Source organism: Aquabacterium soli (genome assembly GCF_003933735.1).
Classification (GTDB): Bacteria; Pseudomonadota; Gammaproteobacteria; order Burkholderiales; family Burkholderiaceae_C; genus Aquabacterium; species Aquabacterium soli.
Genome location: NZ_RSED01000024.1, coordinates 1 through 57,671, shown reverse-complemented (window position 1 = coordinate 57,671; position 57,671 = coordinate 1). Strand labels below are relative to the sequence as shown.

The 57,671-nt window shown below is 67.8% G+C and carries 31 protein-coding genes, 1 pseudogene and 1 riboswitch; of the genes and pseudogenes, 17 read left to right on the top strand and 15 right to left on the bottom strand.

All coding sequences use genetic code 11. The annotated features are described in order from the left end of the window. Nucleotides 1–50: 50 nt before the first annotated feature. Together EIP75_RS21115 and EIP75_RS21110 are read left to right on the top strand one after the other, a co-directional pair. Complete coding sequence (locus tag EIP75_RS21115) at nt 51–659, top strand: hypothetical protein (protein WP_125245179.1); 609 nt, start codon at nt 51–53, stop codon at nt 657–659. Between the two features lie 66 nt (nt 660–725). Continuing rightward, nucleotides 726–2,282, top strand: coding sequence for an RCC1 domain-containing protein (locus EIP75_RS21110; protein ID WP_158622936.1), 1,557 nt, complete (start codon nt 726–728; stop codon nt 2,280–2,282). A 41-nt stretch (nt 2,283–2,323) separates the two neighbouring features. Here EIP75_RS21110 and EIP75_RS21105 read toward each other — a convergent pair whose 3' ends face one another. From EIP75_RS21105 to EIP75_RS21095, 3 genes are all read right to left on the bottom strand, one after another. Further along, nucleotides 2,324–3,424 carry an amidohydrolase family protein gene (locus EIP75_RS21105; RefSeq protein ID WP_158622935.1) on the bottom strand — a complete coding sequence of 367 codons (1,101 nt, stop codon included), beginning with the start codon at nt 3,422–3,424 and terminating at the stop codon, nt 2,324–2,326. 78 nt (nt 3,425–3,502) lie between these two features. Further along, nucleotides 3,503–4,480, bottom strand: coding sequence for a fumarylacetoacetate hydrolase family protein (locus EIP75_RS21100; protein WP_125245176.1), 978 nt, complete (start codon nt 4,478–4,480; stop codon nt 3,503–3,505). Between the two features lie 208 nt (nt 4,481–4,688). Then, the gene (locus EIP75_RS21095) at nt 4,689–5,690 is read right to left on the bottom strand and encodes a phytanoyl-CoA dioxygenase family protein (RefSeq protein WP_125245175.1); all 1,002 of its coding nucleotides are present in this window, start codon (nt 5,688–5,690) and stop codon (nt 4,689–4,691) included. 137 nt (nt 5,691–5,827) lie between these two features. Here EIP75_RS21095 and EIP75_RS21090 point away from each other — a divergent pair, with 137 nt between their 5' ends. Then, nucleotides 5,828–6,568, top strand: a complete 741-nt coding sequence (locus tag EIP75_RS21090) for a TetR/AcrR family transcriptional regulator (protein ID WP_125245174.1) — start codon at nt 5,828–5,830, stop codon at nt 6,566–6,568. A gap of 77 nt (nt 6,569–6,645) precedes the next feature. Here EIP75_RS21090 and EIP75_RS21085 read toward each other — a convergent pair whose 3' ends face one another. After that, on the bottom strand, nt 6,646–7,440 hold the full coding sequence (locus EIP75_RS21085) for an SDR family oxidoreductase (RefSeq protein ID WP_125245173.1): 795 nt from the start codon (nt 7,438–7,440) through the stop codon (nt 6,646–6,648). A 24-nt stretch (nt 7,441–7,464) separates the two neighbouring features. Continuing rightward, complete coding sequence (locus EIP75_RS21080) at nt 7,465–8,151, bottom strand: TetR/AcrR family transcriptional regulator (protein ID WP_125245172.1); 687 nt, start codon at nt 8,149–8,151, stop codon at nt 7,465–7,467. A gap of 118 nt (nt 8,152–8,269) precedes the next feature. Here EIP75_RS21080 and EIP75_RS21075 point away from each other — a divergent pair, with 118 nt between their 5' ends. The 4 genes from EIP75_RS21075 to EIP75_RS21060 all read left to right on the top strand — a co-directional run bounded on the left by EIP75_RS21075 (nt 8,270) and on the right by EIP75_RS21060 (nt 13,095). Next, a complete protein-coding gene (locus EIP75_RS21075; protein ID WP_125245171.1) occupies nt 8,270–9,409 on the top strand; it encodes a VOC family protein in 1,140 nt (379 codons plus the stop codon). Between the two features lie 45 nt (nt 9,410–9,454). Then, nucleotides 9,455–10,417, top strand: a complete 963-nt coding sequence (locus EIP75_RS21070) for a fumarylacetoacetate hydrolase family protein (protein WP_125245170.1) — start codon at nt 9,455–9,457, stop codon at nt 10,415–10,417. Between the two features lie 68 nt (nt 10,418–10,485). Further along, nucleotides 10,486–11,451, top strand: coding sequence for an alcohol dehydrogenase catalytic domain-containing protein (locus EIP75_RS21065; protein ID WP_158622934.1), 966 nt, complete (start codon nt 10,486–10,488; stop codon nt 11,449–11,451). An 18-nt stretch (nt 11,452–11,469) separates the two neighbouring features. Further along, a complete protein-coding gene (locus EIP75_RS21060; RefSeq protein ID WP_125245168.1) occupies nt 11,470–13,095 on the top strand; it encodes a bifunctional 3-(3-hydroxy-phenyl)propionate/3-hydroxycinnamic acid hydroxylase in 1,626 nt (541 codons plus the stop codon). A 27-nt stretch (nt 13,096–13,122) separates the two neighbouring features. On the opposite strand, the gene EIP75_RS21055 is transcribed toward EIP75_RS21060, so the two are convergent. Further along, on the bottom strand, nt 13,123–13,764 hold the full coding sequence (locus tag EIP75_RS21055; RefSeq protein WP_125245167.1) for a hypothetical protein: 642 nt from the start codon (nt 13,762–13,764) through the stop codon (nt 13,123–13,125). Nucleotides 13,765–14,144: 380 nt separating this feature from the next. Between EIP75_RS21055 and EIP75_RS21050 the strand changes: the two genes are divergently transcribed. Next, entirely contained in the window at nt 14,145–15,191 is a 1,047-nt protein-coding gene (locus EIP75_RS21050) for a GGDEF domain-containing protein (protein ID WP_158622933.1), read from the top strand. 30 nt (nt 15,192–15,221) lie between these two features. Then, complete coding sequence (locus tag EIP75_RS21045) at nt 15,222–16,325, top strand: diguanylate cyclase (protein ID WP_125245165.1); 1,104 nt, start codon at nt 15,222–15,224, stop codon at nt 16,323–16,325. Between the two features lie 56 nt (nt 16,326–16,381). Here EIP75_RS21045 and EIP75_RS21040 read toward each other — a convergent pair whose 3' ends face one another. After that, nucleotides 16,382–17,416, bottom strand: a complete 1,035-nt coding sequence (locus EIP75_RS21040) for a putative solute-binding protein (protein WP_233584974.1) — start codon at nt 17,414–17,416, stop codon at nt 16,382–16,384. 216 nt (nt 17,417–17,632) lie between these two features. Then, nucleotides 17,633–17,752: riboswitch (S-adenosyl-L-homocysteine riboswitch) on the top strand. Nucleotides 17,753–17,884: 132 nt separating this feature from the next. On the opposite strand from EIP75_RS21040, the gene ahcY reads away from it, so the two are divergent. The 3 genes from ahcY (at nt 17,885) to metF (ending at nt 21,092) form a co-directional block, all read left to right on the top strand. Next, nucleotides 17,885–19,333, top strand: coding sequence for an adenosylhomocysteinase (gene ahcY, locus EIP75_RS21035; protein ID WP_125245164.1), 1,449 nt, complete (start codon nt 17,885–17,887; stop codon nt 19,331–19,333). A gap of 122 nt (nt 19,334–19,455) precedes the next feature. Continuing rightward, entirely contained in the window at nt 19,456–20,250 is a 795-nt protein-coding gene (locus EIP75_RS21030; protein WP_125245163.1) for a TlyA family RNA methyltransferase, read from the top strand. After that, nucleotides 20,247–21,092 carry a methylenetetrahydrofolate reductase [NAD(P)H] gene (gene metF, locus EIP75_RS21025; protein WP_125245162.1) on the top strand — a complete coding sequence of 282 codons (846 nt, stop codon included), beginning with the start codon at nt 20,247–20,249 and terminating at the stop codon, nt 21,090–21,092. The genes EIP75_RS21030 and metF overlap by 4 nt, the downstream gene beginning before the upstream one ends. 48 nt (nt 21,093–21,140) lie before the next feature. Here metF and rbp read toward each other — a convergent pair whose 3' ends face one another. From rbp to EIP75_RS21010, 3 genes are all read right to left on the bottom strand, one after another. Then, nucleotides 21,141–21,491: an RNA-binding regulator gene (rbp, locus tag EIP75_RS21020; RefSeq protein WP_125245161.1), complete on the bottom strand. Its 351-nt coding sequence runs from the start codon at nt 21,489–21,491 to the stop codon at nt 21,141–21,143. 104 nt (nt 21,492–21,595) lie between these two features. Further along, nucleotides 21,596–21,805 (bottom strand): hypothetical protein, encoded by a 210-nt coding sequence (locus tag EIP75_RS21015; RefSeq protein WP_125245160.1) that lies wholly within the window; start codon nt 21,803–21,805, stop codon nt 21,596–21,598. Nucleotides 21,806–22,251: 446 nt separating this feature from the next. Continuing rightward, nucleotides 22,252–22,527, bottom strand: coding sequence for a YdaS family helix-turn-helix protein (locus tag EIP75_RS21010; RefSeq protein WP_158622932.1), 276 nt, complete (start codon nt 22,525–22,527; stop codon nt 22,252–22,254). Nucleotides 22,528–22,628: 101 nt separating this feature from the next. Here EIP75_RS21010 and EIP75_RS21005 point away from each other — a divergent pair, with 101 nt between their 5' ends. Continuing rightward, nucleotides 22,629–23,324, top strand: coding sequence for a hypothetical protein (locus EIP75_RS21005; RefSeq protein WP_125245158.1), 696 nt, complete (start codon nt 22,629–22,631; stop codon nt 23,322–23,324). A gap of 70 nt (nt 23,325–23,394) precedes the next feature. Here EIP75_RS21005 and EIP75_RS21000 read toward each other — a convergent pair whose 3' ends face one another. Next, nucleotides 23,395–24,876: a phospholipase D-like domain-containing protein gene (locus tag EIP75_RS21000; RefSeq protein WP_125245157.1), complete on the bottom strand. Its 1,482-nt coding sequence runs from the start codon at nt 24,874–24,876 to the stop codon at nt 23,395–23,397. A gap of 221 nt (nt 24,877–25,097) precedes the next feature. Between EIP75_RS21000 and EIP75_RS20995 the strand changes: the two genes are divergently transcribed. Further along, nucleotides 25,098–25,739 carry an OmpW/AlkL family protein gene (locus tag EIP75_RS20995; protein WP_125245156.1) on the top strand — a complete coding sequence of 214 codons (642 nt, stop codon included), beginning with the start codon at nt 25,098–25,100 and terminating at the stop codon, nt 25,737–25,739. Between the two features lie 92 nt (nt 25,740–25,831). Here EIP75_RS20995 and EIP75_RS20990 read toward each other — a convergent pair whose 3' ends face one another. Beyond that, complete coding sequence (locus EIP75_RS20990; protein ID WP_158622931.1) at nt 25,832–26,416, bottom strand: 5-formyltetrahydrofolate cyclo-ligase; 585 nt, start codon at nt 26,414–26,416, stop codon at nt 25,832–25,834. 137 nt (nt 26,417–26,553) lie between these two features. On the opposite strand from EIP75_RS20990, the gene EIP75_RS20985 reads away from it, so the two are divergent. Both EIP75_RS20985 and EIP75_RS20980 read left to right on the top strand, forming a co-directional pair. Further along, on the top strand, nt 26,554–28,698 hold the full coding sequence (locus EIP75_RS20985) for a lytic transglycosylase domain-containing protein (protein WP_158622930.1): 2,145 nt from the start codon (nt 26,554–26,556) through the stop codon (nt 28,696–28,698). A 94-nt stretch (nt 28,699–28,792) separates the two neighbouring features. Then, on the top strand, nt 28,793–29,773 hold the full coding sequence (locus tag EIP75_RS20980; protein WP_125245153.1) for a complex I NDUFA9 subunit family protein: 981 nt from the start codon (nt 28,793–28,795) through the stop codon (nt 29,771–29,773). 294 nt (nt 29,774–30,067) lie between these two features. Here the strand turns inward: EIP75_RS20980 and EIP75_RS20975 are convergent. The 3 genes and pseudogenes from EIP75_RS20975 to EIP75_RS20965 all read right to left on the bottom strand — a co-directional run. Next, nucleotides 30,068–30,454 (bottom strand): annotated as a pseudogene (locus tag EIP75_RS20975) (barstar family protein); the annotation flags it as partial. Between the two features lie 64 nt (nt 30,455–30,518). Continuing rightward, on the bottom strand, nt 30,519–30,917 hold the full coding sequence (locus EIP75_RS20970; protein ID WP_125245151.1) for a guanyl-specific ribonuclease: 399 nt from the start codon (nt 30,915–30,917) through the stop codon (nt 30,519–30,521). 307 nt (nt 30,918–31,224) lie between these two features. Continuing rightward, nucleotides 31,225–33,522: an NADP-dependent malic enzyme gene (locus EIP75_RS20965; RefSeq protein WP_125245150.1), complete on the bottom strand. Its 2,298-nt coding sequence runs from the start codon at nt 33,520–33,522 to the stop codon at nt 31,225–31,227. 449 nt (nt 33,523–33,971) lie between these two features. Between EIP75_RS20965 and EIP75_RS20960 the strand changes: the two genes are divergently transcribed. Next, nucleotides 33,972–57,671, top strand: a 23,700-nt coding sequence (locus tag EIP75_RS20960; RefSeq protein ID WP_125245149.1) for a right-handed parallel beta-helix repeat-containing protein, incomplete at its 3' end; no start/stop codon positions are given.

The window sequence follows — 57,671 nt, the reverse complement described above, 5'->3', positions numbered from 1 at the left end:
ATGCCGGGTCGAAATAGGGTTTGCCCCATGAATCAAAGCGGAGAGACTAGATGCCAAGAACCAAGCCAAGCCAACATGCCCAGGTCCGGATCGACAACGTGGTCTGGCTCAATGAGGCCGCGCGGCGCATGCCGCGGCCAGGCGCTCCCCCTCATGCTGGTGCGCAGGACGCTCGCCTGCGGTCCGTCCTGACGGCCGTGGCCGGCCTCGATGCTCTGGAGATGGCGCTGCTGGGCCTGTGTCCTGACGGAAGTCGTGACCATCGCCGCCTCGTCCAGGCGCGGATGGCCGCCGCCAGGAGCCGTCAGGCATTGCACGGGGCAATGCCCACCCTGGCGGCCTTGGAGGTGATGGAGATCCTCCATGTGGTGGGCACGGTGCGCGGCGCCACAACGCTGCGCGCGAAGGCACCCGATCGAGCCCGGATGCAATTCAGGACCATGGAGTCGCGCTGGTTCAGCCGGGCGAGGTGGGGAACTGCGGCCCTGGTGACGGTGCTGATGTCGATCCAATGCGTGGTGGCCGTGCGAGGTGGCGGAACCCATGCATGGAGCGCGCGGCCATTGATGGCATCCTTCCCGGCCAATGTGCCGGTGATGCCAGGCGATGCCCGACAGCACGTTGGCCGTCCTCGGCATACTGAAATCCCCCGCCCTTGAGGCGCCATGGTGAATAAAAGCTCCAGGTTATCCATGACAACTGTCTTTCCGCGTCGCACGTCTTCCATGAAATTGCTGGTGGCCGCATTGCTGGTCCCGTTCACAGGCTGGTCTGTCGCAGGGGCCGGCCCCTGCGGCATCGCCTCTCTGGGCTCGATCACCACGGGTGCCTCCTTGAGCGACGATGGCACCGTGTGGATGTGGGGCTTCCGCAATGCCGGCATCTCCGGCTTGCCCACGAACACACATGCGTACGGCAATGGCAATCCACCGAACCAGGTGGCGTTTCCCGGCGGTGCGTCCATCAAGCAACTGGCCAGCGGGGCTTACCACTTCCTGGCCCTGACGCAGGATGGCCGCGTGTATGGCTGGGGCCAGAGCGGCTATGGCGAAGTGGGGTGCCGCAACACGGCATCCGATCCCTATGTGCGCCCGCCCTGCGAGGTGCCTTTCCCCGGCCTGAAGCCGGGCGACCGGATCGTGCACGTGGCCGCCGGAGAGTATTTTTCGCTGGCCTTGACGCAACAGGGCGATCTGTACACCTGGGGCCATGACCTGTATGGCCAGGGTGGGCGGGGCGATGCCGTGGCCGGCAATGCCGAGGGCCCCGTGTTGAACACGGCACACCCTTCTTATTCGAACGGCACCAAGGTGCCCCGCAACAACGCGTCCATGCAGTTCGTCCCCTACAAGGTGGACCTGGGTGGCGAACAGGCCGTCGTGGCAGGCGCCTGGTACGAGGGTGCGATGGCCATCACCCAGTCGGCCGCCGGTCAGCGCCACGTCTGGGGCTGGGGTGACAACGAAGCTGGTGGCCTGGGCGTGCCCTATGCCTGTGGCGGCACGCCGATCAGGGGCGTGCAGTGTGTGGTGCGTAAGCCTGCGCGCGCCTTGCCGGCATTCGATGCCATCGCATCCGATGTCACCTATGTCTCTGGCGGCAACGCATTCGGCACCGCCTTGTTGCAGGACGCGGCAGGGTCCCGCCTGGTCGGATGGGGCCAGAAGGCCGCCATCGGTCTGGGCACCCGCCCGGACGGCACCCCGGGAGACACGGTCGCCGCCGTGTTGACGCCGCAGCCCATGCGCCTCGTGGATCCGGCCACGGGCGCCGAGTCCCAGCCCGTGCGCTTCTTCTCGCGCTACGTGGGCAACGTGGCCATCGGCACGGACGACCGCCTGTGGGTCTGGGGGCAGGGCGGTGGCAGCGCCTTCCCGCAGATCTACCCGGCCCGCCCGACGCCGCACGGCACGGCCCATACCTTCCCGGCGGATCTGGACCCGGCCTCCGCCCTGCGCTCGAACCAGCGGGGCGCCAAGGTGGTGAACATCGGCGGCACCAAGGAGGTCGTGTACTACCAGATGTCCGATGGCAGCACCTATGGCGTCGGGTACGCCAGTGTCGACAGCCTCAATCCCGTGGGGGTTCCGAACGCCGGCAAGGCCGATCTGGATTACTGGGGCCCGGGCGGCTACGGTGGCAAGGGCACCCTGCACGGCACCGGCAGCCTGGAAAGCATCCGCTTCGGGGGGGTGCGCTTGTCCGCAGGGGGCGTGAACGCCAACGGTGGCTCCTCGGACCTCAGCTGCGGTGGAGATGCGCCGCCACCCCAGTACAACTGAGGTGTCGTGGCGGTCTCCGGTCAGACAGCGTGACCGGCACCCTAGCGGGTGTCCAGGCGCTTGGCCAGGCGCGGCAACTGCGCCAGCGCGTTGCTCCGGTCGACCTGCATGCGCTCTGATGGATTGAAGCTGTCGTTCAGTTCCGGATTCGGGTCGCCCGGCCATTTGAGGGCGTAGACGATGCCCGCGTAGGGATAGTCCGTTCCCAGCAGGATGTGGCTGACCTCGGTCACCTGACGGAGGGCGGCCATGGCGGGCGGTGCAGACGACAAGGCGGTGTCGTAGAAGAGCCTGGAATAGGAGCTGTTTCGGGGGTTCAGGTTCAAGGCCAGCAAGGCGCTGCGGTAAGACAGGAACGGGATGGTGCCGCCCGCATGGGCCAGCTGCCATCGTATGAACGGGTACCGCAGGAAAATGCCCTTGTAGAGCAGGTTGGTCACGGCCCGTGTGGTCTCGAACGGAAAGTCCAGCACGAAGTTGGGCATGGACAACTCGGGGCGCACGGGCGGTGCCACGGGATGGATGAACACGTAGGCGCCCAGCCGGTTCAAGGTGCGCATCAGCGGGTCCAGTCGCGGATCGCCCAGGTAGATGCCCTTGTAGCTGGAGTACAGGCCGATGCCGTCCAGCCCCAGTGTATGGATGGCCCGTTCAGCCTCGGCGCAGGCCGCGGCCACCTCGGCAGGGTCATCGGGATCCCCCAGGGGCAGCGATGCAAAGCCGCCGAAACGGCGGCAGAGCGATGAAGCCGATGGCACCTGGATGAGGGCATCGCGGATGTAGTCATTGACCCGCCTGGCCATCTGCTCCCTCGCGGTGCGATCGGGCAGGAAGGCAAAGCCGGGTTCCGACAGCGACACCACCTGCGCCTGGATGCCGAACTTGTCCATGAAGTTCACGGCGGCCGTGGGCGACCAGGCCGGGATGGGGATGCCGCCATCGCCCTCCACGCCGTGGTCGGCCATCGCCTGACGGTAGAAGTCGGGAATGAGGTGGGCATGGACGTCGATGCGGGACGGCACCGTGCCTGCCCTGGCCACGAGGGGGGCGGCCAGCCCGCCCACCGCTGTGAGCCCCAGCCCCACGGCGGCCTTCATGAGCTGGCGGCGGGGCAGTGTTTTGCTGTGGTGGTCGTTGGCCATGGGTGATCCGTTCAAAATGCGTGCTCGGCACATGAGAACAAATGTACGCATCCATGCTTGGCGCATCCCTGGGGGTTTTCACCCGGGCGTTTCATCCACGACCCTGTTGCGCTGCACGCCCAGGTCGATGGCGCCATCCAGGCTTCGAATCCGTGCTTCGACCAGGTCGCCCGCCTTGAGGTACTGCGTGCGGCCTTCCTGCACCTTGTTGAAGATCGCCCACTTGGTGGCCTCAGGGAGCAGCGCGCCCACACGCTGCTTCAATGGCGAGGGCACGGACAAGGCGCATCCCGCCGGCGTGCCTGTGGACAGCAGGTCGCCCACCAGCAGGTCCTGCACGCCTGACAGCTCGGTCAAGGTTTCGGCCGGGCCGAAGACCAGGTTGGCCGTCGTGTCGTGTTGCCGCACCTGGCCGTTGACGGTCAGCGTCAGCTGCAGCTGGCCCAGATACCCCATGTCCTGTGGTGCCAGCAGGCACAGGAATGGCCCGATGGGGCCGAAGGTGCGAAAGCTCTTGCCCTTGTAGAACTGCGTCTGCGGGATCTGGATGTCGCGCGCTGAGTAATCGTTGACGATGACGAGCCCCGCCACGAACTCATGCAGGTTGGCGCGGGTCACCACCGTCCTGGCCAGCACATCGCGCTTGAGGATCAGGCCCAGTTCGATCTCATAGTCCAGGAACCGCACATGCGCTGGCTTGACCAGATCAGTGTTTGGCGGCGCCATGCAGCTCGTTGCCTTGGTGAAGATCATGTTGTAGGACTTGGCATCCGGGTCCATGCCGGATTCGATCATGTGCTGGCGGTAGTTGGCCCCCTGGCAGAGGAACTGCTGGTTGCGCGTCACGGGCGACAGCACTTGAACCTGCTCCAAGGCCAGCGTGGTCCGGCTTGCGATGCCTGATGATGCGAACTCACGCAAGGCGCCAACCTCATGGCTGCGGATGAAATCAGCGGTCGTGGCGAATTCACCGGGCAGCGGCGTGATGCGGTTCTTGGAGACGACGCCCCATTGAACCCGGCCTTGGTGAGAGAAGCGGAGGGTGTGAACGGCCATGGACGCTGCCTTGGGTGATGGCGTCAATGCAGGTTTGGCGGGCTCACCGCCGAGCGAGCGCGGTGGCGCTGCCGCAGATGGCGCCGGCAGAGACAGGCTTGCCACCACCGCAGCACCTGCCCTGAACGCGCGGCGGCGCGATGGCTCGCCCATCCCGTGGGTTGGTTCGTCTGGTGATGCGCTCATTGGATGTGCTTCGGCATGTCGCTCACTTCGACGGTTTGTCTGCAGGTTTGGCTTCGGAGGGCGTGTTCCATGTCTGACGTGGAATCACCGAACTGGAACCGCTGAGCTGCAGCTTGGCTGCCGACACAACGTTCTGTACCGCAGACGTCAACAGCTTGTGCGTCGTGGGGCTCTCGGGCTGAAGGCGTGCGTTGCGCTCGGCTGGATCGTGGCACGGCAAGATGAGGGGGAAGGCGGCACCCTTCAACGGCCCGCCTTCCTTCGAATCGTGCCGATAGTGGACCGGCATGCGCTTGGCCGAGGGCTGGTAAGTGACATCGTCGCCGGTCCAGCGCAGGGCCAGGGCCCGGCGCCGCCGCGTGCGAGAGGTGTTGCCGTAAGAGCCATGCAAGGTCAAGGGATGGAACATCAGGATGTCGCCGGGCTCCATGTCCCAGTGCAGCAATTCGTACTGGTCCGGATGGGCGTTGATGTCCGGGATGTCATCCATCTTCTCGTCGATGATGGCGGCCACGTAGTCGGGCGACAGCGCCTTGAACCGCTGCGGCCACTTGTGCGAACCCTTGACGTAGAGCAGCCCGCTGTTGTCCTTGTTGACCGGATCAAGAGGAATCCAGAACGAGGTGATCTGTTCGCCGCGAATGGGCCAGAAGCTCAGGTCCTGGTGCCAGGGTGTGGGCGCGTCCGTTCCGGGCTCCTTCACGAACATCTGGTCGTAGAAGAAGCGCACCTCCGTGGACTGCATCAGGGCTTGTGCCCACCGGGCGAAAGGGCCGTAGTAGATCAAATCGCGCAGGACATCGATCCGCTTCCACAGGAAGATGTCCATCTTGTAGCCCTCGACCTTCCTGGACATGAACTTGCCAAGGATGGACTGGTCACCGATCGCGGTTTCAAGCCCTTCTTCGACCATCGCAACCCAGTTCGGATCCAGCGCCTGGCGCAGCATGATGACGCCATCCTCGTCATAGCGGCGGACCTCTTCATCGGTCAGGGTGCGCAAGGGGTGTGCAGGAAAACTCATGGTGCTTCTTTCATAACTGATGTTTTCATCAAATATGATTTCTCCATCATTTTGATGCAATCGCGTTTACCCTGGGGGAGGGCACCATCGCGCCATGGGTGATAGGCTCTGCGCTGCCCAATGCTTGCGAAGTGCACATGCCGCCCGTCGAAAAAGTCCCTGCCGATCAGCGCCGCCTCGATCCGAAGCCGGCCGCCGCTTCCAAGGATCCCCGTGGGGCCAAACGCAAACGTGACACCCGGGTCCGCCTGCTGACCGCGGCGCTGCACCTGATGGCCTACAGGGGTGTGGCCGGTGTCACCATCAACGAAATCACCGAACAAGCCGACGTGGGCTTTGGGTCGTTCTACAACCACTTCGAATCCAAGGACGCCATCCATGGCGCCTTGATCGAAGAGGTGATCAGCCATTTCGCCGTGGCACTGGACAGGCTGGGCGAGCAACTGACCGACCCGGCCGAGAAGATCACGGCGTCCACCCGCTACACACTGCTGCGAGGCGCGTCCGATCCGACATGGGGGCGGTTCGTCTTCCAGACCAACTTCACGCGTGAGAGCATGACGTCGGGCCTGGGCAAGTACCTGCTGCGGGACATTGGCGCGGGCGTGTCCTCGGGTCGGTTCGCCGTCAATGACATGCCTTCCGTGTACATCGCGGTCGGAAGCACCATCCTGGGCGCCTTGGCGGCCATTTCGGAGCAGGCTCAACCCGACAAAGAAGGCGGGCCGGACATGGTGGGAGACGCCAAGGCCCTGTCCGAACGGATCGCGGCCATCCTGCTGACGATCCTCGGTGTGCCCAGTGAGGAAGCGCATCAGATCGCTTGCCGGCCACTGCCCCAGATCGAGCTGCCGGCCAACCCGTTCGCACAGGCTTGACCGAACAGCACCGGTTCAGCCACTGGCAGCGAAGCCCACGATCATGTCGATGGCGCTGTCGGGGTTGCCGCCCATGCTCACACCACGCTCACCTTGCGAACCAGCCGCTCCAGCAAGGCGGGGGACAGCCGGCCCAGGTACACGGCCAGGCGCTCCTTGCCGGCGATGACGATGCGCCCCTTGCCACGCGCCAGGCCATCCACCGCCTTGCGCGCAAAGGCCTCGGCGCTCATGGCCTTGTCCTGCTGTGCGTCGACCTTGCCGTGGGGCGTGCCGTCAGCGGTCAAGGCGGACAGGCTCACGTTGGTGCGCACGAAGCCTGGGCACAGCACCGACACCCGCAGGCCCGCATCATGTACTTCGGCACGCAGGGCATCGTGGAAGCCGATGATGGCGTGCTTGGCCGAGGCATAGGCCGATCGGTAGGGCGTCGCCACCAGGCCAACCACCGAAGACACCGCCACCAGATGGCCCGAGCCTCTGGCCAGCATGTGGGGCAGCACCACCTTCGTCAGCGCCACCGGGCCGAAGAAGTCCAGCTCCATGATCTGCCTGTCCACCTCCACCGGGGTGTCCTTGACCAGGGCGCGCTGGCTCACGCCGGCATTGTTGACGAGCATGTCGATGTGGCCGTAGGTCGACAGCACCGCCGCGGTCTGCTCCCGGAAGCGGCTGTGATCGGTCATGTCCATCGGCAGGACCAGGTGCCTGTCAGGCCGCTCGCAACGGGACTTCACGGCTTCGAGCACATCGGCACGCCGCGCAGACAAGATGAGCAAGGCGCCGCGCCGTGCCAGTTCGTAGGCCATGGCTTCGCCAATGCCGGACGATGCGCCGGTGATCCAGATCACCTTGTTGTGAAAGTCGTTCATGCCAGAGACTTCGGACTCGATGAGTCAAGTGGGTTGGAGGTGCTTGTGCAGCGTGCGCACCAGCAAGGATTCGGGCGGCAGTTGCACGGCATCGATGGGCTTGTCCACCAGCTTGCGGGCGGCGGCGCGCGTCATGCCCAGGCCCAGCAGGATGTGGAAGGTGATCTCTTGCGGGTAGGCCTCCGTCAGGTCGGTGCGCAGGCTGAGGGAGAGCAGCGCCGCACTCGTGGTGCCTGCCACCAGGTCCAGGCCCAGCATGGGATCGGCCACGTTGAAGCGCCCCGTCTCGATGCCTTCCACCAGGTCACGCAGCGGGTTGTCCAGGGCCGGTAGAAGGTCCAGGCTGCGGGTCACACCCAGGCGCGCGATGAAGCGCCCCGCATGCGGGAACTGCCTGGCCGTGTGCAGCACCATGCGCACGCCACAGGCCAGGCGCTCGGCCGGGTCTGGCCGGTTGGCGATGACCATGTCCACCAGGGAGAGCAGTTCATTGACCACCGCCTGCAGCACGGCGGCCATGGCTTCTTCCGTGGTGCGGAAGTAGTTGTAGAAGGTGCCGCGCGAAACCTGTGCCTGCTCGATCAGATCCTCGATGACGGTGGCCTCGACGCCCTTGGTGGAGAAGACCTCCAGGGCCGCTTCGATGAGGCGGGTGCGCATGCGCTCGCGTTTTTCGGCCGCCACGCGGGTGCGGAAATCAGGTGTGCTCATGCCGACAGGGTAACGGGGACACGGTCAGGGAAAACGACAGAAACGTCATAATGACGAATGTGTCATTATTGCTTCGGTTCGCGATCCCGGCAAGCCCGCCCGCTCAGCACAAACACCTATGAGTCACCACAAGGTCTTGAGGGCCCCGCCCGAATACCCGGAAAGCGCCTTGCCTGCGCATGTGCACAAGCTCGCGCGTCCCGCCGCCTTGCAGAAGGCCGGCCAACTGGCTTTTCTTCGCTTCGACAAGGCCGACCTCGACGAGGCGCAGCGCTTCTGGACCGACTTCGGGCTGATCACCGTCTCCCGAACGCCAGACACATTGGTGATGCGCGGTGCGGGCTCGTCCCCGGCCACCCTGATGGCGCGCAGGGCCAGGGTGTCGCGCTATGTGGGAGCCGCCTTCACGGTGGCGCCTGACACCGATTTCGCGCGTCTTCAACGCGACAGCGGTGCGCAGGTCCTGCCGGCCAACGCGGTGCCCGGTGGCGCCCGCGGTGTGAGCCTCACCGACCCCGATGGCCACGACATCTGGCTCATCACCGATTGGGGCACCGTGGACCCCTTGCCCCTGCGCGAGCCCAGGCACCAGCACATGAATGCCGTGGGCCGATCGCCCCGCGTGAACACTACCGTGCGCACCGACATCGAGCCGGCCACCGTGGGGCGCCTGGGCCACGTGGTGTTGCAAACCACCAATTTCCACACCATGGCCGACTGGTACATGCGCCACCTGGGCTTGATTCCCTCGGATGTGCAGTACCTGGAAGACGGCGCCCCTTTCCTGACCTTCTTCCGCCTGGACCTGGGCGACACCCCGGCCGACCACCACACCGTGGTCATCGCCGGAGGGTTGGAAGCCGGCTACGAGCACAGCGCCTGGGAAGTGACCGACCTGGACGCCCTCGGCCAGGGCCAGCAGGTGCTGCGGGTCAATGGGCATGAGCACATGTGGGGCATCGGCCGGCACCTGCTGGGCAGCCAGCTGTTCGACTACTGGCGTGATGGCGATGGCTTCGCTTTCGAGCACTACACAGACGGTGATGTCTTCACGGCCGATCGAGAGCCTCATTACGGGCCGTTCACCACGAGCAGTCTGTGGGCCTGGGGCGATGACGTGCCCGCCAGCATGTTCCCGCCCAAGACGCCCGCCATGCTGTGGCGTGCGATCAAGCTGCTGCGCTCCGGCCGCGTGACCCTGTCTCGCCTCCTGATGATGGGCCGGGTCGTCGACACCCCGGCTCGCCCTTGGAAGTGACACCCAGGCACCCATCCCACCCGTGTTCATTCAAACGAGTCAGACATGTCCACATCACTTGTTCGCTACGCATCGCCCGATGATCCAGGGCAGGCCCGTTGGGGAGTGCTGTTCGATCGGCGCATCGCGCCGCTGCCGGGCACCTATGACACGACCGCAGACCTCATCCGGCACGGACAGGTGGAGGCGCGCGCATTGACGGCTGCGCAAGCCGTGATCGCCATCGACGACGTGACCGTCCTGTCACCGATCACGGCGAACCAGCAGTTCCTCTGCCAGGGCGTCAACTACGGCAGCCATGTGCGTGAATCGGGCATGGACACGGCGAACATGCCCTTCAACACCTTCTTCACCAAGGCCTCGTCCTCGCTCTCGGGCCCGTACGACGACGTCGTGCGGCCTGCCCATGTCAAGCTGCTGGACTATGAGATCGAACTCGGTCTGGTGCTGGGCCGGGACCTGACGACGGGTGTCCAGGTTCAGCCCGACCGTCTGCATGATGTGCTGGCGGGCATCACCATCGTCAATGATGTTTCCGCGCGCGATGTGCAGCTGCCCCAGGGCCAGTTCTACAAGGGCAAGAGCTACCGCACGTTCGGCCCGGCCGGGCCCGTGCTGCTGTTGCTGGAGCCGGCCGAATGGCAGCGCTGGCCCGACCTGCACATGCGCCTGAGCGTCAACGGCCAGGTCCGCCAGGACACCTACTGCCGCGACATGCTGCACCCGCCCCATGCCACTGTCAGCGAGTTCTCGGCCCTGCAGAACCTGCAGGCCGGCGATCTGATCGCAACCGGCACACCCGCCGGTTGCGCGGCCAAGGCGCCGGGCAAGCTGCCGATGTGGGTGGCCCGCCATTTCCTGTCCGAGCCCACCAAGTGGCGGCTGTTCATCAAGGGCGGCCTGCGCAACCCGTTGTACTTGCAGCCCAACGATGTGATGAGCTTGAGCATCCGCACGGACGACGGTGCATTGGACCTGGGGCAGCAGCGCACGGTGGTGGTGGCATGAGTGTCGCCGAGCAACTGTTTTGTCTCGCGCCCGGCCATCCTGCGACATTTGCGCTGCAACTTCGCCATGTGCCACAACCTGGCCCCGGGCAGGTGTTGGTGCGTGTCAAGGGCAGCTCGGTCAACCCCATTGATGCCAAGCGATCCACAGGTTATGGGCGTCGCGTCCTCGCGCTCAAGGGCGCTGCGCGTTTCCCGGCCGTTCTGGGCAATGACTTCGCCGGGGTGGTTCAAGCAACAGGTGCCGGGGTCACCGCTTGCAAGCCGGGAGACCGCGTGTTCGGTCTGGTGCCGACCGGCGCCCACGGTGCGCATGCCAGCCAGGTGCTGGCCGACGCCAGATACCTGAGGGCTGCCCCAGCGAACCATACCCATCAGGAATTGGCCGCACTGCCCTACACCTTCACGACGCTTTGGCTGGCGCTGCGAAGCGTCGGGCTCAACCAGCACAACGCCAAAGACAAGGAAGTGCTGGTCCACGGCGCCTCTGGCGGGTTGGGGCAGCTGTCGCTGCAGGTTCTGAGCCGATGGGGGGCACGGGTCACGGCCGTGTGCAGCACGGCGCATGTCCAGCGGTGCAAGGATCTGGGCGCCACCGTGGTCGTGGACCGAACACGTCGGGCTTTGAGCACCTTGCCAACATGCTACGACGCCACCCTCAACTTCGCGATCTGGCAAGACGAGAGGGCCTTGGTCAGCCGCCTCAAGCCAGGGGCCATGGGCCACGCCACCACGGTGCACCCCCTGCTGGACAGCATGGATGTGCATGGCTGGTTCAAGGGCGGATGGCGGGTCTACCGCGCCTGGTCGGCCATGCGCGGCGCGGCAAGGGCCGCAGGAGGCCGCGGCACACGTTACGCCTGGACCATTTTCCAGCCCAGTACCGAGGCTCTGCATGCCTTGGAAGCGCTGCTGCTCGCCAACGTCGGGCTGCACCTGCCCATCGGCTTGATCATCCCGATCGCACAAGGGGAGCAGGCTTTTGCGCATGTCGCCCAGCAGCGCCCGGGCCGCGCGATCCTCATGCCCGAATGACCGTTGCCTGGAGCACGCATGTCTGACCTACCTTCCGAAGTTGATGTCCTCATCGTGGGGATGGGGCCTGTCGGGGCCGCGCTGGCGCAACTGTTGGGCCGCTATGGCACGAAGGCCCTGGTGATCGACAAGGCCAGGGACATCTTCCTGGCGCCTCGCGCGATCGCGCTGGACAACGAAGCCCTCCGTGTGCTACAGCTGTGCGGTCTCGAAGAGGATGCATTCGACAAAGTGGCCATCCCGGAGGTGCGCATGCGCTCGCCACTGTTCGGGCAGTACAGCCGTGCGGTGACGGCGGGATGTGTGGACGGGCATCCCAAACTGGTGACCTTCTTCCAGCCTCAACTGGAACAGGCGCTGCGAGCCCGCTTGCAAGGCAACCGCCACGTGACGGTCGCGCTGGGCGTGTCCCTGGTATCGCTGAGCCAGGATGACCAGGAGGTGCTGGCCGAGCTGCAGACCGACGATGGCCGCCCGCATCAGGTTCGTGCGCGCTACATGGTGGGCGCCGATGGTGCCAACTCCCTGGTCCGCCGCCTGCTGGGGCAGGAGTTCAAGGGCAAGACCTTTGCGGAGGATTGGCTGGTGGTCGACGCCAAGCACCTGCCCACCCCCATGGACCATGTCGAGTTCATCTGCGATCCGCGCCGGCCCACGCCCCACATGGTGGCGCCGGGTGGGCGTCAACGCTGGGAGTTCAAATTGAACCCCGGTGAGACCCGTGAGCAGATGGAGCATCCAGACATGGTCAGGCGCCTGCTCCAGCCCTGGATCAAGGGCGAGCACGTCGAGATCGAGCGGGTGGCGGTCTATCGCTTCCATGCGCGGGTCGTGGACAAGTTCAAGGTGGGGCGTGTCCTGCTGGTCGGAGATGCCGCCCACATCACGCCCCCGTTCGTCGGGCAGGGCCTGGTGTCCGGCTTGCGCGATGTGGCCAACCTGGCCTGGAAGCTCTCGTGGGTGTGCCATGGCCGGGCCCAGCCGGGCTTGCTGGACAGCTACGATCAGGAGCGCCGCCCCCATGCCAAGGCCATGATCGACCTGGCGAAGATGATGGGCCGTCTCGTCATGCCCAGCAACCAGGTGGCAGCCTTCCTCACGCATGGCGCGATGAGCATGATGACCCGCATTCCCCGGTTCAAGCGCCTGTTCGAGAATCTGGAGATCAAACCGCCCAACCGGTTCAAGGTGGGCTGCTTCGTCAAGCCCTTGCGTGGTGCGCGCCTGCGCCGTGGTGAACAGATGCCGCAGGTGTGGCTCAAGCCTCAAGCGGGTGGTGAGGTGGTGCTGAGCGATGATGTGCTCGGCTCCGGCCTCGCGATGGTGGGTTTCGGGGTCGACCCATCGGCCGGGCTCACGCCGGCATTGAACCAGGCCTGGACGGCCAGTGGTGGCCGCTTCGTCCAGATCAATCCACGTGGACCCATGGCGCGGACGTCCACGCAAAGTCTTTGGGAAGATCTGGGTGGCAATTTGATGCCTTCGTTGGTGCCCGTGGGCTGGCTGGCCATTGTCCGGCCAGACAAGGTCGTGATGAATGATGGTCCCTGCACCGACGCGGCAAGCCTGCTCGCGCAAGCCATGAACCTGTATGTCCGCCGCGCTGGGGAACGCACGGCCATTGTCGCTTCAGCGCACGGATGATGTGAGGGCGTGGGCCCGGCCGCCGCTTCAGGGCAGCGGCAGTGGCGGCCCCAGGCAGGCGTCCAGGCGCGCCAGGTCGACGCAGTCGCTGGCCGGCCGCGCACGGTAGTCGTTGGCCAGCGCCCTCAGGCAGGCCGCACTCTGGTCGGCGCGCCGGTACCAGGCAGAGTTCAGCAGCCGCCGGTCGCCCGACCGGGCCGCCAGCGCGAGGCCCACCTCGTGGTGTTGCGCCACATCGAGCGCCAGGTCGCGGGCGAAGTACCGGTTGTCGAGCGGGCAGGCCTTGGCGGCCGAACGCTGCGCCCGCTGCACGCTGAGCACATCGCGCCAGTGGCTGTCGCCGCTCATCACGTAGGCGTGTGCGCTGGGCGCGTTGGGGTAGGCGTTGCTGTAGGCCTGCCAGGCGGCGACATGGTCGTGGCGACGGTAGGCCCGGTCTCCTGCCTGGTTCAGCGCGCTGGCCGCCTGGCGGTCTTGCGCAGACGGCACGGGCTGGCTGGAAAGGATGTCCAGGATGCGGGTGGTGTCGGGCAACGGGGCACGTGGTGCCGTGGAGGAGGCTTGCTCCGCGCTCTGCCTGGTCTTCGCTGCAGGCCAGATCACCAGGCTGATGGCGAGCGTGGCGGCCAGGCCGGCCACGGCCAGGCCTGTGAACGCACCTCTGTCCATGCCGGCACTCATTTCGCGCGCTCCGGTTTGCCCTTGACCGTGAGTTCGGCCACGTGTGTGCCATCGTGGCCGCGAGGCTGGACCAGTTCTCCAGTGGCGGGAACCCGTCCTGCTGGCATGAGCGTGGCTCCTGCGATGGATGTGTCCGCCATTATCAACAAGACGGGGTGGCCGCGCCCAGGGTCCTCCCTGATTCAAGCCAGGCCTCATCCGGCCGATATCCGTGGCATCAGAAGTCCCGCTGCGGGTGTCCTGCATCACCAGGACAGGTGTGCACGGCGCATCGGGTATCGAGGACGACTACACAGACACACCGACACATGGCCGAAATCCCAAGGGCTTACCCTGGCGGCGCTTCTCCGCCTTCCGAATCGGGGGGGATGCATGCCGACGCGCTGCGCATCCTGCTCAAGGGCATCGCCGTCGTCGCGGCGCTCACCCACGTCGCCTTCCTCAGCCTGTTCCACTGGGCCGGGGTGGATGCCCTGGCCCTCGTCAACGTCGGCAGCGTGCTGTGTTACGTGTGGACCTTCTGGCTGGCCCACCAGGGCCGCATCGGCCTGTGCTGGGCGGTCACCGCGCTGGAGGTGGTGGCCCATGCCATCCTGGCCGTCTGCGTGATCGGCCTGGCCTCGGGGTTTCACTTCTACATCCTGCTGGTGATCCCGGTGGCGGTGATCACCAACTTCCGCTCGCTGGCGATCAAGGTGATGCTCGTCTCGATCCTGACCATGGTCTACCTGGGCATGGACATGCTGCTGCTGCGCCGCCCGCCCATGGTCGCCCTGCCCACCACGGTGATCGACGGCCTGCACTATTTCAACGTGCTGGGCACCGTGCTGATCCTCATCTTCCTGGCGGCCTACTACCATTACCTGATCACCAAGGCCGAGGCCAACCTGCGCGCCATGGCCACCACCGACCCGCTCACGCAGCTCATCAACCGCCGCGCCGTGATCGAGGCCATCCGCGAGGAAGAGCACCGCGTCCAGCGCGCCAACACGCAGATGTCCTTCGTGCTGTGCGATCTGGACCATTTCAAGCTGGTCAACGACACTTACGGCCATGACGCTGGCGACGAAGTGCTCAAGGCCGTCAGCCGCGTATTGAGCGACGGCGTGCGCGAGGTGGACCACCTGGCCCGCTGGGGCGGCGAAGAGTTTCTGCTGGTGCTGCCGGGCGCCGGCACACAGGAGGCCGAACTGGTGGCCGAGCGCCTGCGCCAGCGCATCGAGGCCCTGCGCGTGAAGGTGGGCCACCAGGAGCTGCACATCAGCATGACCTTCGGCGTGAGTGCGCGACACCCTGGCGAAACTTCTGAGAACAGCATTTCCCGCGCGGACCAGGCCCTGTACGAGGGCAAGCATGCCGGCCGCAACCGTGTCGTGCTTGGTTCCCTGGCGCCCACGACGGCGCTGCAGGGCTGACGCCACCTGCGTTGGCCAAGGACCTCCCACGTGCCCCGCTGGCGCCTTCCCTCATTACCGCGCTCACGCATCGCGGGGGTGTCGAGCGCCGAGGCCTTCCGTGTCCTGCTGATGGGCACCACGGTGCTGGCGGGCCTCACGCATGGCTCTTTCAGCCTGCTGTTCTGGCTGTCCGGCGTGTCGCTGCTGGCCTGGGTGAACGTGGCCAGCGTGCTGTTGTACGGGCTGTGCTTCCGGCTGCTGGCACAGCGCCGCATGCTGGCAGGCCTGCTGCTGATGGGCACGGAGGTGATGGGCCACGCCGCGCTGGCTGTCGTCCTGCTGGGCTGGGACAGCGGCTTTCACTACTACTTCCTGCTGGTGGTGCCGGTGGCCCTGGTCAGCACCGAAACGCGTGAATGGATCAAGTGGGCCTTCGCGCTGGGCGTGATGGCGGGCTACGTGATGCTCGATCTGCTGTGCCGCCATGCCGTGCCGCCCTATGCGCTCAGCCCGGGCGTGCTCAACGGCCTGCACTACTTCAACATCGTGTCGGCCCTGGTGATCCTGGCTTTCCTGGCCTCCACCTACTTCCGGCTGGTGGCGCGCGCCGAGGCCCGGCTGCGCGAACTGGCCACCACCGACCCGCTCACCAGCCTGCTGAACCGCCGCGCGCTGCGGGAACGGATCACGCTGGAAGACAAGCGCCAGCAGCGCGAGGCCCGTCCGCTGTCCTTCGTGCTGGCCGACCTGGACCACTTCAAGGCCATCAACGACCAGCACGGGCATGAGGTGGGCGATCAGGTGCTGGTGCAGGTGGCCGGTGCGCTGGCCCACGGGGTTCGCGATGTGGACCACCTGGCCCGCTGGGGCGGTGAAGAATTCCTGGTCGTGCTGCCCGACACCGACGAAGCCACGGCGGCGCAGGTGGCCGAGCGGCTGCGCCTGGCGGTGGCCGACCTGCCGCGGCCCGGCGGCGGCAGCGTGCGCGGCCTTACCCTGTCCTTGGGCGTGGCCCAGCGCGCCGATGCCGAATCCACCGACCAGGCCATCTCCCGTGCCGACCAGGCCCTGTACGCCGGCAAGCGGGCCGGCCGCAACCGGGTGGTGCGCGCAGGCAGCCTGCCGCCGGCCACCCCAGGCGATCAGGCATGAAAAAGGCCCGCACGGGGCGGGCCTCCGGTCAAGCGCGGATCGATCGGATCAGGTGATCAATCGATCTCGTTCTTGCTGGCGCATTCGGCATCAGAGCCGTTCACGCTGCAGCGCACGCGCTTGATGATGTTGAGCGTCTGCTTGTTGTACATGCCCTGCTTGGCGATGTCGATGCGGGCTTCGCGCAGCATCAGCACGTACTTGGGGATGTTCTCGGCGGGCAGTTCATCCCAGGTGGCGGCCGGGATGCCGGCTTCAGCCTTTTTGATCAGGCTCATGGCGTGGTCGAACTGGCCGGACCAGTACACGCGCGACTTCAGGCCGAAACCTTCAGGGAACTTGGCCTTGTTGAAGACCAGTTGCACCGTCGGGATCATGATCGGGAAGCGGCCGATGCCACCCTTGGTGCCGATGCCTTTGTACAGCTCGAAAGGCTTGTAGGCCACGGCCGGCAGGGTGACCATGTCCACAAAACCGTTGTTGAAGCGCGGGCCGATGTTGGTCACGTCCACCGAGACGGGCTGCGCGCCGATCTTCTGGATCATGGCGCCCTGGGCCTTGTCGTAGTCGAAGGCCGCGATCTTCTTGCCCGACAGGGCTTCGACCGAGTTGATGGAACGGTCACGCACGATCGGGTAGGCTGCGCCCAGCGGGAAGATGCCGCCGACCTCGTAGTTGCCCTCGACCATCATCTTGGACGCGCCTTCGCTGGAGAACAGCTGAATGACCTTGCGCACCACCTCGTAGCTGGCGGGGATGTCGATCTTGTTGGCGCGCACCACGGTGGACGAGCCGATCGAGTCGATCGAGCCGGCCACCGAGTTGAAGGCCTTGGTACGGAAGGCCGTCGCGATCACGGCGTCGCACTGGCCGGCGCGGAAGTCTTCCACGGCCACGCGCTCATCAACGTAGCTCTTGAGCTCGATCTCGACGCCGTTCTTCTGCATGGCCACACCGTAGTCGATGGCCGCGTTGTAGACGTCACCGGTCTTGCCAGCCACGTCCCACACGCACACGAGGTTCTTGGCCGACGCGGTGCCGACCATGCCCATGAAGGCCGCAGCGGCCAGGGCAAGCTTGCTGATTTTCATAGTCTCTCGGTATCTCTGATTCGATTTCATACAGGGGCCTCCACCAAGTCGGCGGTGGCACACAACGTGCACCGCTCGTATTCAACGCCGGATGGCGTTCGTGATACGACAGGGGCAACCCGAATAGGTTCCCCCTGCCTCCGGGGTTAGGTGCGTTCGAAAATGTAGCGCACCCAAACATGCACAACGTGCCATGCAGTGACTACAATACCGTTTCGTGTCGAGGAGCGTTGCAAGGCCAACCCTCTCATTCAAGCGGTTTTAGGGCCGCCTGAGGTGTGAGAGAGACAGGGCCCCAGGCTTGACACGCACGTTTTGCAACGGCGCTCACCCCGCATGTGTCCCCGCTGGGTGAGTTTTTTGCGCCGGGTTTTCCGCTTCCGTCCTGCCATCTGCAGTCATCGGCGGTCAGCTCCGCGCATCCCCGGCAGCGCACGGCGGCTTCTGAATCATCTAGGAGCTCTGTCCATGAACGCTGTGTCCAAATCCCTGATCACCGACCACAAGGGCGTCGAGTGCGTCGTCGCCGACATGTCCCTGGCCGCCTGGGGCCGCAAAGAGCTGGCCATCGCCGAAAGCGAAATGCCGGCCCTGATGGCCATCCGCCAAGAGTACGCCGCCACGCAGCCGCTCAAGGGCGCACGCATCACCGGCAGCCTGCACATGACCATCCAGACCGGCGTGCTGGTCGAGACGCTGCAGGCCCTGGGTGCCACCGTGCGCTGGGCCTCGTGCAACATCTACTCCACACAAGACCATGCCGCCGCCGCGCTGGTCGAGGCCGGCACCCCGGTGTTCGCCTACAAGGGCGAGTCGCTCGAAGACTACTGGGACTACACCCACCGCATCTTCGACTTCGGTGCCAAGGGCACCGAGGGCGAAGGCCCCAACATGATCCTGGACGACGGCGGCGACGCGACCCTGCTGATGCACCTGGGCAAGAAGGCCGAGACCGATCAATCGGTGCTGGCCAACCCCGGCAGCGACGAAGAGCGCATCCTCTTCGCGGCCATCAAGGCCAAGCTGGCTGTGGACAGCACCTGGTACAGCCGCAAGGGCGCGCAGATCATCGGCGTGACCGAAGAGACCACCACCGGCGTGCACCGCCTCAACGAAATGAGCGCCAAGGGCACGCTGCTGTTCCGCGCCATCAACGTGAACGACTCGGTCACCAAGTCCAAGTTCGACAACCTGTACGGCTGCCGTGAATCCCTGGTCGACGGCATCAAGCGCGCCACCGACGTGATGGTGGCCGGCAAGGTGGCCGTGGTGGCCGGTTATGGCGACGTGGGCAAGGGCTCGGCCCAGGCCCTGCGCGCCCTGAGCGCCCAGGTGTGGGTGACCGAGATCGATCCCATCAACGCCTTGCAGGCCGCGATGGAAGGCTACCGCGTGGTGACCATGGAGTGGGCCGCCGACAAGGCCGATATCTTCGTGACCACCACCGGCAACCGCGACGTGATCACGTACGAGCACATGGCGGCCATGAAGAACAACGCCATCGTCTGCAACATCGGCCACTTCGACAACGAGATCCAGGTCGCCAAGCTGGAGCAGAACTGCCAGTGGGAAGAGATCAAGCCCCAGGTCGATCACGTGATCTTCAAGGATGGCAAGCGCATCATCCTGCTGGCCAAGGGCCGCCTGGTGAACCTGGGCTGCGGCACGGGCCACCCCAGCTACGTGATGTCGTCGAGCTTCGCCAACCAGACCATCGCGCAGATCGAGCTGTTCACGCGTCAGGATGCGTACGAGGCCGGCAAGGTCTATGTGCTGCCCAAGCACCTCGATGAGAAGGTGGCGCGCCTGCAACTGACCACGCTGAACGCGCAGCTGACCGAGCTGACGGACGAGCAGGCCGCCTACATCGGCGTGCCGAAAAACGGCCCCTACAAGCCCGATACCTATCGGTACTGATGGGCCCACCCCGTACGGCCTTCGGCCGCCCCCTCAAGGGGGCACCGTCTTGGACCGGCAGAGCCGGATCCGCGGCGGTTGCTTGATCAACAGCAGGCTGAGGCGTTTGGGAGGGATACGCGATGACACGAGCAGATCAACTTCTGGTCAAGCAGGGGCTGGCGCCCACGCGGTCGGCTGCGCAGCGGCTGATCGATGCGGGCGCGGCGCAGTGGCATGGGCCGCAGGGCTGGGTGCCGGTGCGCAAGGCAGGCGAAACATTGCCTGAGGGCGCTGGGCTGCGCGTGACGGACGATGCGGAGACGCGTTGGGTGTCGCGCGCGGGGCTCAAGCTGGAAGGCGCGTTGAACCACTGCGCCGGGCTGGATGTGTTGGGTGCGCGTTGCCTGGATGTGGGGCAGAGCACCGGTGGGTTCACCGAGGTGCTGCTGGCCCGCGGGGCGGCGCTGGTGGTCGGGGTCGATGTGGGCCACGGCCAGTTGCACCCGCGCCTGCAGGGGCATGATCGGGTGCGCGTGATCGAGGGACTGAACGCCCGCGAGCTGAGCCGCGAATCCTTGACCGCCGCCGGTGTGCCGCCCGCCGAACTCGATGGCGGCTTCGACCTGGTGGTGGGCGACCTGTCCTTCATCTCGCTGACGCTGGTGCTGCCGGCGCTGGTGCCGCTGCTCACGCCGCGGGCGGATCTGCTGCTGCTGGTCAAGCCGCAGTTCGAGCTGCAGCCGGCGCAGATCAGCAAGGGCGGCCTGGTGAAGGACGAGGCGCTCTACGGTGACGTGCGCGAGCGCATCGTGCAGGCCTGCGACGGGCAGGGCCTGCGCGTGGTGGATTACTTTGACAGCCCGATCGCCGGTGGCGATGGCAACCGCGAATTCTTCGTGTGGGCGCGGCCCACCGACAAGGACACGCCGACATGACGACAACGACACAGAACGCCTGGCCCCTCAGCCTGGAGTTCTTCCCGACCAAGACGCCCGAAGGCGCCGAGAAGTTGACGGCCGTGCGCCAGCAGCTGTATGCGCTCAAGCCTGAATACTGCTCCGTGACCTATGGCGCTGGCGGCTCCACGCAAGACGGCACCATCCAGACGGTGCGTGCCATCCTGGCCGAAGGGGTGGATGCCGCGCCGCACTTCTCGTGCATTGGCGCCACCAAGGCCGGCGTGCGCGAGCAGCTGGCGCAGTTCAAGGCCGATGGCATCAGGCGCATCGTGGCACTGCGGGGCGATCTGCCCAGTGGCTACGGCAGCTTTGGCGAGTTCCGCTATGCCAGCGAGCTGGTGGCCTTCATCCGTGAAGAGACGGGCAGCCATTTCCACATCGAGGTGGCGGCCTACCCGGAGATGCACCCGCAGGCGCGCAACCCCGAGGCCGATCTGAAGGCCTTCGTGACCAAGGTGCGGGCCGGGGCCGATGTGGCCTTGACGCAGTACTTCTTCAACCCGGATGCGTACTTCCGGTTTGTGGATGATGTGGCCAAGGCCAGGTTGGACATTCCGGTGGTGCCGGGGATCATGCCGATCATCAATGCGAGCCAGCTGATCCGGTTCTCGGATGCGTGCGGTGCGGAGATCCCGCGCTGGGTGCGGTCACGGCTGGAGGGCTTTGGCGATGACAAGGCATCGATCCAGGCGTTCGGGCTGGATGTGGTGAGCGCCTTGTGCGAGAGGCTGCGTGCAGGTGGTGCGCCCGGCGTGCATTTCTACACGATGAACCAGGCTGGGCCCGTGAAGGCTTTGTGCGAGCGGCTGGGGCTTTGAAAAAAAACCGGCTCTGAGAGGGCCGGTCTTCACAGGAAGAGAATGGGGTCAGTAGCGACCGCCACCGTAGCCACCCGTGCCGTAGCCGATGTCCGAACGTTTGGCTGAACTGTGGTCAACCGCGCCATAGCCGCCCGAGCCGCGACCTTCTTCGCGGGGCCGGGCCAGGCTCACGACGATCGATCGGCCATCCACGGACATGCCGTGCAAAGCAGTGATGGCGGCCTGGGCAAATTCAGCAGAAGCCATTTCCACAAAGCCGAAGCCCTTGGAGTTGCCGGTTTCCCGGTCCATCATGACCTTGGCGGAGGAGACGCTGCCAAATTCGGCAAAGTTGCTTTTCAGGCTGGAATCGGTCACGGAATAGGGCAGGTTGCCTACGTAGATCTTGCTGCTCATGGAGGAGCCTTTCTGAATCATGGCGCATCCTCAGGATGCGGGTGTGCGAACCGGGAGTCCGCAGCGTTTGGACGTGTGAATGGGGATCTGCTGGGAGCAGATTGTCAGCACGTGGGGGAGGGCGGCATGCATGTTTCCAGCCAGCCCTGGGTGACCGCGAAAAGCCTGGCCGCTTCGCGCGAGGCGAAGGTTTTGTCGAAACGGAACACCCGGGAGTAGCTGCCGTCGCCCTGTGAGCGACGGACCGCAAAGGAGGCGCGGAAGCGGCCACAGTCGGTCTGGTGTGTCGCGGGCGAAACGACGTACTTGCCCATGGGAATGGCGATGTTTGAAATCTTGTTCAATCAGGGGGCGCAGTCTTGGATGGACCTGCATGAGCGGCGAGTGGCTCGGTTGGCTGCAGCTCGGCAGACCAAAAGGGCGACCAAGGTCGCAGAACGCGGCAGCCATGCTGCGCGGAAGTAAATTATACCCTGAAAGAATATAAAACAGAGTCAATATAATTTTTTGAATTAAAGAAGAGACTCTCCTCTCAGGCACCGAGCAGGCTTGAAACGGCGCCCGGGCTCGTCAACGAGGTGGGAAGAGCACGGCGCTGCGCCCTGCGATTGACGCCGCAGATCAAGATAAAAAAGCCACCTCCGCGCCCAAAGCGGTGTTCAAGGTTGCGCACGGCAGGGGAGAACTGCTTACAACCATGCCGCTGGGTGGCGGCCGCCCTGGGGGCTGCTGTGTCTGATGCGGAGGTGGCGAAACCGATTCAATGCGCGCCGGAGCGCAACGCCGTCTGGTACTGCGTGCTCACGGCTGCATGCCGCAGCACCCACCAATCCACCCGCGGGTTCAGATCCTCGCAGCGCACTGCGTGCTGAACGATGCGTTCGATGGTGGGGCAGTGCTCTGCCGGCACCACCTCTGCGTGGGTGATCCAGTAGGAGATGTGGGCCTGCTTGATGCCGCCGCCGATCTCGCGCGCCAGGCGCGCCTGCGAACCCACGATGTCGATGGCCTTTTGTAGTGCTTCACGAGGTGTCATGACGCTTCCCTGAGCTTTGTTTGTGATCTGCAAACGCATTTGTAGATCAATACAGACAATTTTGCAAGTGGTGCCACAAAGGCCTTTGTAGGATGCCGCTCATGGACGAATGGAACACCTTCACTGGGCGGCTGCTGTGGGCGATGAAGCGCGCGGGCCGTACCAATCAGAGCGAGCTGGCACGCGCCGTGGGTGTCAAGCCGCAATCCGTCCAGTACCTGCTGCGGGCCGATGCCGGTGCGCAGGGCAGCAAGTACACGCCGGCATTGGCCCAGGAGCTGGCCGTGTCCTCCCGCTGGCTGGCCACGGGTGAAGGCCCGCCCGACCAGATCGACCTGCTGGGCCCTCATGCTGAATCGAAGGCGGCCGCCGTCTACGCGATCGCCACCGGCATGCGCGCCAAGGTCACGGGCACCGTGCGTGTTTCGGGCACCGGTGATGTCGAGCGAATCGACCTGCCCGCGGGCGAGAGCGATGGCCACGTGCTGATGCCCCTGCATGCCCCTGGCGCCCATGCCCTGCGCGTCAAGGGCAATGCGCTTGCGCCCTACGCCAAGGACGGGCAGTACCTGTTGCTCGATGCCGAGGCCGAGTGGCACCCCGAAGAGAACCTGTTGATCACCCTGGCCGATGGCCGCGTGGTGCTGCGCGAGCTGCTGCTGGTGCGGGTGGACACCCTGGTGGTGCTGCCACTGCACGGTGGCCAACCCGAGGCACTGGAGCGCTCGGCGATCAAGGCCGTGGTGCCGGTGGTGTGTGCGGTGCCGCGCAGTCTGTGGCGGCCTGAGGAGCCCTGAGCCACGGGCCCCGCCTCAGTCCGGGCGGCACCACGAGCGACCACAGACAGGTCTGCAACCCATTGCAGCCTCAAAGCTGAAACCCCAGCCACAGCAGCAGCCCTTCGCCCACATCCCGGGCCAGACCAGGCGCACGTGCCACGTAGGCGGTGGCGCCTTGCCGCTCGGTGTCGAACCAAGCCTGGAATTGGCTCACATCGGCCGTGTCATGGAAGGCCAGCATCAGCTCGTAGTTGAGGAACAGGCTGCGGCTGTCCAGGTTGGCCGAGCCCGCCAGGGCCAGCTCTTCATCGAACACCGCCAGCTTGGCGTGCAGCATGCCGGGTGCCAGCCAGACACGGCCACCGGCCTGCGCCAGAGACCGCAAGGCGCGGCTGCGCGCCACGTCGGACAGCTTATGGTTGGAGCGCGCCGGCATCAGCAGGTCCACCTGCACCCCGCGGCGGGCGGCCAGGCACAAGGCCATCAGCAGGGCCGGATCGGGCACGAAGTAGGGCGTGGACAGGCACACGCGCCGGCGGGCGCGGTAGGTGGCCGTCAACAGCAGGGCGTAGACGGTGTCATCGACCTGGTCCGGGCCCGAGGCCACCAACTGCGTGCCATGCTGGTGCCGTGCAGCAGCCAGATCGGCGGAGAGTTCACTGTGCTGTGCGGCCACCACGGATGGCGCAGGGATGTCGGCCGGCGGGCGCAGATCGAAGGGCGGGAAGGGCGGCAGCGCCCGCGGCCGGCCACCCTGGGCAAAGGCCCAGTCCTGCTCGAACAGGGCGCTGGCTTGCGTCACCAGCGGGCCATGCAGATCCCAGCTCAGGTCGCGCCAGGGCGGGGTGCCGTGCTCGCCTTCGAAATACTCGCTGGCCAGGTTGCGCCCGCCGCACCACAGCCTTGCGCCCGCATGGCCCGCATCTGCCACGACCAGCTTGCGGTGGTTGCGCAGGTTGGTGCGGCCCTGCAGGGGTGATTGCAGCGGCGGCACGAACACGGCGGTGTGCCCCCCGGCGCGGTGCAGTGGGGCCAGGTCGGGCGCGCGTGACATCAGCTTGCCCAGGCCATCGAGCATCAGGCGCACGCGCACGCCCTGGGCGGCCTTGTGCGCCAGCCGGTCGAGCACGGCGCGGCCCACGGCATCGCGGGCCAGGATGAAGGTGCAGATGTCCAGCGTGTGCGTGGCGCCGTCAATGGTGTCCAGCAGCGCCCGCCAGGCCTGGTGGCCATCGGCGTGCAGGGTCAGGCCCAGGCAGGGCGCGGGCCGCGGCTGGCCCATGTCCACGATGGTCTCGATGGCCCAGGGGGCCTCCGGGTCTGGCACATCGGGGGCTGGGCGCACGCGTGCGCTGGGCCTTTTCAGCTTGCGCGATCCGAACAGCAGGAAGGCGGGCAGCGCCAGGTAGGGCACCAGCAGGATGAACAGCACCCACGCGATGGCCGCGGCCGGTTGGCGCCGTTGCCTCATCACGTGCGCCGTGAGGATGTAGACCAGGACGGCCACGGTGGTGCACAGGCCGTGCAGGGTCAACCAGCGGGAATCGAGCAGGTCCAGGGTGAAGTACATGCACCCCAGCCTAACGCATGTGCAGGCCCCGTTCAGCTGGCCGGGCCATGGGCGTGCACCCTGCTGCGATTTGAGGCAGCGCAAACCACGGTGGATCACACGGGGTGACAGGCCACGGCGAGCCCGGCCACTTGTGCTGGATCAAACGCACCCTGGCTGGCGCTTGCTGCAATGGATCCGTACCGACAAGTTCAACCATCAGAGATTGAAGGACGACCCAAATGACCCGCCCGATCATCAACGCCCCCCGCTGGGCCGCGCTGGCTGCCTGCGCAGCCCTGTCCACCCTGGCCTGCGTGCCCGCCGCCCAGGCCGCCCAGGCCGAAGGCCCCTGGCTGGTGCGCGTGCGCGCCGTGCACCTCGATCCGGCCAACAAGGACAGCACCGGGCTGGACCTGAGCATCAACAGCAAGGTCATCCCTGAGCTGGACATCAGTTACTTCATCACCCCGAACATCGCGGCCGAGCTGATCCTGACCGTGCCGCAGAAGCAGGACATCCGCTCGGGCAACACCAAGATCGGCTCGCTCAAGCACCTGCCGCCCACCCTCACGGTGCAATACCACTTCCTGCCTGAAGCCACCGTGCGCCCCTACGTGGGCGCCGGTGTGAACTACACGCGTTTCTCCAGCGTGCATTTCGACCCGGCCGTGCAGACGGCCTTGCAGCCCAGTGTCGACAAGGACAGCTGGGGCTGGGCCCTGCAGGCCGGCGTCGATTTCAAGATCGCCGACAACCTGTACCTGAACCTGGACATCAAGAAGGTGCAGATCCGCACCGACATCTCGTCCTTCGGCGCCAAGGCCGGCACCTTCAAGGTCGACCCGGTGCTGGTGGGCGTGGGCCTGGGCTGGCGCTTCTGACAGATCAAGCAACAACGATGTGACGAGGCTCCCCAAGCGGGAGCCGAGGGGCTGGGGTCGGGCGTGGGGACGTCCGGCCCCTTTTTTTCATGTCACCCCACCACACCATCCGGCGTCACGATCAACGCCAACCCATGGTCATGCGCCTCAGCCACCAGGGCCTCACCCGTCAGCTCAGCCTCCCGCCAGGCCACCCCCACCGCCGTCACATGCGGTTGCCCCGCCAGCCACCGGTCGAAATACCCCCCGCCATACCCCAGCCGGAACCCTTCGCGGGTGAAGCCCACACAAGGCACCAGCACCACGTCCGGCACCACAGCAGCCGTGTCCGGACAAGGAATGCCGCACCCGTCCACCGTGCCGAATTCCTCCCCCTTCCACACCCGATAGCCCATGGACACCCCCTCCGGGCTGTCCTTCTTCGTGGCCCAAGGCAACGCCAGCCGGCAATTCAATGACGCCATCGCCTCCAGGGCGGCAGGCCTTGGGTTAAATTCACCCCGGATCGGCCAGTACAGGCCCAGACAATCCGGCTCCAGCTGTTCCAGCACCTCCAGTAGGTGCCCATGCAGCGCGGCCTGGTCCAGCGCGGCCTGCGGGCTGGCGGCCCAGGCCTCGCGTGCCTGCAGCAGGGCTTGTCTCAGGGCTTGGCGTGAAGTGGTCGTTGAAGAAGACATGAACGAGTTGCGCCGGTCCAGGGGCCGCGAGGAAAGAATCGAGGATGCGATTGTGGACTGATCACATGGGTGCCCGGAAGGCATGGGCGCCCCGTTGGCTCGCGGCGCCGGCCGCATTGTTGGCAGCACTGGCCACCATGGCCCCGCCCCCCGCACAGGCCCAGACCACGGGCGAAGACACGCTCATGGCCGCCCGCAGCGCCTTCCTTCAGCGTGACCGATCCCGCCTGGCCGCGGCGCGCGACACCCTGATGAACCAGAACCACCCCCTGGCCGCCTGGGCCGATTTCTGGTTCATGCAATCGCGCCTGATCGAGGCCGGCCCCACCGAGGTCGACCAGTTCCTGGCCCGCTGGGGCGATGCCTACGTGGCCGATCGCCTGCGCAACGACTGGCTGCTCGAGCTCGGTCGCCGCCGCGACTGGAAGACCTTCGCCCGCGTGCAGCCCTACTTCCGCATGAACGACGACCGAGACGTGACCTGCCTGGGCGTGCTGGCGCGCCAGCAGCTGGGCGTGCCCATGCAAGGCCTGGGCGATCTGCGCGAGCAGGCCCGCCAGGCCTGGTGGGCGCAGAAGGACGCGGATTTCGGCTGCGACACCATGGCCCAGGCCCTGTTCGCTGCCCGCATCCTGACCCCGGCCGATGTGTGGCGCAAGCTGCGCCTGTCGCAGGATTTCGCCCAGCCCAAGGCCATCACGCAGAGCGTGCGCCTGCTGGGCGAGCCCACCGCACAGGCCGTGGCCCGGCTGATGGGCAATGCCCAGCGCTTTTTGATGACGGACAACGCCGTGCGGCCCGAATCGATGTCGGGCAACAGCTCGGGCGTGGCCATCAGCGAGGCTGTGGGCAAGAAGGGGCAGAAGGCCGCCAAGGCCAACAAGCGCAAGCCGGCCCGGGCCCTGGTGCCACCGCCGCCCGCGGTGCCGGCCGACCATGTCGGCCCGCTGAACCTGCTGGCCCTGCTGCGCTGGTCGTCGCAGGATCCGGAAGCCGCCGCGGCCGCCCTGGTCAGCCCCGATGCTGCCCGCCGCTGGCACCTGACCCGCGAAGACATGGCCTGGGCCTGGGCCTCCACCGGCCGCTCGGCGGCCTGGCGCCTGATGCCGCAGGCCATCACCTACTTCGAACGCGCCCTGGTGCCTGGCGAACTCACCGAAGGCTCGGCCCTGTGGGCCACCACCTGGCACCCCGACACCCTGGCCTGGATGACCCGCGCCGCGTTGCGCTCGGCCACGTCCGGCCAGCCGGCCCACTGGCTAGTGGTGGACACCGCCATCGAGGCCATGTCGCCCGAACAGAAAACCGATCCCACCTGGGTGTACTGGAAGGCCCGTTCGCTGCAGGCCCAGGCCCCTGCCGGTGCGGCCGGTGAGCCGCGCCGCCAGCAGGCCCGCGAGATGCTGGCGCGCATCGCCCAGCCCACCAGCTTCTACGGCCTGCTGGCCATGGACGATCTAGGCCGCGTGGGGGCACCGCCCCGCCCGGCCAAGCCCAGCCGCGACGAGCTGCAGCAAGCCGCGGCCGTGCCCGGTCTGGACCGCGCCCTGCGCCTGTACGACCTGGGCTTGCGCAGCGAAGGCGCGCGCGAGTGGAACTACACCCTGTCCTACGGCAAGCCCGGCGGCCTGAGCGACCGCGAGCTGATGGCCGCCGCCGAGATCGCCTGCGACCGCGAGTATTGGGACCGCTGCATCAACACCAGTGACCGTACGAAGCAGGAGATCGACCTCTACCAGCGCTACCCCCTGGCTTTCCGCCGCGACATCCAGGTTGCCGCGAAAGACGTGGGCCTGGACCCGGCCTTCATGTTCGGCCTGATCCGCCAGGAGTCGCGCTTCCAGATCTCGGCGCGTTCGCACGTGGGCGCTTCCGGCCTGATGCAGGTGATGCCGGCCACCGCCGACTGGGTGGCCCGCAGGCTGGGCATGAGCGATTACCACGGCGGCCTGATCACCGACCGAGACACCAACCTCAAGCTGGGCGCAGGCTACCTCAAGCTGGTGCTCGATGACTTCAACGGCTCGGCCCCCATGGCCGCCGCGGCCTACAACGCCGGCCCGGGCCGGCCACGCAAGTGGCGCGATGGCCCACGCCTGGAGCCCGCCGTGTGGGCCGAGAACGTGCCCTTCAACGAAACGCGCGATTACGTCAAGAAAGTGGTGACCAATGCGGTCATTTATGGCCACGTCTTGCACGGCAAGCCCCTGTCGATTAAAACCAGGCTGGGCCCGGTGATCGGGCCCCGGACGTCGAGCGCCCCGCCAGACGACCTGCCCTGAGCCACGAACGGGGCCACGCTGGCGGTGGCACCACGGCCCGCCCTACAAGGCGGCACACGCCAACAGCCCCTTTGCGGGGCGGAGCAGACAGAGCATGGAACGAGTGGTGATCCTGGGCGGGACCGGCTTCGTGGGCCGGGCCCTGTGCGAACAACTGGTCGCGCACCATGGCTCGGGCGGCCCGCGCCTGGTGGTGCCCAGCCGGCGGCGTGAGCGGGGCAAGCACCTGTTCGTGCTGCCCACCGTGGATGTGATCCAGGCTTCGGTGCAGGACGATGCCACCCTGGCGCGCCTGCTGCAGGGCGCCGATGCGGTCGTCAACCTGGTGGCCATCCTGCATGGCAGCCCTGACGAATTCGACCAGGCCCATGTGAACCTGCCCCAGCGCCTGGCCCAGGCCTGTGCCAAGGCGGGCGTGAAGCGTCTGGTGCATGTCAGCGCCCTGGGCGTGCCCGACGACCCGGCCCAGGCCCCCTCGCACTACCTGCGTTCCAAGAGCATGGGCGAGCAGGCCCTGCGCACGGCCCAGTCTGGCGGCCTGCAGCTCACCGTGCTGCGCCCCAGCGTGATCTTCGGGGCACATGACCGGTTCCTGAACCTGTTCGCGCGCCTGCAGGCCCTGGCCCCGGTGGTGCCCCTGGCGGGGGCCGAGGCGCGTTTCCAGCCCGTGTGGGTGGAGGACGTGGCCCAGGCCCTGATCCATTGCCTGGAAGACCCGGCCACCATCGGCCAGACCTATGAACTGGCCGGGCCAGAGGTGCTCACCCTGGCCGAGCTGGTGCGCCTGGCAGGACGTGCCAGCGGGCATGTGCGCCCGGTGCTGCCGGTGCCGCTGGCGGTGGGGCGCCTGCAGGCCCGCGTGCTGGGCTGGCTGCCGGGCGAGCCCATGCTCACGGCAGACAACCTCAAGTCCATGAGCGTGCCCAACGTGGCCACCGGCCAGCTGCCGGGCCTGGCGGCCCTGGGGGTGGCTTCACCGGCGTCCGTGCGCGCGGTGGCGCCCACCTACTTGGGGGCTGCGGGCGGCCGCTGGGCCGAGCAGCTCAACGCCTACCGCGCGTCGACCGGCGGCTGATACCGCGCTCGCTCGATACACCTGGCCTGAAAAGACAAAACCCGCCCAGGCGGTGAGCCAGGGGCGGGCAGGGGCGGCGTAGGGCCTGAGCCCGGCGCCGTTGCCGGAGCAGGATCAGGCCGCGGCCAGCAACTGGGCCGTGTCGAACACGCTGCTCATGGGCGGCAGGCTCACCGTCATGGGCTGGGGCGCGTTCTTGGACACCTTGACCGGCTTGGCGGCGGCTGCGGCGTCGTTCTGGGCGGCTTCGGGGCGGTCCCAGTGGCCGGCCGATTCCTTGCCGGACACGGCGATGGAATAGAACACGCGGAACGGGATCTTGCGTTCGGACCAGAAATCGGCCGCATCGCGGAAGGCGTCGAGCAGCTGCTCGCGCGATTCACGGTCCATGCGGGCGCCGTCGGGCAGCAGCTCGAGCACGACCACGAAGCCGGGCTGCGGGCCCGACTTGTGGACCATGTCCGTGATGCAGTCGTACAGCGCATCGAGGTTCTTGCCGAAGTGGTCCGGGAAGAGGAAGTCCTTGGCAATGATGTCCAGCACGTCCTGCTTGTTCTGGGCGGTGCCCAGGTTGGTGTACAGGAAGTGGTGGCCGATCTGGTGCGCGGAAGTCTGCAGATCGTCAGGCCGGTAGGCGCGGATGGACTGAACGATGTTGGGGCGGATGGATTGCAACAACATGATCGCTTGAGGCTCGTACATGGATGGGATCAGGGTCGGCGGCTAGAAGAAGAAAAAACCAGACTCAGCGGCGAGGATCGATCTTCAGGAAGCTTTGGTAGTGATCCTGGGTATAGAAACAAGTTTCCGGACTTTGCACAACAGACCCGCCGCAGACGATGCGCCGGGCACCGCGGTGGCGCACGCCCGGGGTGCTCACCGTGTATTCACGGTAGTAACCACGGGTTTGCCGGGGCAGTTGCCGTTCGCGGTTGCCGAACACGGTGCCGTCCTTGTCGAACCGGAACGGGCCTCCGGCCAGGATGCGGCGGTGGGTGTCCTGGGCCTGCTTGGGCAGGTTTGACAGGGCGACCACACCGGCCGATTCGGCCGTGGTGTCCGTGCGCGAAAACGCGTGGGCAGGCAGGGGTTGGACCAGGGCGGCCACCGCCGTGAAGGCGGCGACAACGGCCGGAATCAGCATGCCGCGCAAGCGACGGTGCAGTGGCTCCCTCTGTGTCACGTGCGCTGTCATGGTCCTGTGGCGTGCTGACGTGCGGCTGTGTGGTCCAGCCTCGTGTCTCGTGTGCGGGGTTCCGTAAAAGCCGAAATGCTACTGAAATAGGCGCAAAAGCTCAAGGGCCCCGGTCCCGAAATAAGAGGGACGAGGGGCCTTTGCCTCAGGGGTTGACAGTTTGCGTTAACCCCCGTTCGTGACGGATGCACGCCCTGGGCATGGGCCTTTTGGCGCGCCACGCCCAGGAAACCACCGGCGCCTGGCCGGCCGGAAATCAGCGCGTGGCGTTGGCTTCCGCGACGGTCATGGCCGTCATGTTGACGATGCGGCGCACGGTGGCCGAAGGCGTCAGGATGGTCACCGGCTTGGCCACGCCCAGCAGCACGGGGCCCAGGGCGATGTTGTTGCCGCAGGCCACCTTCAGCAGGTTGTAGGCGATGTTGGCCGCGTCGATGTTGGGGCACACCAGCAGGTTGGCCTCGCCCGACAGGCTGCTGCGGGGCATCAGCTGGCCGCGGTAGGCGGCGTCCAGCGCCGTGTCGCCGTGCATCTCGCCATCGACCTCCAGCCAGGGCGCCTGCTGCTGGATCAGGGCCAGGGCCTCGCGCATCTTCAGGGCCGAGGGCTGGTTGCTCGAGCCGAAGTTCGAGTGCGACAGCAGGGCGGCCTTCGGGGGCTGGCCCATGCGCATCATCTCCTCGGCGGCCATGATGGTGATCTCGGCCAGCTGCTCGGCGGTGGGGTCGTAGTTGATGTGGGTGTCCAGCAGGTTCACCGTGCGGCCCGGCAGGATCAGGCCGGTCATGGACGCGTAGGTCTTGACGCCCTGGCGCTTGCCGATCACCTGATCGATGTAATGCAGGTGCAGTGCGGTCGAGCCCCAGGTGCCGCAGATCAGTCCGTCGACCTCGCCCTTGTGCAGCAGCATCGAGCCGATCAGCGTCAGGCGGCGGCGCATCTCGATCTTGGCCATCTGCTCGGTCACGCCCTTGCGGTCGGCCAGGCGGTGGTAGGTCTGCCAGTAGTCGCGGTAGCGCGGGTCGTTCTCGGTGCTGACCAGATCGACGTCGACACCCGGCTTGATGCGCAGGCCCATGGTCTCCAGGCGGCGCTCGATCACGGCCGGGCGGCCGATCAGGGTGGGGCGGGCCACGCCCTCGTCGACCACGATCTGGGCGGCGCGCAGCACGCCTTCGTTCTCACCTTCGGCGTAGGCGATGCGCTTGTTCTTGGCGCGCTTGGCCACGCTGAAGATGGGCTTCATCGTGGTGCCCGAGGCGTACACGAAGCTCTGCAGCTTCTCGCCGTAGGCCACGTAATCCTTGATGGGGCGGGTGGCCACGCCGGAGTGGTCCGCCGCCAGTGCCACGGCCGGCGCGATCTTCATCATCAGGCGCGGATCGAACGGCTTGGGGATCAGGTACTCGGGGCCGAAGCTCAGGGTCACGCCCGCGTAGGCCGCAGCCACCACGTCGTTCTGCTCGGCCTGGGCCAGCTCGGCGATGGCGTGCACCGCCGCGATCTCCATCTCGTCGGTGATGGTGGTCGAGCCCGAATCCAGCGCGCCGCGGAAGATGTACGGGAAGCACAGGACGTTGTTGACCTGGTTGGGGTAATCCGTGCGGCCGGTGGCCATGATGGCGTCGTCGCGCACGGCCTTCACATCCTCGGGCAGGATCTCGGGGTTGGGATTGGCCAGCGCGAAGATGATGGGCTTGGCGGCCATCTTGGCCACCATGTCCGCCTTGAGAACGCCCCCGGCCGACAGGCCCAGGAAGATGTCGGCGCCCTCGATCACCTCGGTCAGCTTGCGCTGCTCGGTCTTCTGTGCGAACGCCGCCTTGTCCGGGTCCATCAGCTCGACACGGCCTTCGTAGACCACGCCGGCCAGGTCCGTCACCCAAATGTTCTCGCGCGGCACGCCCAGCTTGACCAGCAGGGTGAGGCAGGCCAGGGCGGCGGCACCCGCGCCGGAGGTCACCAGCTTGACATTCTTGATGTCCTTGCCGACCACCTTCAGTCCGTTCAGCATGGCGGCGCCCACCACGATGGCCGTGCCGTGCTGGTCATCGTGGAACACGGGGATGTTCATGCGCTCGCGCAGCTTGCGCTCGACGTAGAAGCAGTCCGGGGCCTTGATGTCTTCCAGGTTGATGCCGCCGAAGGTGGGCTCCAGGCTGGCGATGATGTCGACCAGCTTGTCCGGGTCCTTCTCATTGATCTCGATGTCGAACACATCGATGTCGGCGAACTTCTTGAACAGGACGGCCTTGCCCTCCATCACGGGCTTGGCCGCCAGCGGGCCGATGTCGCCCAGGCCCAGCACGGCGGTGCCGTTGGTGATCACGGCCACCAGGTTGCCCCGGCTGGTGTATTTGAAGGCGTTGGCCGGGTTCTCGACGATCTCCTCGCAGGGCGCGGCGACGCCGGGCGAGTAGGCCAGCGCCAGGTCGCGCTGGTTGGTGAGCTGCTTGGTGGCGCTGATGGCGAGTTTGCCGGGGGTGGGGAACTCGTGGTACTCGAGGGCGGCCTTCTTGAGCTCGGCGCGTTTTTGTTCGGGGGTGGTCGTCATGCGTGCGTGCCTTTGTGGCGTTTGGGGCGCCCAACGGCATCCCGATGTCTGGATTCTAGGAACTTCGCGGGCCCGTGCACGTGTGGAAGGCCGCAGGGGTGGCTTGGCGGCGTGCGTCGCATGGCGGGCGGCAGCGGGTTTCGCAGGCTGTTCAGGCCCACAGGATAGACCACGGGGCCCGGGGTGCCTCCGCCGGCCCCGTTCTGGCGATCCAAGATGGCGACGCAAAGCGCCGCGGCGCAGGACACAACTGTCCGCAAGTCAATATGTTAGGGATGTCTTAAAACGTGTAAGCGGCATATGTTCACGAAAATCGCACTCCGTCCCTGTCCGCGCGGTCCTCCTGTCATGGGATCGCCGGCTGAACCTGCGCCGTGCCGCCCTTTGCCCAGAGGGCGGATGCTGGAACTTCAGGGCGGGGTGCTCACTGGAATCTTGGAAAGATCACCATGAGTCACCGTGGAAAATCAGGCCGCAAGCACACCAACCCCAAGGGCCCGCGCTCGGCATCCCCGGTCACTCAGAAAAAGGAAGGCCTGATCGGCAAGATCCTGGACCGGCTGCTCTCCGGTGACGAGGCCAGCGCGCCACCGCTGCGCAAGCGCCCGGTGGTCGAAAGCCTGGAGCCGCGGCTGCTGCTGTCGACCTCGCCGCTGCCCCAGCCCACCTTCAACGACACCCTGGGCTACGACGGTACCTTGAGCCTGGGCGCCATCAACGCCGTGCTCGAGGTGGTCGACACGGGCGCGCCCAACCTCACGCTGCGCCTGCGCGACGGCGGCAACATCCTGGGCCAGAAGACGCTGGACCACGACGTGCGGGTGGCGTTCACGGGCTCGGTGTTCAGCGACAAGCTCACGCTCAACCTCAATTACACGGATGCCGATGGCAACCCGGCGTTCTCGCCCTGGTCGATCAAGCTCGATTTCGATGGCGGCACCGACGTGCCCCTGCTGACCGACGACCAGCTGATCATCCAGTCGGGCGGCCCGCACACCTACCAGGCCGGCGGCCTGTTCGTCACCAGCACCGACGACATCCTGTTCGGTGGCGCCCTGCGCGCCACGGGCGACGTCGACCTCCAGTCGGCCGAGAAGATCGACCTGCAGGCCGGCAGCTCGCTGCAGGCGCGCGACATCCGCCTGGCGGCCGTGGTCAACACCACGGGCGGCCTGGCCGGCACCGACATCCAGGCCAATGCCGCGGCCACCGTCACCCTGCAGGGTGCCACGCTGGCGGGCCGCAACATCGGCATCGACGCCACCAACACGATCACGCTCAACAGCCAGGACGAAGAGTTCTTCAACGGCCAGGTCAAGCTGGGCGCGGTCGATGCCAACGCCACGGCCACGATCACCCTGGCGGGCGCGAACGTGATCACGGCCACCGGCACGCTGGCGCTGGACGCCAACAACACCGTCACCACCATCCTGGCCACGGCGCCGGACAACACGGCCAACGCCACCAACAAGGACGCCGCCGTGGCGGTGACCCACGTCAACAGCGCGGCCAGCGTGCGCGTGGGCGGGGCATCAAGCCTGAACGCCACCGGCGCCTTGACGGTGGCCTCCAACAGCACGGTCAACGCCCAGACCCACGCCGATGGCGGCGCGGGCGCGCAGGCCGGCTCGGCAGCGGGCGGCACCGTGGCCGTGGCCGTGATCGGTGGCGACACCAAGGCCGAGATCGCCGACACGGCCAGCCTCACCGGCGGCACCGTGACGGTGTCGGCCCAGAGCAGCCGCACCATCGACACCCAGGCCAAGTCCACCAAGGGCGGCGCCACCAGCGGCGGCGGCACGCCCACCACGGGCACGACCACGCTGCAGCAGCAGAACGCGCAGACCAGCGATGGCTCGATGACGCTGGCCGCCGCCGTGGCCGTGACCACCGTCACCGGCGACAGCATCGTGCAGGTGTCCACCAGCGGCGCCTTGAACTCGGGCGGCGCGCTGGCCCTCACCGCCACGTCCAACGTGTCGGGGCCCACGGGCGGCCTCACCACGGTGGCCAATGGCCAGAACACCACGGCCGGCGGCAACGGCATCGCCGCGGCGGTGGCCATCAACAACCTGAACGCGGCCAGCCAGGTGCTGCTCACCGGCGGCGGCTCGTTCTCGGCCACGGGCGGCGTGATCGGCCTGGCCACCTTCAACAGCGCGCTGTCGGGCGCGCAGGCCACCTCGGGCGCGGGCGCCAAGGGCGTGGGCGTGGCCGGGGCGCTGGCCATCAACGCCGGGGTCACCAAGGCCGAGGCGGTGCTGGGGGCCACGGCCACCATCACGCTGTCGGGCAACACCTCGCTGTCGCTCAAGAGCGCGCTGACCACGTCGGACACGGCCAAGGCGCAGGCCCTGGTCACGGCCGGCAACAACACCACGGGCGTGGGCGCTTCGGTGGCCATCAACGTGGTCGATGCGGTGTCGCGTGCGGTGCTGGACACGGGCTCGCGCCTGACGGGGGCGAACTCGGCCGTGGCGCTGGATGCGGTGTCCAACAACACGGTGGTCACCGACGTGGACGGCGGCGCGGCGGGCGGCACGGCCATCTCGCCGGCCGCGGCCGTCACGGTGGCCAACCTGGACACCCTGGCCGAGGTGCGCAACAGCGCGCAGGGCTTGAGCGTGCAGAGCCTGGCCCTGCACGCCGACCACACCGGCACGGCCACCACCACCGCCGACGGCGCCGCGCAGGGCGCGGACCTGGCGCTGGGCATGGGCCTGGCGTTCAGCTCGGTGGTCGACACCACCCATGCCTTGCTCGACCGCTCGGCCACCGTGGGCGGCGTGGTCAACGTCAAGGCCGACAGCAAGCAGTCGTCCAGCAGCGCGGCCAAGGCCAGCGCCAAGGGCGGCAAGCAGGACGACGGCAGCCAGGACGGTCAGGTCGACCAGCAGACCGGCGCCCAGCGTGGCGTGGGCAACACCACGGCCGCCGGCAGGGGCGGGCGCGGCAGCCAGGCGGCCGGCGCCACGCCGCAGGCCCAGACGGCCAGCACGAGCGGCTCGGCCAGCGGCTCCTCGTCGGTCAACGTGGCCGGCGCCGTCGCCGTCAACATCGGCCAGACGGATGCCAAGGCGTCCATCGGGGCCGGGCGCACTGTCACCGCCACAGGCGCGGCGGCGATCCAGTCCACCGCCGACACCGACGCCTCGGCCACCGCCGATGGCCTGGCCACCAGTCCGTCCAGCGGCACGGGCGTGGGCGCGGCTGTCGCCATCAACGTGGGCGATGTCAGCAACAGCGCGCTGATCGGCGGGGGGGCCAGCCTCACGGCGGCCGGCGTCACCCTGTCGGCCGACGGCCCCACGGCGGCGGCGCAGAGCGTGTTCGGCGCCACCACCACGGCCGGTGCCGGCGGTGGTGATGTCGGCGTGGCCGGCTCGGTCGCGATCAACGTAGGCAAGTCCCGCACGACGGCCCAGGTGGCGGCGGGCGCCACGGTGGCCAGCACCGGCGCCGGGGCGGTCACGGTCAAGGCCGGCAGCAACGTGCAGGACAAGGCCGAGGCCAAGCCCAAGAACGATGCGCAGGGCCAGAAGGTGGGCATTGGCGCGTCCGTGGCCATCAACGTGGCGGACGACATCACGCGGGCGGCGGTCGAGAGCACCGGTGCGGTCACCAGCGGCGGTGCCCTCAGCGTGAACGCGGCGGGCAAGAGCAGCGTGGTCACGACGGCCGAAGGCGGCGCCGCGGGCGGCGTGGCCATCGTGCCGGTGGCGGCCATCACCGTGGCCAACCTGGACACCGTCGCCGAGGTGCTGGGCACCGGTGCCTTCACCGGCCAGGGCGTGGTCACCATCGGCGCCACGCACGAGGGCACGGCGGCCACCACGGCCACCGGCAAGGCCACGGGCAACGACGCGGCCATTGGCGCCTCGGTGGCGGTCTCCACCGTCACCGACACCACGCGCGCCATGCTCGACCGCAACGCCAGCACCATCGGCGCGCTCAACGTGCTGGCGGCCAGCACACAGGCGTCCACCAGCACGGCCAAGGCCAGCACCAAGGGCGGCCAATCCGACAGCCAGGGCGGTGATCAACAAGGCGTGGACAACCAGAACGCCGGCCAGCGCAAGTCGGGCGACAGCGCGGCCACCAGCCGAGGCTCGCGTGACAGCACGGCCGCCGGCAGCACCCCCAAGGCCGCCACGGCCGACAAGGATGGGCAATCCTCCGGCTCCTCGTCGGTGAGCGTGGCCGGCGCGGTGGCGGTGGACATCGCCACCACCCGCACCCAGGCGCAGATCGGCAACGCCCTCACCGGCCGCACGGTCAGCGCTGGCGGCGCGGTCACTGTCAAGGCCACGGCCGACACCGACGCCTCGGCGGTGGCCGACGGCTCGGCCGTGATCGAGGGCAACGGCAATGGCAGCGGTGGCAGTGGGGCCGGCATCGGCGCGGCCGTGGCCATCGCGGTGGGCGACGTGGTCAAGCACGCGGTCATCGGCCAGGGCAGCAGCGTCACGGGGCAGGGCATCAGTGTGTCTGCCGAGCTGTCCACGGCCGGCGCGCAGGATGTGTTCAACGCCCAGGCCACGTCTGGCGCGGGCGGCGGCAGCGTGGGTGTGGCGGGCTCGCTGGCCATCACGGTCGGCGGCGTCGAAACGCTGGCCGAGATCGACACCGGTGCCAGCCTGACCCTGACCGGCGGCGGCGCGCTCAACCTCAAGGCCGCCAGCAACACCAGCGACAAGGCCGAGGCCAAGCCCAAGGGCAACGCCCAGGGCGAGAAGGTGGGCATCGGCGCGTCGGTGGCCATCGGCGTGGTCGACGACACCACGCACGCCTGGGTCGACAGCACGGCCACGGTGGCCAATGCCGGCTCGGCCAGCATCACGGCCGATTCCAAGAACACCACCGTCACCACGGCCGAAGGCGGCGCGGGTGGCGGCGTGGGCATCGTGCCCGTGGCCGCCGTGACGGTGGCCAACCTGGACACCATCGCCGAGGTGCTGGGCACCGGCAACTTCACCAGCACGGGCGCGGTGGCGATCAACGCCACCCACGCCGGCACGGCCACCACCACGGCCACCGGCAAGGCCACCGGCGACGACGCGGCCATCGGCGCCTCGGTGGCCGTGGGCATCGCCAACGACACCACCCAGGCCCGCCTGGACCGCAGCGCCACCGTGGGCAGCCTGGCCATCGCCGCGGCCAGCACCCAGGCCAGCAGCAGCACGGCCAAGGCCAGCACCACGGGCGGCAAGTCCGATTCGGCCAACAACCAGGATGGCGTCGACAAGCAGAACGCCGGCCAGCGGGCGCAGGGCGACAAGGTCGCCAGCGACCGCGGCAACCGCCAGAGTGGCGCGGCCGGTGCCACGCCCAAGGCGCAGACGGCCGACAAGAGCGGCAGCAACAGCAACTCGCCCTCGTCGGTCAGCGTGGCCGGTGCCGTGGCGGTCAACCTGGGCACCAGCAGCACCGAGGCCAGCATCGGCAACGCGCTCACCGGCCGCACGGTGGTGAGCACGGGCGCGGTCAGCGTCAAGGCCACGGCCGACACGGACGGCAGCGCGGTGGCCGACGGCACGGCCGTGGTCAACAGCCAGGGTGGCGGCAATGGCGGCAACAGCGGGGTCGGCGTGGGCGCGGCCGTGGCCATCAACGCGGTCGACGTGGTCAACACGGCCTTCGTGGGCAACAACAGCAGCGTCACCAGCAACGGCCTGACGGTGTCGGCCGATGGGCCGACGGCCGGCGCGCAGCACGTGTTCTCGGCCACGTCCACCTCGGGCGCGGGCGGTGGCAGCGTGGGCGTGGCCGGCTCGCTGGCCATCAACGTGGTCACCGTCGACACCCAGGCCCGCCTGGGCAGCGGCGCCACCATCGTGCAGACGGGCGGCGGCAGCGTCACCCTCAAGGCCGGCAGCAACAGCAGCGACACCGCCCAGGCCAAGCCGCAGGGCCTGGCGCAGGGCAGCAGCGTGGGCATCGGCGCCTCGGTGGCCATCAACGTGGTCGACGAAATCACCCGGGCCGCGGTCGAGAACACGGCCTCGGTCACGGGTGCCGGTGGCATCGCCATCACGGCCGATTCCAAGAATGCCATCGTCACCAAGGCCGATGGCGGCGCCGGCAGCCAGGGCGGCAACGACACCGACGTGAGCATCGTGCCGGTGGCGGCCGTCACCGTGGCCAACCTGGACACCATCGCCGAGGTGCTGGGCACCGGTGGCTTCAGCACCACGGGCGCGCTCAGCATCACGGCGACCCATGCCGGCACGGCCACCACCACGGCCACGGGCAAGTCCACAGGCAACGACGCGGCCATCGGCGCCTCCGTGGGCGTGGGCGTGGTCACCGACACCACCCGAGCACTGCTCGACCGCAGCACCACCGCGGGCGGCGCCATCGGCGTCAATGCCACCAGCCAGCAGGCCACCAACACCACGGCCAAGGCCAGTGTGAGCGGCGGCCAGAAGAAAAGCAGCAGCGGCAATGCCAATGGCGTCGACGACCAGAAGGACGGCCAGCGCAGCATCGGCGACAAGGTCGCCACCGAACGCGGCGCCCGCAGCAGCGGCAACGCGACCGACAACCCCAGCGCCGCCACCGCCAAGACCGACTCCGAAGGGTCGGGCGGCTCGGACACCGTGGCCGTGGCCGCTGCCGTGGTCGTCAACGTGGCCGACAGCAGCACGACGGCCGCCACCGGCGCGGGCCGCACGATCACCTCGGGTGGTGTGCTGAGCGTCAATGCCGTGGCCAACACCGATGCCTCGGCCGATGCCGACGGCGCGGCGGTGGGGGCCGGCTCGGCCGGCGTGGGCGTGGCGGTCGCCATCAACGTGGCGGACGTGACGCACAGCGCCACCATCGGCGCGTCCAACGTCATCCAGGCCCAAGGTCTGTCCGTCACGGCCACCACCGGCGGTGGCGAAGCCACGCCCGAGTTCGCCTTCGTGGCCAAGTCCAAGTCCGGCGCGGGGGCCGATGACGTCGGCGTGGCCGGCTCGCTGTCCATCAACCTGGTCGATGTCAACAGCACGGCTGCCGTGGCCGGCAGCGCCTCGGTGCAGCTGGGCGGCGGTGCGCTGACGGTGCGCGCCACCCAGAACACGCGGTCCACGGCCGAAGCGACGCCTGAAGGCACCGGCGCGGTCGCGGGCTCCGTGGGCGTGGGCGCTTCCGTGGCGCTCAACCGCGTGGACACGGTCACCCGTGCGGCGGTGGAGAACGGCGCCACCTTGAGCGGCACCGCCGGCGCAGTGACCGTCGAGGCGGCCGGTGCCCACAACGTGAAGACGCTGGCCAAGAACGGCGCAGGCGGTGGCGGCGGCGACGTGGGTGTCGGCGCGGCCGTGGCCTTGTCCCTGACAGATCACCAGAAGACCGCGCTGCTCGGCTCGGGCAGTGCACTCAGTGCCACCGGCAACGTGTCGGTGCACGCCGCACATGCATCTGCGGCCCAGAACGAGGCCGATTCCGAAGGCTCGGGCAGCTCGGTCGGCGTGGGCGCCAGCGTGGGCATCAACGTGCTCAAGGACACCGTTTCCGCCACCGCGGCGCGTTCGGTGACCACGGCCGGCAGCATCGCCGTGGCCAGCGAGGTCGTCGCCGGCAGCACCAATGTCATCAAGGCCAGTGCCCAGGGCAACAAGGGCAGTGGCCGCTCGGCCGATGACGAAGCCGACAACCAGGTCAACAACAACCCGAACAACGGCGGCGACAAGCAGCTGCCCAGCGCACAGTCCAACGTCGACAGCGCCAACAGCGACAGCAGCAGCGAATCCAGCAGCGAATCGGCCGATGTGGGCGTGGCCGCGGCCGTGGGCGTGACCAGCCACACGGTCAGCAACACGGCCAGCGTGGCCGGTACCGCGCAACTGAGTTCCACCGCGGCGGCGGCCAGCGTGACCGCCACGGCCGACGTGGACGCCAGCAACCTGCCGCAGGGCTCGGCGCTCGACGCGGACACCACCACCGCCATCGGCGCGGCCGTCGGTGTGACGGCGGCCGACGTGAGCAACCGCGCCACCGTGGCCGGCGGCGCCAGCGTCAGCGGCACCGATGTCACCGTCAGCGCGTCCACGCCTGCCGGCGGCAGCAGCGATTTCAAGACCTGGGCCCTGGCCGCCGGTGGCGGCGAGGACAACGGCCTGGCCGGCTCGGTGGCCATCAACCACATCAACTACCTGACGGAAGCCCAGGTGGCCGGCGGCGCCCAGCTCACGGCCAGCAACACGCTCAACGTCACGGCGACCAGCACCATCGGCATCCAGGCCGTGGCCGGTGGCGCGGGTGTTGGCGAGGATGTCGGCGTGGGTGTGGCGGTGGCGATCGGCATCGTCAACAACGACACCCTGGCCACGGTGGGCAATGGCGCCGAGCTGAACGCGCGCGGCGCCACGCAGGTCAAGGCCACCGCGGCCGTGAACCCGCTGGCCATCCCGCTGGGCGACATCCCCCTGCTGCCCGATTCGGTCAGCCTCACCTCGGTGGCGGCCGGTTTCGGTGCCAGCCAGGGCGATGCCGGCGTGGCCGGTTCACTGGTGGTCAACGTCTTCAACCTCGACACGCGGGCCACGCTGGGCGAGGACGTGCTGGTCAACCAGGATGTGGCCAGCCCGCTGGCGACGCAGCACGTCACCGTGCAGGCGACGGACACCACCAAGATCGTCTCGGTGGCCGGGGCCGCCGCGGGCGCCTTTGGCTCTTCGGGGGTGGCGGTGGCCGCGGGCGTGGACGTCGGCGTGCTCAACAAGAACACGCGTGCCACGGTGGGCCGCGGCAGCCAGATCGGCGCACGCGGCAACGTCAACGTGGGCGCGACCAGCGACGAGGACATCGTCTCGGTGGCCGCCTCGGCCGGGGCCAGCGGCAGCGCCGCCATCGGCGGCTCGGTGAGCGTCTACGTGGTGGACGCCGACACCCACGCCACGCTGCTCGACGGCACGGCCGGCGATGCCGGCGCGGCGGTGGTGGCCGAAGGCAACGTCGGCGTGATCGCCAACGGCAGCTTCACGCTCGACCAGGTGGCGGGCAACGTGGCCATCGGCAGCGATGCGGGCATCGGCCTGTCGAACACCACGCTGGTCCACAACGACGTGGTCGAGGCCCGCGTGGGCAGCTACACCGACGTGACCACGCGTGGGGGCACGGGCCTGTCCGTGCTGGCCACGTCCTCGGAAGACCTGGTGACGATCGCGGCCGGTGGCTCCGGCGGCGGCACGGCCGGCGTGGCGGGCTCAGCCGTCGTCAACATCCTCAACGAGACCACGCGTGCCACCGTGGGCGACGGGGCGGAGATCACCGCCCGCACCAACGTGGGCGGCGCGCCCACGCCCGACGTGCAGGTCAAGGCCAGCGACATCACCGACATCGTGGCCGTGGGCGGTTCGGTCTCGGTGGGCGGCACGGCCGGCGTCGGTGCCGGTGTCAGCGTTGGCAAGTTCAACAAGAACACCCAGGCCTCCATCGGCTCGGCCGTCACGGCCGATGTGCAGGGCGACATCGTCGTGGACGCCAGGACACTGGAGAACGTCACCTCCGTCGCTGCGGCTGGCGCCGGTGGCGGCACGGCGGGCGTGGCCGGTTCGGCCGGCGTGCTGGTGCTGGATGTGGTCACGCGCGCCTTCATCGGCGACGACCCGGACGTGGCCGGCGCCTCGCTGGGCGCGGGCGACGTGCACGCCCAGGGCAGCATCTCGATCGCGGCCGACGATTACCTGGACGAGACCAACGTGGCCGGCTCCATCGGCGTCGGCGGCACGGTGGGCATCGGCGCCGCCGTGGGCGTGCCGGTGGTCAACAAGCGCGTCGAGGCCTTCGTGGGCGCCGGGGCCAAGGTCACGGCCGACGGCCAGAGCGCGATCGACGTGGCGACGGGCAATTTCAGCGTCGGCTACGAGGCCGCGCCCGAAAAGCCCGCCAACGTGGACGTCAAGAACGGCAACCGCCCGACCAAGGACAGCGCCCGTTTCGGCCCCTCGCAGAAGGCTGGATTGCTCGATTCCGACCATGACGGCACGGACGACCGCGGCAACGATCCGCTGTTCTCCAGCGTGCGCGAAGCGGCCCTGGCCAAGCAGCAGGGTTTCCGCGGCCTGGCGATCAGCGCCACCAACCGCGACAGCGTGAAGAACATCGTGCTGTCCGGCGGCGGCGCCGGTGTGGCGGCGGTTTCTGTGGCCGCAGGCGTCAATGTGTTCAACACGACGGCCAGCGCCTACATCGGCCAGGGTGCCGATGTGAATGCCAGCACGGCCGGCGCGAACAGCGCCCAGTCGGTGCTGGTCGGCGCGGGCAACGACTTCTATCACCTGGAGGTGGCCGGCTCGGTGGCCGTGGCCGCCAGCGCGGGCATCGCGCCTGCCGTGGGCGTGAGCGTGATCGACCTGCGCACCAACGCCTACATCGCCGATGCCGCCAAGGTGAATGCGCGCAACGACATCGCCGTCGATGCCCATGCGGCCGAGAACATCCTGCTGGTCAGCGCCGGCATCGGTGGCGGGGTTGCCGGCGTGGGCGGTGCCATATCGGTGCCGGTGATCAACAACATCACGCAGGCCTACATCGGCCAGAACGCCCGCGTCAGCGCAGGCGGCGACGTGGCGGTGCTGGCGTCCGACGATACCAAGGTGTTCGTCCTGTCCGGCGCGGTGGGCGCCGGTGTGGCCGGCATTGGCGCCTCGGTCGGTGTGACGAGCCTGACCAAGGCCACGTCCGCCACCATCTGGGGTGGGGCGCACGTCGATGCGCTGGGGGCCAACACCGGCATCTCGGGCGTGCTCGACGGCACGGCCAATGGCACGAGCAGCTTCAACAGCGGCGTCGCACACGGCGTGATCGTGCAGGCCACCACCAACGAAGACGTCAAGCACATCGCGATCGCGGCGGGTGCCGGCGTGGTCGGCATCGCGGGCGGTGTGGCGATCACGCTGATCGACTCCGACACCACGGCCTCGATCGAGGCCAACGCGCAGATCAACCAGACCAATGGCAACGCGGGCGCCTCGCAGCAGCAGGGCGTCACGGTGCGTGCGGCCAACCGCGTGGAGACCTTCTCGTTCGCCGGCTCGCTGGCCGGTGGGCTGGTGGGCATCGCCGGTGCGGTGGACGTGGGCAGCGTCAAGAACGACACCCGCGCCGTGGTGCGCGGCGGCGCCGCCATCGCGGCACGCGGCAAGGTGGCCGTCGGTGCGCACCACCTGGACTACAACCGCGGCTTCACGCTGAGCGCGGGCGGCGGCTTCGTGGGCGTGGCCGCCTCCGTGTCCGTGTGGTCGCTGGGCACGCAGCTCAGTGGTGGCTACCAGAACAACAGCAACCAGAGCGACAACGCGCTGCGCGGCGGCGGTGGGCGTGCCGACCAGCAACTGTCCAGCCAGGCCGGCACGGAGAGCAACCGCGTGGGCGATCTGCTCGGCGGCTACAGCAGCGGCAACCAGGGTGATTCGCGCACCAATGCCAACGAGCGCATCGGCGTCATCAACCAGGGCGCCGGGTCGGCCGTCAAGTCCAAGGGCCCCAGCGCCTCCACCCTGCAGAAGCTCATCGACGGCACGGGCATCCCGCTGCCCCAGGGCACGCAGGCCATCGTCGAGGCCGGTGCCAGCATCACGTCCGGCGGCGACATCACCATCGATGCCACCGACCGCAGCGATGCCAAGTTCATCGTGGGCGCCGCGGGCGGGGGCTTCGTCGGCGTGGGGGCCGGTGTGGGCGTCCTGAACATCGCCAACAACGCCCGGGCCTCGTCCTCAGGCACGCTCAATGCCGGCGGCAACATCCGCATCAACAGCGTGCTGCAGGAAAAGGCCGATCAGTTCACGGCGGCCTTCGGCGGCGGCTTCGTCGGCCTGGGCGCCTCGGTGTCGGTGATGACCGTCACCAGCACCTCGCAGGCTTTCGTCGGCAACAACGGTATCGTCGGCTCGGCCAACAACCTCGACATCCTGGCCAGCGGCAACCAGCAGTTCTCGGCGATGACCATGGGCGGCACCGTTGGCGCGGTGGCCATCGGCGCTTCCTTCACCCGGATCAGCGTCGGCAACGGCTCGGCGGCCGACGTGCAGGCCAACATCGGTGCCAACGCCGAGATCGGCCAGAGTGGCTCGGTGGGCAATGTGCGCGTGCAGGCCTCGTCTGTCATCTCGACCACGCTGGAGACGAAAGCCCTGGCCGGCGGCATCGTCGCGGGCAGCTTCAACTTCGCCTTTGCCGACATCAAGCCGGACGTGCGGGCCTTCATCGGCGAGGGCGCCAAGGTCACGACCACCGGCAACATCGGGGTGTACGCGGGCACCGACCACTACGCCAAGACCGACGTGCTGAGCCTGACCATCGGCGGTGCGGCCGGCGGCCTCAGCCTGGCCTACTCGACCATCGATCCGGACCTCTATGCCACGGTGGCCGGCAGCATCCATGCCGGCGGCAGCCTGTCGGTGGTGGCAGGGCACAACGTGGACCCGCTCACGCTGCAGGCGATCCAGCACGGCGGCAGCTCGCCGGGCGCCTATTCCATGGCCGAAGCGCCCTCCGTCGCGGTGTTCTCCGCCAACGCCTCGCTGGCACGCTCGTATTCCACGGCCGATGTCAACGCCGGCATCGGCAGCGGCGCGGACATCAACGTCAATGGGGCTGTCACGCTGCGTGCGGACGGCGTCAACGTCGCCAAGGCCCGCGGCAAGGGCTTCAACATCTCACTCGCCGGCTTCAGCCTGCTCAATGCCGAGTCCAAGGCCTCGGGCTCGAACCAGGCCACCGTGGGCACCGACGCCACCATCGATGGCGGCAGCCTGCAGGTGGTGGCCAATGGCGTCGACCACGCGAAATCCGAAGACGATTCCACCAACCTGTCCGGCCTGGGCAGCATCGGCTATTCCCGGGCCACCGCCACCGTCGCGCCCACTGTCAAGGCGCAGATCGGCGAGGGCGTGGAGGTCACGACCACCGGCAACGTGGCCGTGCAGGCAGAGAGCATCACCGATGGCGATGCCATCGCCAACAGCGTCAGTGCCAGCCTGGGCGGTGCCTTCGGCATGGTCTCGGCCGAGAGCAACATCACGCCCACCGTGTCTGCCACCGTCGCCTCCTCGGCGGGCAACGCCACCCGCATCGCAGCGGGGGGCGCCGTCAGCGTGGAGGCCAAGCACGGCAGCCCGGTCTCGCTGTCCGACGGCACGCTCTCGGGCCTGAACACCGGCAACGACACCCTGAGCACCGCGCAGCCGCATGGCCTGTCCACCGGCGACCGCATCCAGTACCAGACCAACGGCAACGCGGCCGTCGGCGGCCTGGTGGCCGACCGGACCTATGGCGTCATCGTCATCGACGGCACCACCGTCAAGCTGGGCAATCCCTTCGTCTCGAAGGATGTCAGCGACGCCTACGACACCATCCGCTTCCTGGCCCCGCACAACCTGTCCACCGGTGATCGCCTGATCTACGGCTTCGGGCCTGATGGCACCGGCAGCACGCCCACCACCATCGGCGGGCTGGTCAATGGCACGGCCTACTACGTGCGCGTCATCGACTCGATGACCGTCAAGCTCGGTACTTCGCAGGCCCAGGTCACGCAGGCCAGCAAGAGCTTCCAGCCGGCAGACGTCAACCCCAACACCGAGGTCTTCACGCTCACCGGACACGGTTTTGCCGATGGTGCGGCCGTCACTTACCGGGGCCCGCGCACGGCGCGCTTCTTCGGCAGCGCGGTGGACGACACGAATGAGCAGCTCTTCATCGGGGCCGCGCCCAATGATTTCCAGACAGGTGATCGCATCACCTACAACGTCACCGGCGTGGACGGCAAGCCAGCCGTGGCCGTCGGGGGGCTCTCCAATGGCGCCTCCTACTATGTCTACCGCGTCAGTGCCGACACCATCAAGCTCTCGGTCGATCCGATCGAGAACGACGGCGAAGACGTCTTCATCAACCTCACCCGCAGCGAAGCGGCCGACATCAGCCAGCACAGCCTGGTGCGCTTCGGCGAAAAGGCCATCGGCAACCTGACCGATGGCAAGACCTACTACGTCAAGCGGCTCGATGCCAACACCTTCCAGCTGGCCGAAACCTCGGGCGGCCCAGCCATCAACGTGGCCACGGCCGGTGTGGCGGGCACGCAGTACATCGGCGTCGAGGGCATCGACCTCACCGCGCAGGGCGTGGCCGGCCAGCACTGGCTGGCGCGTGACCTCACTGGCGCCCTGGCCGGCACCCAGCGCCTGTCGGGCGCTGGCGGCATCGTCGGCGGCAGCGGGCCCTTCGGCATCGACGGCGTGTCCTATGCCAAGGGCATTGGTCCGTCCTTCGCGCTGCTGGTGGCCGGGGCCGGGGCCGATGCCACGGTCAACATGAAGCCGACGGTTTCCGCCACCATCGGCGCTGCGGCCACCGTGACGGCCGAAGGCCACATCACGGTGTCGACCGAGGTCTACGGCAACGCCGACACCGATGCGGGCGTGACCACCGGCGCCGTCGTCGGCACGCTGGGCAAGTCCGAGGTGCGTGTCAACTTCGTGCAGAACGCGCAGACCACGATCGGGGCGGGTGCAACGGTCCACGCCGGCGGCAACCTCTCCGTCACCACCGAGAACCGCCACGTCGCCACCGGCTCTGCCTATGCGGGCGGCGGCTCCGCCGGCGTCTCGCTGACAGGTGCCGACGCCATCGTCGATGCCCGACCGACCACGCTGACGACCATCGGTGACAACGCCAACCTGCATGCCGACGGCGACATCACCCTGAGCGCACGCCTGGGCGCCAAGGGCAAGATGGTGGCCGACTCGGTGGCCTATTCCGGCCTGGGATCCGGCGGCTCGACCTACTCCTTCTGGGCGCTGGGCAACGCGGCCGATGACTTCAATTCACCCACCTACGAGATCAAGGTGCTGGTGAACAACGGGGCCGTCGTGCGCGCCGAGCGCAAGCTGACCGTGCAGGCCCTGCTCGACGAGACCGACATCAAGGCCCGCGCGGAGGCGTCCGCCGCCTCGGCCTTCTACTCCGACCCGGACTCCAACGCCCGCGCCTTCGTCAAGACGCTGTCGCTCGTGGACGTGAAGGCCGGTGCCCGCCTGACAGGCGTCAACCGCCTGGACGTGCTCGTGAAGGCCGAAGGCGCGGCGATCGACGCCTATGCCTATTCAGATGGCGGCAGCCTGTTCGGCGGCCCCGATGCCAACGCCTATGCCTACCACCGCGCGGCCACCCGGGTGCTGGCCGAGGCCGGTGCCGTTTTCGCCTCGAAGGACCTGAACGTCGAGGCCATCGTTCAGAACGTGCCGCGCACGGCGCGCGGCGATGCGGTCGGCTTCACGCTCAACCCCTTCGACCAGCCCTCGTTCGACGCCTACCGCGACCAGGACTGGAGCCGCCACATCACCTTCAACGCAGACGTCGTCTTGATGGCCGCGCCGACGCCGCGCCTGGTGGTCGACGCCAACGGCAACATCGTCGAAGCGGTGGGCGTGACGGCCAGCGTCGATGCCACGCGCATCGTGGTGGACAACATCGACAACAACGGCAAGGTCGGCAAGGCGCGCTTCGCCGCCAACGCCATCACCGTCGGCAACCTGCCCATCCTGGGGGTGATCGACGGCGACCAGGGCACGCTGACGGTCGAGCACAGCTTCGAGACGGTCGAGATCCTCAACTACTCGGCCAAGGACCTGTGGGTGCAGGGCATCAACCCGATCGACCGCACCGGCCGCGCCAAGGTGGACGTCGAGGTCGACCTGCGCAGCTACTTCTTCGACATCGTCCACAGCTACACGCCCACGCGCATCGACATCCTGAACCTCGGCACCACGGGCGCGGCCGATGTCTACCTGCATGGCCTGATCGACAACCCGATCGGCACGACCAATGTCACCGCCAGCCGCGGCGATGTCTGGGGTACCAGCCTCGGCACCACCCGCAGCAACATCGTGAACATCGTGGCGGCGACCAACGTCGGCCTGGTGCCGCCCATCAACTTCGGCCAGTTCTCCATCGGCCGTGTCGAGATCGAACTGGTGCAGAGCCAGGGCCGGCCCACCGACCTGACCCTGACGGCCGGCGGCAATGCCTACGTCGGCCTGCGCCTGCTGCAGCGCGACAACTCCGGTGTGGCGCCGGTGCTCAAGGTCGGCACCTTCCAGACCGGCGGCGACAGCGACATCATCGTGCGCGAAGCCCGCCGGCAGACCACGCTGACCAACACCCCCTCCGGCTACCTGGTGGACGTGACCGAGACCAACCCCTGGGCCGGCGGCAGCACCACGGCGGCTTATGCCAACCACTTCAAGCCCGATGGCGGTGGACCGGTCTTCGCGCCGCCCCTGGGCATCTTCGGCAGCGGCAGCACGCTGATCAACCACCTGGCCAGGTTCGATCTGATCAAGGCCGGCGGCAACATCAAGGTCGTCGGTGCCTACACGACGACGCGCATCGACATCCTGGCCAACACCGACATCACCGGTGCCGGCCACATCGACGTCGACACCAACGGCGATGTCACCCTGGTCGAAATCGTGGGCGATCTGCGCGCCGGCCGCATCACCTCCGATGCGAACGACGTGACGCTGACCGCGGCCGCCGGCATCAAGGATGCGTTGGCCGACGCCGAGCCCGATGTCGAAGGCAACACGCTGACGCTGACGGCGCTGGCCGGCTCCATCGGCACCTACCTCAACGACCTCGAGGTCGACAGCCAGAACTCGGTCGCAGGCGGCACGCTCATCGCCAACGCCACCAGCGACGTCTACGTCTGGGAGACGCGCGGCAGCCTGCTGGTCGAGCAGGTCGCCTCCAGCACAGGCGATGTGCGCCTGACCACCACCGATGCCCGCAGCACCGGCGACGACATCCAGGTCGGCCAGGGCCACAGCATCCTGGCCTTCCTGGGCGCCATCACCTTGCAGGCCGGGGACAACATCAACGTCAACGGCGAGGTCCGCACCAGCGGCCGGCGCCTGACTTTCCGCGTCGATTACCGCAACAACGACGAGCAGGGCGGCTTCCTGAGCACCCGCGGCGTGCTGCAGGGCGGCGGCATCCTGATGGAGGGTGACGAGGATGACGACACCCTCGACGTCACCGGGCACAGCATCGTCACCCGTGGTTACGGCCACGGCGGCAACGACAACCTGGTGGGCGGCACGCAGGGCGACGAACTCTACGGTGGCGAGGGCACCGACCGCATCGACGGACGAGAAGGCGATGACCTGATCGTGGCCGGCAACGGCGTGGGCGACATCCTGTTCGGCGGCAGCGGCAACGACACGGTCTACGGGTCACCCGAAGGCAGCAATGCCGACCCTGACTTCACCGACACCACGCGCTTCGGCGACGTGATCGACGGCGGTGAAGGCGACGACCTCATCCATGGCCAAGGCGGTGCGGACGACATCCGCGGCGGCGCGGGCCAGGATTGGATCGACGGCGGATCGGGCAACGACCTGATCCGTGGCGGTGCAGGGGCCGACACCATCTACGGCCACCTCGGCAACGACGTGATCTACGGCTTCGACGACCCAGCCAACTCCAGCACCGACGACGCGGCGCTGGACAACCTGTACGGTGAGTGGGGCGACGACATCATCCACGGCGGTGCGGGCAGCGACGCCATCGACGGCGGCTTCGGCAACGACGTCATCTTCGGCCGCGCCGGCAACGACATCATCCGCACGGGCTTTGGCGCCAACACGGTGGATGGCGGCGATGGCGATGACGCCATCTACGGCTCCGACGACGGCAGCGACGTCATCGACGGTGGTGGCGGCGACGACCGCATCTGGGGCTACGCCGGCAACGACGTGATCGATGGCAACCGGGGCAAGGACATCATCGATGCCGGCGCGGGCGACGACCTCGTGTCCGGCGGTGCAGGCGCTGACGTCATCGTCGGCGGTGCTGGTCACGACACCCTGTACGGCCACAGTGCCAACGGTTCGGGCGATGACAACGCGGTGGACCACCTCTACGGCGATTTCGGCACCGGCAAGGACGAAGCCGGCTCCGGCAACGACCGCCTCTACGGCCAGGGCGGCAACGACCTGCTGTTCGGCGAGGGCGGCGACGACTACATCGCGGGCACCTCGGGCTTCAACCAGACGGAAGGCAGCGGCGGCACGAGCAACGTCATCGACTTCGGCGATTCCTCCGACACCGTGAGCTTCGTGGCCGGTGTGCCCACCGCGGCGCCTGCCTTGAAGGCCATCGACTACACACTGAGCCGCGCGGCGCTGCAGTTGCCCGACGGCATGGTGCAGCGTGGCCGCTGGGCCGATCTGGGCGGCACGGCCGACGGCGATGGCCTGTCGGGCACGGGCGGCTTCTCGTCCGACCCGGTCGTGGCCGTCAGCGGCACGGCGCAGTACGTGGCCTGGACGGACACGCGTACCGGCACACCGCAGATCATCGTGGCCAAGCTGCAGAACGGTGTGTGGACGCGCCTGGGCGGCGTGGCGTCGGGCAGCGTGCTGGGGGCAGGGGCCTCCGGCAACCTGGCCGCCTCGTTTGATCCGAGCATCGTGATCGATGGCACCGGTGCGCCCATCGTCGTCTGGACGGCCGAGCACAACGGCCTGCGCGACATCCGCGCGGCGCGCTTCGATGCGGCCACGCAGACCTGGGTGGCGCTCGGCGGCTCGCTCACGACGGGCGGCCTGAGCAACACCGGCATCGCCGAATCGGCCCGCGTGGTGATGACGGCCAACGGCCCCGTGGTGGTGTGGCTCAATGGCGCCGCGGATGCCAAGAGCATCCATGCCCGCATCTTCACGGGCGGCAGCTGGACCGAGATCGGTGCGGGCAGCGCCACGGGCACCGGCCTGGGCGGCGGCCTGCCGGCCTTCGATGTCGAAGACCTGGCGGTGGCCAGCGACGGCAACCGCGTGGCCGTGGCCTGGAGCCAGGATTTCGGCGATGTGCGCCAGATCTACCTGAAGGAGTACACGGGCGGCACGGCGGGCAGCTGGGCTGCGGTGGCCGGTTCGGCCAGTGGCAGCGGCGTCAGCGGCGTGCTGGGCAGCAGCCTGGAAGGCGTCATCACGCACAACGCCACCCCCAGCGTCACCTACTTCCAGGGCCGTCTCTTCGTGGCCTGGCAGACCTTTGCCGACCAGGGCACGGCCCTGGCCGTGGCCAGCTACTCGAACACGGCGGTGCGCACGCTCACCGTGCACGACACCTTCGGCCTGGCCTATGGGCATGATGTGCCGGCCCAGCCACAGCTCACTGCAGGCGGCAACGCGCTGCGCCTGGTGTGGCTGCGCGAGCCGGACAACGGCATCACGTCCGATCTGTACGTGCGCCTGTGGAACGGCAGCCACTTCGTCGAGGAAGTGCCCACCGAGGCGTCCGGCGCCGGCGCCAGCATCACCGGCCGCAACGCCAGCGACCTGGCCGTGGCCACCGATGCATCCGGCCGCACCATCGTGGTCTGGCAGGACAACCAGAACGGCGAGCCCGAGGTCTATGCCCGCGGCATGACGGCCACCATCGGCCGCACCTTCGTGGCCGACGCCTCGCAGGGCACCACGGTGCAGTCCATCCTGGATGGCAATGACCTGGGCGCGGGCGACGCCATCATCGTCATCGGCCAGCACGGCAACGTGTCGATCGCGGCCAACGACGCCGGCGTGGCGATCTACGGCAGCCCGGGCAGCTCGCTGGGCACCGTCAGCGTGGCGGCGGGCGCGGACAACGTGCTGCTCTCACGCGTGACCGTGGATGGGGTGATCACCGTCAACGGCGCGAACAACTTCACCGTCACCGAGTCAGAGCTCAGCGGCGTGGTGCTCAACGGCGGCAGCGGTGCGCAGATCCTGTACAGCCAGATCCTGGACCGCACGCGTGGCAGCGCCGTCGTCGTCAACGGCGCGGTCACGAACGCGCTGATCGACCACAGCCAGCTCAGCGGCCTGCGCATCCTGCCCTTGAACGGGCAGGGCGCCGTCAACCTGACGGTCTCCAACAACCGCATCACCACCGACGGCACGGCCCTGTCCGTGGGCGTGGCGGCCAGCGGACGCATCCGCGACAACGTCCTCAGCGGCCAGCAGATCGGCCTGGACCTGGCCAACGTCTTCACGGGCCTGATCGACGGCAACACCATCACCGGTGCGGCCATCGGTGTGCGCCACGACACCGTGGCCACGCTGGCCGGCAACACGATCACGGGCAACACGGTGGGTATCCGCACCACCGTGGGCGGCACGACCCAGGGCCTGGGCTTCACCACCGGCTCGCAGGCCAACGTCATCGAGAACAACGACACCGGCATCGTCGCGGTGAACGCGCAGTTCCAGCTGCAGACCCTGCGCAACAACACCATCGGTGTCAGCGGTAGCGGCATCATCGGTGGCGGCTCGCTGGAGCTGGCCAACGTCTTCGAGGGCAACCAGCGTGGCGTGACGGCCTTCACCGGCCTCGTCCAGTACAGCCGCTTCACCGCCAACGACATTGCCGTCGATGTCACGGCCGCGATGAAGGGCCTGAAGATCTGGCACAACATCTTCGACAGCAACACCCGCTACGGCGTGCTGCTGTCGGGCACCTCCGACATCCGCATTTACCAGAACACCTTCTACGCCAGGACCGGCGACAACATCCACCTCGAGAAGGTGTCCTCCAACATCGAGATCCAGGGCAACATCCTCTGGGCCGAGGGCGGCTACGACATCTACGTGGCCAACGACTCGCAGGCGGGCTTCTACAGCGACTACAACAACCTCTACAAGACCGGCCACGGCAGGCTGGTCTACTGGACGAAGGACTTCCTGGACGTGCTCGACTGGCAGGCCGACGTGGCCCGCTACGACCTGCACTCCATCGGCGCCACCGTCGTCAACCCCGACTGGGCCAAGCCGGCCTTCGTGGACCTGGCGCGCGGCGATCTGCGCCTGTTCGACACCACGGCCGGCCTGCGCTTCACGAGCTCGAGCATCGAGGCCTCCAACGCGGCACTCGACCAGAGCGTGCCGCCGCACTACGGCCCGAACCTGCTGGCCAACGGCAGTTTCGAGAACGGCACCACCGGCTGGTCGGTGAACGCTGGCGGCGGTGTCAAGGGCAGCAGCCCCGGCGCGTACGACGGCGCGCAGTTCTACGCCCCTGGCAGCATCGAGCAGGGCTTCGCCACGCAGACCATCAACCTGCTCAACGCGGGCTTCTCGGCCGCACTGCTCGATTCGGGCCTGCAGGACATCAGCTTCGGCGGCCGCCTGCGCACGGGTGCCACCGATCCACGCGATGCAGGCAGCATCACCGTCAAGTTCCTCGATGCCGGCGGCAACCTGATCCGCCAGCAGGTGCTGAACGCGCTGAACACGGCCGACCGCTGGGAGCTGGTCAGCGGCCGCGTCGCCATCCCCACGGGCGCGCGCTTTGCCGAGTTCCGCTTCGACGCCGACCGCAACGCCGGCAGCGAGAACACCGTGGTGCTCGACTCAGCCTTTGTCTATGCCGTGGCCGATGCCTACGCGCCCAACCTGGGCGCCTGGGGCGCCGGCAACCACGAGCCGGGCGACCCGACCGCGCGCAAGATCATGCTGCGCTTCCCGGATCTCTACACCGATTGGGAAAAGAACGAACCCCTGGCGATCCGCTGGGAGACCGTCAACAACACCAGCAACTCGCCGGTGCGCATCGACCTCATCCAGGACACGCCGGACGGGCCGAAGTTCGTCACCAACATCGTGGCCTCGACCATCGACGACGGCGAGTTCGTCTGGATCCCGGGCAACCACGGCATCGACTTCGGCACCAAGGGGCTGCGCATCCAGGTTTCGCTGGTGCAGGCGCCCGAGGTCATCGACCGCAGCCAGGAGAACTTCAGCGTGCCCGAGGACGGCACGAACTACTACGTCGACGACCAGAGCAACACGGGCGATGCCTACACGCCGAACGGCTGGGGCGACAACCGCCACACCGGCAAGACACCGGATGCGCCCAAGCCCAACCCGGTCAACGTGTTCCGCGCCTACGACCTGAAGGCAGGCGACACGCTTTACATCGACACCGGCAACTACCCAATGATCGACCCGATCGCGGTGTCCGGCAGCCAGGACGTCAGCCTGATGGCCGGCCCGGGCATGGGCCGCGACGAAGGCTTCACGATCACCGGCCCGGTGGATGTCTCGCAGATCGCCAGGCTGTTCCCGGCAATCCCGGGCGACAAGACGCGCCCGCTGATCTACCTCAACGACGCCGACTTTGTCAGCATCAACCACCTGACGCTGGAGAACGCCCACCGCGGCATCTACGCGACCAACAACTCCGACAGCTTCAGCGCCTCCTACATCACGGCCTCCGGCCACACGCAGGACGGCATCTGGGTGCAGGGTGCCTCGCCCTTCGGTGATTTCGACCACCTGGCCAGCTTCAACAACGGCGGCCATGGCGTCTACATCGAGGGCGCCATCGACACCCTGACCCGATCCACGGCCTACGGCAACGCCAAGACCGGCTTCACGGTGACCGGCCGTGTCAACGCGGCGGTCGAGAACATCGCCCACACCAATAACGACTGGGGCTTCGCCTTCACAGGCTCCGGCGCGGCCCTGATCCAGCGCAACACGGCCTATGGCAACCGCGCCGGCCTGTACGTCTACAACAACGTCAGTGGCACGGTGACGACCATCGGCGGCGCCGACCTGGCGCTGGGCAACGGCAACCTCGTGTTCAACAACCGCGACGTGGGCATCCAGGCCGAGCAGGGCGTGCTGGTGGCCGGCAACACGGTCTACGGCCACAAGGCCACCAATGCCTGGGGCATCTCCGCCCGCTATGGCGCCACCGTGCAGTCGAACGTGGTGTTCAACAACACCCAGGGTGTCTACGTGCACGACGGCGCCGTGCTGATGAACCGCGTGTACGCCAACACCGGCACCGGCATCGAATCGAGCATCTCCGACACGATCGGCAACACCGTCTACTCCAACGCCATCGGGCTGCGCCTGACGGACACGAACTGGGCGCGCGAGAACACCGCGCGCAACAACATCGTCTACGCCAACACCGAGCACGCGGTGCTGATCAGCGGCGACAAGCTCACCTTCATCAACAACACCGTCTACCAGGCGGTGGGCGACGCGGTGCGCCTGGACAACGCGGCCAATGTCCGCCTGTACAACAACGTGCTGGGCGCCGTGACGGGCTCGGCCATCGTCGTCAACGCCAACAGCCAGATCGGCTTCGCGTCCGACTACAACCTGTTCATCCCCTCGGCGGCCGGCTCGGTCGGCGTCTGGCAGGGCACGGCCCGCGGCACGCTGGCCGCCTGGCGCGCCGCGGCCTTCACCGACGCCAACAGCCTGACGGGCAACCCCCACTTCGCCGACATCGACGGTGCCGACAACGTGCTGGGCTATGTCAACGCGGCCAATGACGGGCGCGACGACGACTTCCATGAAGCCAGCCTGTACGGCGGCTTCCGCAGCGGCAGCGGCCTGGCGCCGGTGGTGGGCCCCAACGGGCTGCCGGTGGTCGTGGCGCCGACGGCGGTGGTCAACATCGCGGTGCAGTCGCCGCTCATCGACCGCGGCCGCGCCGTGGACGACTACAGCAACGAGCCCGCCCCCAACGGCGGCTACATCAACATCGGTGCCTACGGCAACACGGCGCAGGCCGGCCGCAGCCCGGGCCAGTACATCACCGTGCTGTCGCCCAACGGCGGCGAGCGCATCGGCCAGAACAGCACGGCCGAGATCCGCTGGCGCTCCTTCGGCTTCACGGGCAACGTCAACATCGAGTACCGCGGGGCCGGCCAGGCCAGCTTCGTCACGCTGGCGGCCAACGAGGCCAACGACGGCAGTTGGAACTGGCTGGTCGACGGCGGTGTCTTCGCGCCGGCCGCGAACTACGAGATCCGCATCACCTCGGTCAGCACGCCCGCGATCGTCGACACCTCGGACGCGCAGTTCGAGGTGCTCTCGCCCATCCACTACTACTACGTCAACGATGGGGCGCTCACCGGCGACGAGTACACGACGGCGGTGGGCAACGACGCCAACGACGGCCTCACGCCCGACAAGCCCAAGGCCTCGATCCGCTCGGTGCTCGACACCTACGACCTGAACCCGGGCGACATCATCCTGGTGGACACGGGCAACTACCTGCTGGGCACCAACATCTTCATCGTCACGCAGGACAGCGGTGTCGTCATCCGCGGTGCGGTGAACGGCCTGACGACGCTCGACCGTGGCAACACGAACGCG

What these genes read in the sequence shown, in the direction of transcription:
- EIP75_RS20970 (WP_125245151.1), bottom strand. Translation starts at nt 30,917, where the DNA reads ATGCTGATTCCGGCCGTTGTCGCCGCCTTCACGGCGGTGGCCGCCCTG.
- EIP75_RS21100 (WP_125245176.1), bottom strand. Translation starts at nt 4,480, where the DNA reads ATGGCCGTTCACACCCTCCGCTTCTCTCACCAAGGCCGGGTTCAATGG.
- EIP75_RS21055 (WP_125245167.1), bottom strand. Translation starts at nt 13,764, where the DNA reads ATGGACAGAGGTGCGTTCACAGGCCTGGCCGTGGCCGGCCTGGCCGCC.
- EIP75_RS20990 (WP_158622931.1), bottom strand. Translation starts at nt 26,416, where the DNA reads ATGTCTTCTTCAACGACCACTTCACGCCAAGCCCTGAGACAAGCCCTG.
- EIP75_RS21115 (WP_125245179.1), top strand. Translation starts at nt 51, where the DNA reads ATGCCAAGAACCAAGCCAAGCCAACATGCCCAGGTCCGGATCGACAAC.
- EIP75_RS20995 (WP_125245156.1), top strand. Translation starts at nt 25,098, where the DNA reads ATGACCCGCCCGATCATCAACGCCCCCCGCTGGGCCGCGCTGGCTGCC.
- EIP75_RS21040 (WP_233584974.1), bottom strand. Translation starts at nt 17,416, where the DNA reads ATGAAAATCAGCAAGCTTGCCCTGGCCGCTGCGGCCTTCATGGGCATG.
- EIP75_RS21110 (WP_158622936.1), top strand. Translation starts at nt 726, where the DNA reads ATGAAATTGCTGGTGGCCGCATTGCTGGTCCCGTTCACAGGCTGGTCT.
- metF (WP_125245162.1), top strand. Translation starts at nt 20,247, where the DNA reads ATGACGACAACGACACAGAACGCCTGGCCCCTCAGCCTGGAGTTCTTC.
- EIP75_RS20985 (WP_158622930.1), top strand. Translation starts at nt 26,554, where the DNA reads ATGGCCCCGCCCCCCGCACAGGCCCAGACCACGGGCGAAGACACGCTC.
- EIP75_RS21010 (WP_158622932.1), bottom strand. Translation starts at nt 22,527, where the DNA reads ATGACACCTCGTGAAGCACTACAAAAGGCCATCGACATCGTGGGTTCG.
- rbp (WP_125245161.1), bottom strand. Translation starts at nt 21,491, where the DNA reads ATGAGCAGCAAGATCTACGTAGGCAACCTGCCCTATTCCGTGACCGAT.
- EIP75_RS21070 (WP_125245170.1), top strand. Translation starts at nt 9,455, where the DNA reads ATGTCCACATCACTTGTTCGCTACGCATCGCCCGATGATCCAGGGCAG.
- EIP75_RS21005 (WP_125245158.1), top strand. Translation starts at nt 22,629, where the DNA reads ATGGACGAATGGAACACCTTCACTGGGCGGCTGCTGTGGGCGATGAAG.
- EIP75_RS21105 (WP_158622935.1), bottom strand. Translation starts at nt 3,424, where the DNA reads ATGGCCAACGACCACCACAGCAAAACACTGCCCCGCCGCCAGCTCATG.
- EIP75_RS21085 (WP_125245173.1), bottom strand. Translation starts at nt 7,440, where the DNA reads ATGAACGACTTTCACAACAAGGTGATCTGGATCACCGGCGCATCGTCC.
- EIP75_RS21060 (WP_125245168.1), top strand. Translation starts at nt 11,470, where the DNA reads ATGTCTGACCTACCTTCCGAAGTTGATGTCCTCATCGTGGGGATGGGG.
- ahcY (WP_125245164.1), top strand. Translation starts at nt 17,885, where the DNA reads ATGAACGCTGTGTCCAAATCCCTGATCACCGACCACAAGGGCGTCGAG.
- EIP75_RS21095 (WP_125245175.1), bottom strand. Translation starts at nt 5,690, where the DNA reads ATGAGTTTTCCTGCACACCCCTTGCGCACCCTGACCGATGAAGAGGTC.
- EIP75_RS21075 (WP_125245171.1), top strand. Translation starts at nt 8,270, where the DNA reads ATGAGTCACCACAAGGTCTTGAGGGCCCCGCCCGAATACCCGGAAAGC.
- EIP75_RS21000 (WP_125245157.1), bottom strand. Translation starts at nt 24,876, where the DNA reads ATGTACTTCACCCTGGACCTGCTCGATTCCCGCTGGTTGACCCTGCAC.
- EIP75_RS21030 (WP_125245163.1), top strand. Translation starts at nt 19,456, where the DNA reads ATGACACGAGCAGATCAACTTCTGGTCAAGCAGGGGCTGGCGCCCACG.
- EIP75_RS21050 (WP_158622933.1), top strand. Translation starts at nt 14,145, where the DNA reads ATGCATGCCGACGCGCTGCGCATCCTGCTCAAGGGCATCGCCGTCGTC.
- EIP75_RS20980 (WP_125245153.1), top strand. Translation starts at nt 28,793, where the DNA reads ATGGAACGAGTGGTGATCCTGGGCGGGACCGGCTTCGTGGGCCGGGCC.
- EIP75_RS21090 (WP_125245174.1), top strand. Translation starts at nt 5,828, where the DNA reads ATGCCGCCCGTCGAAAAAGTCCCTGCCGATCAGCGCCGCCTCGATCCG.
- EIP75_RS21080 (WP_125245172.1), bottom strand. Translation starts at nt 8,151, where the DNA reads ATGAGCACACCTGATTTCCGCACCCGCGTGGCGGCCGAAAAACGCGAG.
- EIP75_RS20965 (WP_125245150.1), bottom strand. Translation starts at nt 33,522, where the DNA reads ATGACGACCACCCCCGAACAAAAACGCGCCGAGCTCAAGAAGGCCGCC.
- EIP75_RS21015 (WP_125245160.1), bottom strand. Translation starts at nt 21,805, where the DNA reads ATGGGCAAGTACGTCGTTTCGCCCGCGACACACCAGACCGACTGTGGC.